45 protein-coding genes (1 of these 45 only partly in view) are annotated in these 57,671 nt (G+C 33.6%); 18 read left to right on the top strand and 27 right to left on the bottom strand.

Features of this window, described 5'->3' with window-relative positions; all coding sequences use genetic code 11:
- Positions 1-36: 36 nt before the first annotated feature.
- From rpoN to KHA98_RS21025, 3 genes are all read right to left on the bottom strand, one after another.
- Positions 37-1,497 carry an RNA polymerase factor sigma-54 gene (gene rpoN / locus KHA98_RS21035; RefSeq protein WP_213259960.1) on the bottom strand — a complete coding sequence of 487 codons (1,461 nt, stop codon included), beginning with the start codon at positions 1,495-1,497 and terminating at the stop codon, positions 37-39.
- Positions 1,498-1,631: 134 nt separating this feature from the next.
- Positions 1,632-3,077 carry an asparagine--tRNA ligase gene (gene asnS, locus KHA98_RS21030; protein WP_213259959.1) on the bottom strand — a complete coding sequence of 482 codons (1,446 nt, stop codon included), beginning with the start codon at positions 3,075-3,077 and terminating at the stop codon, positions 1,632-1,634.
- Between the two features lie 370 nt (positions 3,078-3,447).
- Positions 3,448-5,811 carry an efflux RND transporter permease subunit gene (locus KHA98_RS21025; RefSeq protein ID WP_213259958.1) on the bottom strand — a complete coding sequence of 788 codons (2,364 nt, stop codon included), beginning with the start codon at positions 5,809-5,811 and terminating at the stop codon, positions 3,448-3,450.
- Between the two features lie 276 nt (positions 5,812-6,087).
- Between KHA98_RS21025 and KHA98_RS21020 the strand changes: the two genes are divergently transcribed.
- From KHA98_RS21020 to KHA98_RS21010, 3 genes are all read left to right on the top strand, one after another.
- Positions 6,088-6,849, top strand: coding sequence for a sensor histidine kinase (locus KHA98_RS21020; protein WP_213260001.1), 762 nt, complete (start codon positions 6,088-6,090; stop codon positions 6,847-6,849).
- A complete protein-coding gene (locus KHA98_RS21015) occupies positions 6,812-7,531 on the top strand; it encodes a LytR/AlgR family response regulator transcription factor (RefSeq protein ID WP_213259957.1) in 720 nt (239 codons plus the stop codon). The genes KHA98_RS21020 and KHA98_RS21015 overlap by 38 nt, the downstream gene beginning before the upstream one ends.
- 113 nt (positions 7,532-7,644) lie before the next feature.
- Positions 7,645-9,915, top strand: coding sequence for a cation:proton antiporter (locus KHA98_RS21010; protein ID WP_213259956.1), 2,271 nt, complete (start codon positions 7,645-7,647; stop codon positions 9,913-9,915).
- Between the two features lie 177 nt (positions 9,916-10,092).
- On the opposite strand, the gene KHA98_RS21005 is transcribed toward KHA98_RS21010, so the two are convergent.
- The 3 genes from KHA98_RS21005 to pyrH form a co-directional block, all read right to left on the bottom strand.
- Complete coding sequence (locus KHA98_RS21005) at positions 10,093-12,588, bottom strand: DUF5686 family protein (protein ID WP_213259955.1); 2,496 nt, start codon at positions 12,586-12,588, stop codon at positions 10,093-10,095.
- 118 nt (positions 12,589-12,706) lie between these two features.
- Positions 12,707-13,270, bottom strand: coding sequence for a ribosome recycling factor (frr, locus tag KHA98_RS21000; protein ID WP_213259954.1), 564 nt, complete (start codon positions 13,268-13,270; stop codon positions 12,707-12,709).
- A 147-nt stretch (positions 13,271-13,417) separates the two neighbouring features.
- Positions 13,418-14,125 (bottom strand): UMP kinase, encoded by a 708-nt coding sequence (gene pyrH, locus KHA98_RS20995; protein WP_134151429.1) that lies wholly within the window; start codon positions 14,123-14,125, stop codon positions 13,418-13,420.
- Between the two features lie 191 nt (positions 14,126-14,316).
- Here pyrH and KHA98_RS20990 point away from each other — a divergent pair, with 191 nt between their 5' ends.
- The gene (locus tag KHA98_RS20990; protein ID WP_213259953.1) at positions 14,317-14,934 is read left to right on the top strand and encodes a thioredoxin family protein; all 618 of its coding nucleotides are present in this window, start codon (positions 14,317-14,319) and stop codon (positions 14,932-14,934) included.
- A gap of 361 nt (positions 14,935-15,295) precedes the next feature.
- On the opposite strand, the gene truB is transcribed toward KHA98_RS20990, so the two are convergent.
- From truB to KHA98_RS20960, 6 genes are all read right to left on the bottom strand, one after another.
- Positions 15,296-15,988 (bottom strand): tRNA pseudouridine(55) synthase TruB, encoded by a 693-nt coding sequence (gene truB, locus KHA98_RS20985; RefSeq protein WP_213259952.1) that lies wholly within the window; start codon positions 15,986-15,988, stop codon positions 15,296-15,298.
- The gene (locus KHA98_RS20980) at positions 15,988-16,785 is read right to left on the bottom strand and encodes an undecaprenyl-diphosphate phosphatase (RefSeq protein WP_213259951.1); all 798 of its coding nucleotides are present in this window, start codon (positions 16,783-16,785) and stop codon (positions 15,988-15,990) included. The genes truB and KHA98_RS20980 overlap by 1 nt, the downstream gene beginning before the upstream one ends.
- 107 nt (positions 16,786-16,892) lie before the next feature.
- Positions 16,893-17,144 carry a DUF3098 domain-containing protein gene (locus KHA98_RS20975; protein WP_213259950.1) on the bottom strand — a complete coding sequence of 84 codons (252 nt, stop codon included), beginning with the start codon at positions 17,142-17,144 and terminating at the stop codon, positions 16,893-16,895.
- A 139-nt stretch (positions 17,145-17,283) separates the two neighbouring features.
- Positions 17,284-18,159, bottom strand: coding sequence for a cell division protein FtsX (locus KHA98_RS20970; RefSeq protein WP_213259949.1), 876 nt, complete (start codon positions 18,157-18,159; stop codon positions 17,284-17,286).
- 307 nt (positions 18,160-18,466) lie between these two features.
- On the bottom strand, positions 18,467-21,025 hold the full coding sequence (locus KHA98_RS20965) for a TonB-dependent receptor (RefSeq protein WP_213259948.1): 2,559 nt from the start codon (positions 21,023-21,025) through the stop codon (positions 18,467-18,469).
- A gap of 317 nt (positions 21,026-21,342) precedes the next feature.
- Complete coding sequence (locus tag KHA98_RS20960) at positions 21,343-21,690, bottom strand: winged helix-turn-helix domain-containing protein (protein WP_213259947.1); 348 nt, start codon at positions 21,688-21,690, stop codon at positions 21,343-21,345.
- 251 nt (positions 21,691-21,941) lie between these two features.
- On the opposite strand from KHA98_RS20960, the gene KHA98_RS20955 reads away from it, so the two are divergent.
- From KHA98_RS20955 to KHA98_RS20935, 5 genes are all read left to right on the top strand, one after another.
- Positions 21,942-25,010, top strand: coding sequence for a leucine--tRNA ligase (locus KHA98_RS20955; protein ID WP_213259946.1), 3,069 nt, complete (start codon positions 21,942-21,944; stop codon positions 25,008-25,010).
- Positions 25,011-25,517: 507 nt separating this feature from the next.
- A complete protein-coding gene (locus KHA98_RS20950; RefSeq protein WP_213259945.1) occupies positions 25,518-26,363 on the top strand; it encodes an alpha/beta fold hydrolase in 846 nt (281 codons plus the stop codon).
- 5 nt (positions 26,364-26,368) lie between these two features.
- Positions 26,369-26,842, top strand: a complete 474-nt coding sequence (locus KHA98_RS20945) for an RNA polymerase sigma factor (protein WP_213259944.1) — start codon at positions 26,369-26,371, stop codon at positions 26,840-26,842.
- Positions 26,829-27,422, top strand: coding sequence for a hypothetical protein (locus KHA98_RS20940; protein WP_213259943.1), 594 nt, complete (start codon positions 26,829-26,831; stop codon positions 27,420-27,422). Before KHA98_RS20945 ends, KHA98_RS20940 begins: the two co-directional genes overlap by 14 nt.
- A 129-nt stretch (positions 27,423-27,551) precedes the next feature.
- Complete coding sequence (locus tag KHA98_RS20935) at positions 27,552-28,238, top strand: zinc metallopeptidase (protein WP_213259942.1); 687 nt, start codon at positions 27,552-27,554, stop codon at positions 28,236-28,238.
- A gap of 102 nt (positions 28,239-28,340) precedes the next feature.
- Here KHA98_RS20935 and KHA98_RS20930 read toward each other — a convergent pair whose 3' ends face one another.
- The 4 genes from KHA98_RS20930 to KHA98_RS20915 form a co-directional block, all read right to left on the bottom strand.
- Positions 28,341-28,616 carry a hypothetical protein gene (locus KHA98_RS20930; protein WP_213259941.1) on the bottom strand — a complete coding sequence of 92 codons (276 nt, stop codon included), beginning with the start codon at positions 28,614-28,616 and terminating at the stop codon, positions 28,341-28,343.
- Positions 28,617-28,660: 44 nt separating this feature from the next.
- Positions 28,661-29,131 carry an Lrp/AsnC family transcriptional regulator gene (locus KHA98_RS20925; protein ID WP_213259940.1) on the bottom strand — a complete coding sequence of 157 codons (471 nt, stop codon included), beginning with the start codon at positions 29,129-29,131 and terminating at the stop codon, positions 28,661-28,663.
- A gap of 478 nt (positions 29,132-29,609) precedes the next feature.
- Positions 29,610-30,359, bottom strand: coding sequence for a uroporphyrinogen-III synthase (locus KHA98_RS20920; RefSeq protein WP_213259939.1), 750 nt, complete (start codon positions 30,357-30,359; stop codon positions 29,610-29,612).
- Positions 30,360-30,373: 14 nt separating this feature from the next.
- Complete coding sequence (locus KHA98_RS20915; RefSeq protein WP_213259938.1) at positions 30,374-31,042, bottom strand: DUF4271 domain-containing protein; 669 nt, start codon at positions 31,040-31,042, stop codon at positions 30,374-30,376.
- A 106-nt stretch (positions 31,043-31,148) separates the two neighbouring features.
- On the opposite strand from KHA98_RS20915, the gene KHA98_RS20910 reads away from it, so the two are divergent.
- From KHA98_RS20910 to KHA98_RS20900, 3 genes are read left to right on the top strand one after another with little or no spacing between them, the layout of a single operon-like run.
- The gene (locus KHA98_RS20910; RefSeq protein WP_213259937.1) at positions 31,149-31,874 is read left to right on the top strand and encodes a polyprenol monophosphomannose synthase; all 726 of its coding nucleotides are present in this window, start codon (positions 31,149-31,151) and stop codon (positions 31,872-31,874) included.
- Between the two features lie 10 nt (positions 31,875-31,884).
- Positions 31,885-33,225 (top strand): dihydroorotase, encoded by a 1,341-nt coding sequence (locus KHA98_RS20905; RefSeq protein ID WP_213259936.1) that lies wholly within the window; start codon positions 31,885-31,887, stop codon positions 33,223-33,225.
- 9 nt (positions 33,226-33,234) lie between these two features.
- Positions 33,235-33,708, top strand: coding sequence for a DUF4296 domain-containing protein (locus tag KHA98_RS20900; protein ID WP_213259935.1), 474 nt, complete (start codon positions 33,235-33,237; stop codon positions 33,706-33,708).
- A gap of 2 nt (positions 33,709-33,710) precedes the next feature.
- On the opposite strand, the gene KHA98_RS20895 is transcribed toward KHA98_RS20900, so the two are convergent.
- Entirely contained in the window at positions 33,711-34,712 is a 1,002-nt protein-coding gene (locus KHA98_RS20895; protein ID WP_213259934.1) for an NAD-dependent epimerase/dehydratase family protein, read from the bottom strand.
- A 186-nt stretch (positions 34,713-34,898) separates the two neighbouring features.
- On the opposite strand from KHA98_RS20895, the gene tyrS reads away from it, so the two are divergent.
- A complete protein-coding gene (gene tyrS / locus KHA98_RS20890) occupies positions 34,899-36,194 on the top strand; it encodes a tyrosine--tRNA ligase (RefSeq protein ID WP_213259933.1) in 1,296 nt (431 codons plus the stop codon).
- 271 nt (positions 36,195-36,465) lie between these two features.
- Here tyrS and KHA98_RS20885 read toward each other — a convergent pair whose 3' ends face one another.
- The 4 genes from KHA98_RS20885 to KHA98_RS20870 form a co-directional block, all read right to left on the bottom strand.
- Positions 36,466-37,446, bottom strand: a complete 981-nt coding sequence (locus tag KHA98_RS20885) for a LuxE/PaaK family acyltransferase (protein WP_213259932.1) — start codon at positions 37,444-37,446, stop codon at positions 36,466-36,468.
- A 168-nt stretch (positions 37,447-37,614) separates the two neighbouring features.
- Positions 37,615-37,953 carry a T9SS type A sorting domain-containing protein gene (locus KHA98_RS20880; RefSeq protein WP_213259931.1) on the bottom strand — a complete coding sequence of 113 codons (339 nt, stop codon included), beginning with the start codon at positions 37,951-37,953 and terminating at the stop codon, positions 37,615-37,617.
- A 107-nt stretch (positions 37,954-38,060) separates the two neighbouring features.
- Entirely contained in the window at positions 38,061-39,254 is a 1,194-nt protein-coding gene (locus KHA98_RS20875) for a hypothetical protein (RefSeq protein ID WP_213259930.1), read from the bottom strand.
- 185 nt (positions 39,255-39,439) lie between these two features.
- A complete protein-coding gene (locus KHA98_RS20870) occupies positions 39,440-42,244 on the bottom strand; it encodes a TonB-dependent receptor (protein WP_213259929.1) in 2,805 nt (934 codons plus the stop codon).
- Between the two features lie 233 nt (positions 42,245-42,477).
- Between KHA98_RS20870 and KHA98_RS20865 the strand changes: the two genes are divergently transcribed.
- The 3 genes from KHA98_RS20865 to KHA98_RS20855 all read left to right on the top strand — a co-directional run bounded on the left by KHA98_RS20865 (position 42,478) and on the right by KHA98_RS20855 (position 45,914).
- Positions 42,478-43,161: a response regulator transcription factor gene (locus KHA98_RS20865; protein WP_213259928.1), complete on the top strand. Its 684-nt coding sequence runs from the start codon at positions 42,478-42,480 to the stop codon at positions 43,159-43,161.
- 211 nt (positions 43,162-43,372) lie between these two features.
- Positions 43,373-44,458: a sensor histidine kinase gene (locus KHA98_RS20860; protein ID WP_213259927.1), complete on the top strand. Its 1,086-nt coding sequence runs from the start codon at positions 43,373-43,375 to the stop codon at positions 44,456-44,458.
- Between the two features lie 160 nt (positions 44,459-44,618).
- Positions 44,619-45,914, top strand: a complete 1,296-nt coding sequence (locus KHA98_RS20855) for a porin (protein WP_213259926.1) — start codon at positions 44,619-44,621, stop codon at positions 45,912-45,914.
- Positions 45,915-46,065: 151 nt separating this feature from the next.
- Here KHA98_RS20855 and KHA98_RS20850 read toward each other — a convergent pair whose 3' ends face one another.
- From KHA98_RS20850 to KHA98_RS20840, 3 genes are all read right to left on the bottom strand, one after another.
- On the bottom strand, positions 46,066-47,148 hold the full coding sequence (locus KHA98_RS20850) for a glycosyltransferase (RefSeq protein ID WP_213259925.1): 1,083 nt from the start codon (positions 47,146-47,148) through the stop codon (positions 46,066-46,068).
- 249 nt (positions 47,149-47,397) lie between these two features.
- On the bottom strand, positions 47,398-48,021 hold the full coding sequence (locus KHA98_RS20845) for a hypothetical protein (protein ID WP_213259924.1): 624 nt from the start codon (positions 48,019-48,021) through the stop codon (positions 47,398-47,400).
- Between the two features lie 63 nt (positions 48,022-48,084).
- Positions 48,085-51,516, bottom strand: a complete 3,432-nt coding sequence (locus KHA98_RS20840; RefSeq protein ID WP_213259923.1) for a hypothetical protein — start codon at positions 51,514-51,516, stop codon at positions 48,085-48,087.
- 557 nt (positions 51,517-52,073) lie between these two features.
- On the opposite strand from KHA98_RS20840, the gene KHA98_RS20835 reads away from it, so the two are divergent.
- Positions 52,074-53,135: a helix-turn-helix domain-containing protein gene (locus tag KHA98_RS20835; RefSeq protein WP_213259922.1), complete on the top strand. Its 1,062-nt coding sequence runs from the start codon at positions 52,074-52,076 to the stop codon at positions 53,133-53,135.
- A 113-nt stretch (positions 53,136-53,248) separates the two neighbouring features.
- On the top strand, positions 53,249-55,648 hold the full coding sequence (locus KHA98_RS20830) for a TonB-dependent receptor domain-containing protein (RefSeq protein ID WP_213259921.1): 2,400 nt from the start codon (positions 53,249-53,251) through the stop codon (positions 55,646-55,648).
- Positions 55,649-55,891: 243 nt separating this feature from the next.
- Here the strand turns inward: KHA98_RS20830 and KHA98_RS20825 are convergent, their stop codons facing one another.
- From KHA98_RS20825 to KHA98_RS20815, 3 genes are all read right to left on the bottom strand, one after another.
- Positions 55,892-56,116, bottom strand: a complete 225-nt coding sequence (locus KHA98_RS20825; protein ID WP_213259920.1) for a DUF5808 domain-containing protein — start codon at positions 56,114-56,116, stop codon at positions 55,892-55,894.
- A gap of 144 nt (positions 56,117-56,260) precedes the next feature.
- On the bottom strand, positions 56,261-57,520 hold the full coding sequence (locus tag KHA98_RS20820; protein ID WP_213259919.1) for an aspartate kinase: 1,260 nt from the start codon (positions 57,518-57,520) through the stop codon (positions 56,261-56,263).
- Between the two features lie 130 nt (positions 57,521-57,650).
- Positions 57,651-57,671 carry the final stretch of a GNAT family N-acetyltransferase gene (locus KHA98_RS20815; protein WP_213259918.1) on the bottom strand. 468 nt of this gene lie beyond the right edge of the window, so 21 of the gene's 489 nt are visible here — the last part of the coding sequence; its start codon lies off the right edge, out of view; its stop codon occupies positions 57,651-57,653.

Here is a 57,671-nt window from a genome sequence, read left to right as displayed (position 1 = left end):
AACTTATATTTCTTATATGGTTTAAAAAAAGAAAGCCTAAATCTTCTTTCTCATTCTCGCAACCGGAATATCAAGTTGTTCGCGGTATTTAGCGATAGTTCTTCGTGCAATCGGATAACCTTTTTCTTTTAAGATTTCGGCCAGTTGATCGTCTGGTAAAGGTTTCTTTTTATCTTCTTCTTCAATCGTATTCTTAAGAATTTTTTTGATTTCCAGAGTCGAAACATCTTCACCCTGATCATTTTTCATCGCTTCAGAGAAGAATTCTTTAATTAGTTTTGTTCCGTATGGCGTTTCAACATATTTACTGTTGGCAACACGTGAAATCGTCGAAATATCCAAACCAACCATATCCGCAATATCTTTTAAGATCATTGGTTTTAGTTTGGTTTCGTCGCCATCTAAGAAATATTCTTCCTGATAATGCATAATCGCATTCATAGTTACAAAAAGAGTTTCCTGACGTTGTCTGATTGCATCGATAAACCATTTAGCCGAATCCAGTTTTTGTTTGATAAACTGAACCGCATCTTTTTGTGCAGTCGATTTATCACGGGAATCTTTATACGTCTGCATCATTTCCTGATAATCTTTAGAAACGTGCAGGGAAGGAGCATTTCTTCCGTTTAAAGTTAATTCCAGTTCACCATCTACAATTCTGATGGCAAAATCCGGAACCACATTTTCGGTTACTTTGTTATTTCCAGTGTAAGACCCACCCGGTTTCGGATTCAGTCTTTCAATTTCGTTAATTGCTTTTTTTAGCTGTTCATTTGAAACACCATATTTCTGAAGCAACTTATCGTAATGTTTCTTCGTAAAAGCATCAAACTGATTCTCGATAATGTCAATTGCCAAATCAACATATTCAGTTGGCGTTTTATGCTTTAATTGCAATAATAAGCATTCTTGTAAGTCACGCGCACCAACTCCAGATGGTTCCAATTCATGAATTACCGTCATCATTTTTTCGACCATAGCTTCATCGGTATAAATACCTTGTGTAAAAGCCATGTCGTCTACAATATCCGGAATACTTCTGCGGATGTAACCCATATCATCAATACTTCCAACAAGGAATTCCGCGATTTCGCGTTCTTCATCATTCAAAATAAAAGTATTCAGCTGATTGATTAAATCCTGATGAAAACTAATTGGCGAAGCAAATGGTGTTTCGCGTTCTTCGTCTTCACTATAATTATTTACCTGAGTTTTGTAATCAGGCGTATCGTCGTCGCTTAGATATTCGTCAATGTTAATGTCATCTGCTTCAATTCTGTCAGATTCTGCATCATCATAATCGTCGTAGTCTTCATTGGCAAATTCATCAGCTTCGTATTCGTCTTCTTTTCCAGCTTCTAAGGCCGGATTTTCGTTCATTTCTTCCAATAAACGCTGTTCAAAAGCTTGCGTAGGCAATTGAATTAACTTCATCAGCTGTATTTGCTGTGGAGATAATTTTTGGGATAATTTTAAATTTAAAAATTGCTTTAGCATATAAAAAGGTGCTAAGGTACTAAGGCGCAAAGGCACTAAGTATCTTATATTGGCGAATTAAATTCGCGTAAAAATTATTTCATTTATATTTTAAACCTTAGAATCTTAGTACCTCAGTACCTTAGAACCTCAGATTAAAATTCTGCACTTCCAGGAGTTCTTGGGAAAGGAATTACGTCTCTAATGTTTGTCATTCCTGTAACAAACAATACTAAACGCTCAAATCCTAAACCGAAACCTGCGTGTGTCGCAGAACCGAATCTTCTTGTATCTAAGTACCAGTATAATTCTTCTTCGTCGATTTCTAAAGCTTTCATTTTTTCAACCAAAACATCGTAACGCTCTTCTCTTTCAGAGCCACCAACGATTTCTCCAATTCCTGGGAAAAGGATATCCATTGCACGAACGGTTTCTCTTCCTGGTTCTGTGTTGTCATTCAAACGCATGTAAAACGCTTTGATGTTTGCCGGGTAATCAAACAAAATTACCGGACATTTAAAGTGTTTTTCCACTAAATAACGCTCGTGCTCTGATTGTAAATCAGCTCCCCATTCGTTAATGATATATTGAAATTTCTTCTTTTTATTTGGAGTTGAATCTCTTAAAATATCAATTGCCTCAGTATAAGAAACACGTTTGAAGTTGTTTTCTAAAACGAAGTTCAATTTGTCTAACAAACTCATTTCGCTTCTTTCTGCCTGTGGTTTTGATTTTTCTTCTTCAAGAAGTCTTCCTTCTAAGAATTTTAAATCATCCTTACAGTTTTCTAAAGCATATTTAATCACATACTGAATAAAATCTTCAGCCAAATCCATGTTGTCATCAAGATCATTGAAAGCAACTTCAGGCTCGATCATCCAGAATTCTGCCAGGTGACGAGAAGTGTTTGAGTTTTCTGCTCTAAACGTTGGTCCAAAAGTATAAATCTGCCCCAAAGCCATTGCAAAAGTTTCTCCTTCTAATTGTCCAGAAACCGTTAAGTTCGTATGTTTCCCAAAGAAATCTTTTTTGAAATCAATGTTTCCTTCTTCATTTTTTGGCAAATTATCAAGTGGCAAAGAAGTTACCTGAAACATTTCTCCAGCACCTTCAGCATCAGCTCCAGTGATAATTGGCGTGTTTACATACACAAAACCTTTATCCTGAAAATATTTATGAACTGCATAAGACAATACCGAACGCACACGCATAATTGCACCAAAAGCATTTGTACGTACACGCAAGTGAGCATTTTCACGTAAAAATTCTAAAGAGTGTTTTTTAGGCTGCATTGGGAATTTCTCCGCGTCAGAATCTCCAAGAATCTCCAATTTGTTTACCTGAATTTCGTATTTCTGACCAGCACCTTTACTTTCAACCAAAGTTCCAATTACAGAAACCGCAGCTCCGGTCGTGATTCTTTTTAAAGTCTCTTCCGGTGTATTTTCAAAATCAACAACACATTGAATATTATTAATTGTAGAACCGTCATTAAGCGCGATGAACTGATTATTTCTAAAAGTTCTCACCCATCCTTTTGCATTCACTTCCTGTAGCGTCGTCGTACTGTTTAATAAGTCTTTAACCTTTGTGTGTCTCATTTTTATATATAATTGATATTAAATAATATTCGTTTTGAACAACTGCAAATATAATCGATAATAATTAATTTTTGAAGCTGTTTCCTGCTATCCGCTATATCTTTCTATTTTTAAAGAAAAAACAGAAAGGATGTCGCTTCTATCAGGGCTAGGGCACTCGTTTTCAAAAGAAGCTTTTTTCTCTTTTTGTTATTCCGAGAAACGAGGAATCGTACTAGTAATTCCGCAAAGAAATTCGCCAATCTTTGTCGAGTTTCGAGTGTGATTCCTCGTTTCTCGGAATGACAAACGGTGTGTTAATCTTTGTCAAAGTTTTAAACTTTGACAAAGATCTGTATTTTTAATTCGTGCCAATTCGTGGCAAAAAAACTTATTTATCTAAATTCTCCAAATCCTCTTTCTTAGCTTTTTTCTTTTCAAAAGTTAAAACCAAAGAAGGTAATACAACTAAGTTAGCAAACATAGCAAATGCCAAGGTACATGAAATTAACCCCCCCAATGCAATTGTTCCGCTAAAACTTGAAAGCGTAAAAGTTGCAAAACCTAAAATCAAAACGACTGAAGTATAAAAAGTACTGATTCCGGTTTCTCTTAAAGCACTGAAAACAGATTTTTTAACTTTTCCACTTTGCAATAAATCATGACGGTATTTTGCCATAAACTGAATCGCATTATCCACCGAAATTCCAAATGCAATACTAAATACTAAAATCGTTGAAGGTTTTAACGGAATTCCAAAATAACCCATTAATCCCGAAGTAATACATAGCGGTAAGATATTGGTGATTACCGATGCAAAAACCATTTTGAATGATCTGAATAAATAAAGCATCAAAGCGGCAATAACCAGAATCGCAAAAATCAATGATTCGATTAAGTTGTCAACCAAGTACGAAGTTCCTTTCTGAAACACTAATGCTTTTCCTGTAACAGTTACTTCATAACGGTCTTTTGGGAAAATTTCATCAATTTTAGTGTGCAGTTTTTTCTCCACTTTCGCCATTTCATCCGTTCCTATATCTTTCATGAAAGTGGTGATTCTCGCGTATTGTCCGGTTGAATCAACATAAGCTTTCATCAGGTTTTCTTTGCTGTTTTTCGTTGCGTTTTTAGCATAACTCAAAATAAAAGTCTGTTCCTGTGAAGTTGGTAATTGATAATATTCAGGGTTTCCGTTGTAGAAAGCTTGTTTAGAATATTTAACCAAATTTACAACCGAAACTGGTTTTGCCAATTCAGGTAATTCAGCAATTGTATTTTGCAATTCATCCATTTTACGAATGGTCGAAGCTTTCATAACACCTTTTTTCTTTTTGGTGTCAATCATGATTTCCAATGGCATTACGCCGTTAAATTCTTTTTCGTAGAATAAAATGTCTTTAAAGAAAGAAGCGCTTTTTGGCATTTCACCAATCAAACTTCCTGAAACTTTCATTTGAGAAACTCCAATTACACTAAAAATCAAAAATAGACCGTAAATGATATAAATGACTTTACGCTTGTTTTTAACTACATTTTCAACAAAATCCAACAAAGTAGAAATGTAAGTTTTAGTTAAGTGATATAAGTGTTTTTCTTTTGGAAGCGACATAAAACTGTATATAATCGGCACGATTAAAAGTGTCAATAAATACACAGAAATTACATTGATAGAAGTTACCAGACCAAATTCAAAAAGCAAATCATTTCCGGTAATCATGAAAGTTGCAAAACCTATTGCAGTGGTTAAATTGGTCATTAAAGTCGAAACTCCAATTTTTGAAATAACACGCTGTAGAGCTTTTGCCTGATTGTTATGTAGTTTAATTTCCTGTTGGTATTTATTAATCAGGAAAATACAATTCGTGATTCCGATTACGATAATTAATGGCGGAATAATCGCCGTTAAAATCGTGATTTTATAATGAAATAATCCTAACGTTCCGAAAGACCAGATAACACCAACAATCAAAATACAGATTGAAATGAATGTTGCTCTGAACGAACGGAAAAAGAAAAAGAAAATCAAAGAAACTGTAAGCAAAGCCGCGCCAATAAAAAGCCCGATTTCACCTTTCATGTTATCAGCATTGATCGTTCTAATGTATGGCATTCCCGAAACACGAAGATCAATTCCGGTTGTTTTTTCGAATTTATCGATTTTCGGAACCAGATTTTCAAGTATAAACGTTTTTCTTTCAGGTGTGTTTACAAGTGCTTTATTCATGTAAACCGCAGAACGAATACTGCCGCTTTCTTTATTAAACAGCAATCCTTCATAAAATGGTAAATTATGAAATAAATCGTATTGTATTTTCTTTAAATATTCTGGATCAACCGCTTTACTTTGATCGATAAAAGGAGAAAGTACAAATTTTTCATTTACAGTATCTTTTTCCAGTTTCTTTAAATCGTTTAGAGAAACGACTAAATCGACCTCTTTAGATTTTTTTAAACCTGTCATTAATTCATTCCAGGCGGCATAGTTTTTTGGTGTGAAAAACTTTGGGTCCTGAAAACCAATTACAATCAGATTTCCTTCCTCACCAAATTTATCCAGGAATTTTTGGTAATCTTTGTTTGCGATATGGTTTTTAGGCAGTAAATTAGCTTCGGTATACGTCATAGAAAGATTCTTCCATTGGTAACCAAGGAAAATCGTTAATGCTGCGACAACAATCAAAAGTGTAATTCGGTTTTTAAGTATAATTCGGGCCAATTTTTCCCAAAAACCAACTTGAATAGTGTTTTTCATAAAATCTTTAAAAATGGTTGCAAATGTAGTGAAAAGTGCTCAAAATCATAAACAATCGATTGTATTTTACTTAATGTTAACACAAATTTGAAGACTTTTCTGTTGTGATAATTTTCTTATTTTTGATTATAGAATCAGTAGCTTTTCTCATATTTGCAGTTAATTTCAGAATTTAATTTGTTTCCATTAAAAAAATAGAGACACACAGGTTAAAATGATTACAAAGAGTTTGATCTATAATAATCTGTGAAACCTTTGGCAGAAAAAATAAACACTATGCAGGAAAACAATACTACAACTTTAATCTTTTTAATCATTCTCTTGTTGCTTGTTGTTATAATAGGCTTTATGGTTTATTTATTAATGCAAGCCAGAAAAGCAAAAGATAATGCAGAACAAAGTTTTTATGCTTTAGAATCAAAAGTAAACGATTTGCAGTTAGAGAACTTAGAGTCGAAACTTAATCCGCATTTGTTTAAGAATATTTTAAACTCGATTCAGTCACACGCTTATCAGACCTATTTTGCTTTAGATAAATTAGCCAACGTTCTGGATTATATTTTATACGAAAGCAAAAAGAAATTTGTTACTGCCAAAGAAGAAATTGATTTTGCTTTGAATTTAATCGAAATCAACAAAATAAAAATCAGCCCGCTTTTTGAACTTAAGATTAAAACGAATATTAATCAGGAAGATAAATTGTATGATCAGCCTTTGCTGGCACCATTGATTTCGATTGATTTAATTGAAAATGCATTTAAACACGCCGATCTTCAAAGTGCCGATGCTTTTATTTCGGTTGTTTTCGAATTTAAAGACAATGCTTTTTTTATGACAGTTTCTAATAAAATGTCCGATAAAAAAGTTTTAAAAAAGGAACGAAGCGGTTTTGGTCATGCTACGCTGGAACATCGACTGCGCATCATTTATAAGAATAATTTTAGACTAGATAAGTTTATTGAAAACGATGTTTATATTGCCCATCTAAAAATTGATCTCCTTGAATACAAAACTGAAATGCTTGCTTCTGGACGATGAGCTTCCGGGATTAACATACCTAAAAATGCTTTGCGAGCAAATTCCTGAATTGGAAATTGTAAAAACGTATAATAATCCTGAGAAACTTTTGTCTGATATTCCTTCGCTGGATTTTGATCTGCTAATTTCAGATATCGAAATGCCAGGAATTGACGGGCTTCATCTTGCCGAAACATTGCAAGGAAAACTTGTGATTTTTTGTACGGCTTATAAAGAATATGCTGCCGAGGCTTTTAATATAGATGCGGTAGATTATATTACAAAACCGGTAAAACTGGAACGTTTGCAAAAAGCAATTTCAAAAGCAGTTGAACGTTTTGAAAAACCGGATGCAGCTAAAAAATTTATACAGTTAAACACAGACAAAGGAAAGACCTTATTGTATTTTAATAAGATTCAGTACATAAAAACGGCTCTTGGTGACAGTCGCGATAAATCTGTTTTACTTTCTGACGGAAGTTTTATGAACTTGAAAAATGTGAAATTCGATACACTTTTAAAAGAACTTCCCGAAGCCGATTTTTGCCGTATAAACAAAAAGGAAATCATTTCTGTAAAAGCAATTAAATTCTTTAATCACAACGAAATTGTACTGCATCATACAGAAGAAAATGTCAAAAATGTGACTTTAATTTTAAGTGAAACCTATCGTTCTGACTTTTTGAAAAAGGTGAAATTATAACTTATTACAAAGTTTTTCCCACTTGTTACATAGATTGAAAATTAGCAGGAAATTTACTTTTTCACTTAAATTTCAGTTCTGATATTTGCGCCAATAAATCAAAAGAACGAGTTATGAATAACATTAAAAACTCTTTATTTTACGTAACAATTATCGGTGGATTTACTGCACTGATATATTGGGTAATTTCCAAAGGTGCCGGATTAGAAGTAGGACGTAATATTGTTAAGAAACAAATAGAAACCAATCATTGGAATGATTTTCTACATTCAATGGTCGAAAATTTACAGCATCCACTGGCTATTTTATTAGCGCAAATTGTGACTATTATTTTGGTAGCGCGTTTGTTTGGATGGTTTTTTAGAAAAATAGGGCAGCCATCGGTAATTGGAGAAATGATTGCCGGTATTGTTTTAGGGCCCTCTTTAGTCGGAATGTATTTTCCGGAATTTTCTGCGGCTTTATTCCCGGCAGCATCTTTAGGGAATCTTCAGTTTTTAAGTCAGATTGGTTTGATTCTTTTCATGTTTGTGATTGGAATGGAACTGGATCTTAAAGTACTAAAAAATAAAGCGCACGATGCCGTTGTTATTAGTCACGCCAGTATTGTTATTCCGTTTGCTTTAGGGTTAACATTGGCTTATTTCATTTATCATACTTTCGCACCAATTGGTGTTGAGTTTTCTTCTTTCGGATTGTTTATGGGAATCGCCATGAGTATTACTGCATTTCCGGTTTTGGCCAGAATTGTTCAGGAAAGAGGAATGCAAAAAACAAAATTAGGAACCATAGCCATAACTTGTGCTGCGGCAGATGATATTACGGCCTGGTGTATTTTGGCGGTTGTAATTGCAATTGTAAAAGCAGGATCTTTTACGAGTTCATTATACGTTATTGGTTTGGCAATTTTATATGTAATTATAATGCTGAAAATTGTTCGTCCGTTCCTGAAACGTGTCGGAGATTTAAACTCAACAAGAGAAAGTCTGAACAAACCTGTTGTGGCAATTTTCTTTATTACACTTTTAATTTCGGCTTATGCTGCTGAGTTAATCGGGATTCACGCTTTATTCGGAGCTTTCTTAGCTGGAGCAATTATGCCGGAAAACAATAAATTCAGAAATATTTTTATTGAAAAAGTTGAAGATGTTTCTATAATCGTATTGCTTCCTTTATTCTTTGTTTTTACTGGATTACGTACACAAATTGGTTTACTTAATGATCCTTATTTATGGAAAATTACAGGATTAATCATTGCTGTTGCAGTTGCGGGTAAATTCTTTGGTAGTGCATTGGCTGCTAAATTTGTTGGACAAAGCTGGAAAGATAGTTTAGCAATTGGTGCTTTAATGAACACAAGAGGTTTAATGGAGCTTGTTGTTTTGAATATTGGTTACGATTTGGGCGTTTTGTCTACAGAGATTTTTACCATGATGGTAATTATGGCTTTATTGACAACGTTTATGACTGGTCCGGCTTTAGATTTTATTGGTTATATTTTTAAAGACAAAGAAACAGAAGTGCCTCAGGAAATTGGAAATAAAAGTAAATACAAAATTCTGTTTACGTTTGCTACTCCCGAAAGAGGAAAAAAATTGCTTAAACTTGCCAATAGTCTGGTTAAGAAACAAGGAGATAATTCTATTGTTACAGCAATGCATTTGTCTTTAAGTACCGAAATACATTCGTTTGATGTAAAAGACCATGAACGCAAAATGTTGGTTCCGGTGATCGAGGAATCACATCTTTTAAATCAAAATATGTTAAGTGTTTTTAAGGTAACAACCGATATTGATACAGAAATCATTGACTCGGCAAATCAAGGAGAATACGATTTGTTATTAGTTGGTCTGGGACAATCTATTTTTGATGGAACGCTTTTAGGAAAAGTTTTAGGATTCACCACCCGAATTGTAAATCCGGATCGTTTAATTGACAAGTTTACCGGGAAAGAAGGTTTGTTCGAGAATTCACCTTTTGATGAAAGAACGCGTCATATTATCGCAAAAGCAAAAATGCCGGTCGGAATTTTTATTGATAAAGATTTAGAAGAAGTAAACCAGATCTTCATGCCTGTTTTTAGTAAAGAAGATGCTTTTTTAATTGATTATGCTAAAAAGTTAATTAATAATAATGGTTCGCAGATTACAGTTTTGGATGCAAGCGGAGAAGTAAAAAATACCCGTGATATTCAGGAAACTATTCGCTCAATTGAGCAGATTGCACCAAATCATATCATGATTATGCATGACAGAACGATTAAAAAAGAATTTTTGGAGAATCAGGATCTTATGATTATTAGTTTAGACAGCTGGAAAAAACTAATTGATTCGCAAAGTACATGGCTGAATAATACACCTTCAGTTTTGATTTTGAAACCATAAAACTTTTAAAATTTCAAATACAAAAATCCCAAATTCCAAATGCTTGTTGGAGTTTGGGATTTTGCTTTTTGTTATTATTGGAAAATAATGGTGTGGAACTTTGTCAAAGTTTTTACATTCAAAGATCAGATTGGAATTTGGGATTTAAAATTTGGAATTTAAAAAGGTATTGGAATTTTACAAACCCAGATCAAGTACATAAGAAATCTTAACGGCAATATTATCTTCAAACTTCATTAATTGATTTGGCCCATAACGGTAAAATCCACCCAAACCAAAACCTTTAAAGATTTTATTTAGTTCAACTCCTGACTCAAAAAAGCCTTTGTCTAAGGTTTTGTATTCCGGACCAACATGCTGTTCAGGATTTTCCATATTTCCCCACGCCATTCTGGTTACTAAAACCAATGACGGACGTACTTTTCTCATGATTTTAATTCGGTCAAATCCATGTTTAATCTGAAAAAATACATATTGGCTTGAGAAGAACTCATTAAAAAACATGGTTTCAAAACTGTTTCTTCCGGCAAAAGTAATACGCTGAATAACAGTTTCTTTATTTAAGTTATTTGGCATTGTATTGTACAAATGCGTAATTGGCACATCGCCCATAGCATAACCTCCCTGTAATAGTAAACTTGTTTTTTGACCGTTTAGGTATTTTTTTTCATATTCAGTTTTGAAATCTATTTTACTAAAGGTGAAATCGTTTCCTAAAACATTTGGCAGCGACTGTGTATACTGGAACGTAAACCTTGGGAATCTTTTATCTGTTTCAGATCTTCCGGTTGGCGTTTGCATAAAATCACTAAAAGGCGCCCAAACAATTGATGCCATTGCAGTTGTCATAACATAACTTGAATACAATTGCCCATTGTAATTAAAAAGATAATCAAATTTAGGTTCTACATACGTTCTTGCCAGCTCAAAGACAGCTTCAGTTTTCGGAATAATTTTAGTCTGTACATTGGTTTTCCAACTAATGTACTTATAGAAAGTACTAATGTTGATTGGGCGCGGATCATAAATTTTAAAAACACGTTTGTCAACCGCAAATAAAGTACTCGCAATCTCCCGAACATCATCTGTGTAAGAAGCATTCAGCCAGGTGTTAGAATTTTTGTTTAATAAAACCCCTGAGCCAAAATTATATTTAAAAGCACCATCTTTTGTTCCGTAAGCCCCATATCCTTCTAAGCGGAAATTTTTAGAAAAACGGTCGTTTGTGATTCCGCCAAGACCTAAGCGAAAGCCTTCGTAATTATTATAACTGATTATTTTTTTTAAATCAAGATCAATTGGTCCAAGCGGAAGGTATCCATTTATGATTTTTCGACCTAAACCTAATCGTTTTTCAATTCTTTTACTCAAAGACAAGCTGTCTATTAATTGGTATGTTTTCTGACCCTTAAGATCTAAACTGTCTTTTCTGTACTCATTCCAGAAGCTTTCCGGTTTCTTGCTGGCATCATCTTTAATTTCAATATAAAGCGATGGATTTTTTATAAGCGGATTTGTGTTGTAGTGAATATCAAAATTATTACTCTCCGAAAGTAAATAGGTGAAATCTGAAGCTACTTTTTTTCTGGGTTCATAATCTGCTTCCGCATCTCCGTCAAACTGAATTGTTCCGCCCAAAATCTTAATGTCATCATCATTTTTTCCTTTTACAATCTTGAATGTAGTATTGCTCTGGAACCAGATTTTTTCTTCAGGAACATAATTAAATTCATGAATACCACTTATATCCAAAACGCCTTTAATACGCATTACAGCTTTGGCTACAGCAAAATTTTCCTGATCGATATACAAGACACCTTCAAGACCATTTGATTTTCTTCTGTTTTTGTTTTTAAAGTAAATCATATACGTATCACGGCCTTTTATTGAAACAGTATCAAGAAGTTTATAACTGTAATCAGCAGGTGCATTATTTGTAATAGGGCTTTGGTGTTTGGTTTCTAACAATTCGTATTTCGAATCATAAACCGAAATAGATTGCAGGCTAAATGCAATAATTTCATAAACCGGTTGTTTAAAACCGGCCATTTTGGTGCCCAGAATAGTTTCTTTTAGTTTGTTGTTGCCAAACTGGTATTGTGAAACTTTTTCTGTTTGAAATAAATGCTGTTTACTGATTATTTCTTTGAACTTATAACCAGATGAATCGATATTAATTTCCCTTTTGTTGAAATCTTTATAGGCTGCAGATGAATCAATTCTGCCGTCGATTGAGTCAGGATTGGCAGTTACAATAAGTTTGTTATATGTTTTGTATTCAAAACTGCTTAGTTTTTTTTGCGGATTGTTTTTGTTTTTGGCCGCTATAACTTTCTTTATAATCGTTAATGCCGGATTTTCATTAGAAACAACGACCTCTTTTAAATCATCTGTTTTTTGAGAAAGAGAAATAGCGTAAAAATTTTTATTCTCGGTTGTTGTAATGATTTTGGTTTGAAAACCAATATAAGAAACGGCAAAAGTTATGGTTTTTGAAGGCGTTTGAAAAACGAATTTCCCATCGACATCTGTAATAGTGTTATTGCTATCCGAAGTAGTTATAGTAGCGAAAGGTAGCGGTTTGTTATTCGGATCCGTCACGATTCCGTTTATTTGAAATTGCGCCTGAATGCTAAGCGTAAAAAACAAAGTCAATAAACAAAATAGCTTCATACAGAATGGTATAGTTTCAAAACGAAAAGTATGTGATTTTCGTATGGCAAAAATAAGAATAAAAAAATCCGTCTGGTACAATTTAACCAAACGGATTTTTATTTTATGTTACAAATAATTATACTTTCATGATTTCAGCCTCTTTTGCAGCCAATAATTCATCAATTTTCTTGATATAAGTATTTGTCAGGTTCTGAACTTCTTCTTCTGCAGATTTGCAAATGTCTTCAGATGTTCCTTCTTTTTCTAATTTTTTAATATCAGTATTGGCATCTTTACGAACATTACGAATACCGATTTTAGCATCTTCAGCTTCAGATTTTGCTTGTTTTGCCAAATCACGACGACGCTCTTCTGTTAATGGTGGTACGCTAATGATAATAACGTCTCCGTTGTTCATTGGGTTAAAACCAATGTTTGCAACCATAATTGCTTTTTCGATTACAGACAACATATTTTTTTCAAACGGTTGTAAAGTAATTGTTCTTGCATCTGGTACGCTAATTTTAGAAACCTGAGAAAGTGGTGTTGCAGATCCGTAGTAATCAACAAAAACACTCCCTAGCATAGCCGGAGAAGCTTTTCCTGCACGAATATTTAGAAATTCTTTCTCTAAATGCGCAATCGAACCATTCATTGATTCTTCAGTACTTTCTAATATGAAATCTATTTCTTCAGTCATTTTGTTTAGATTTTTAGATTTTCAGAAGATTGGTTTTTTAAAATTTAAAAAGATAATCTTCTAATTTACTAACTAATATAATTTATTTTTTGAGATTATTGAAATTTAGGGAGTTGAATTGTCTAAAGATCTAACAATCTAAGTAGTCTAGATACTTACGACAGTTCCGATGTTTTCACCGTCACAAATTTTCAAAAGGTTTCCGATTTTATTCATATCAAAAACTACGATTGGTAATTTGTTTTCCTGGCTTAATGTAAAAGCAGTTGTGTCCATTACATTTAATCCTTTTTTTAGAACATCATCAAAAGAGATGAAGTCGAATTTTACAGCCGAGGCATTTTTTTCAGGATCAGAATCATAAACACCATCCACTCTTGTTCCTTTAAGGATAACATCAGCATTGATTTCGATTCCTCTTAAAACGGCAGCAGTGTCAGTTGTAAAATATGGATTTCCGGTTCCGGCACCAAAAATTACAATTCTTCCTTTTTCAAGGTGGCGATCTGCTCTTCTTTTAATATAAGGTTCAGCAATAGATTCCATTTTTAAAGCTGTTTGAAGACGTGTTTTCATTCCTTTATCTTCAAGAGCGCCTTGTAATGCCATTCCGTTTATTACAGTGGCAAGCATTCCCATATAATCACCCTGAACTCTGTCCATTCCGGCACTTGCACCAGCAACGCCTCTAAATATATTTCCTCCTCCAATTACAATGGCAATTTCTACTCCTTTACTGTGAATTTGCTTAATTTCATCTGCATATTCGGCTAATCTTTTTGGGTCAATACCATATTGTAAATCACCCATCAGGGCTTCACCACTAAGTTTTAGAAGAATTCTTTTATATTTCATGTGTGTGTTGCGTTAATTTGTGCAAATATAGACATATTCTGATTTTTTAAAATAGTGTTTAGGAAAAATTAATTGGACTTTGAAATTAATTTCTCAAAGAATTTTAGCGGGTTTTCATTCAAATGTGATAAAAGTCATAATCACGTCATCTAAAATTCATTAAATTTGATAGAATCAAAAAGAAACAAAATATGAAAAGCTTCATAGCCAAAGCATTGTTCAATAGTCATTCTTATGCTGAATATAGAAAAATAGTAACCGATTTATTGTTGGAAGGGAAATCAACAGGAAACGAACAATCGGAAAGTCTGACCAATTATTCTAAATTAAACGAAGCCAGAATGAATCGCTTAGAAAAAACGATCACCATTTCTGAAAACGTAATTTCAAAACTTCAAAATTTAGACCATCATTATATCTGGCTGGTTATTTCTGAAGGCTGGTGCGGAGATGCGGCACAAATTCTTCCAATTTTAAACAAAATGGCTTTGGCCTCGGATAAAAAAATAGATCTTCGAATTGTATTTCGCGATGAAAATGAGGAGTTAATGGATCATTATCTCACAAATGGCGGAAGAGCAATTCCCAAAGTAATTATAGTTTGCAAAGAAGCCGGAATTGTGCGAGCAGATTGGGGACCAAGACCAAAAGGTGCAACAGAATTAATGGCGAAACATAAAAGAGAAGTCGGACCAATTGATGAAAAAATCAAAACCGATTTGCAATTATGGTATCTTGCTGACAAAGGAATTTCGGTTCAGGAAGAGCTGATCGAGATTATGGAAAATATCAAGTACAACAGTTTGTAGTGTTATTTTTGGTACTAAATATCTGTAATGAACTGTTGATAACGTGTTGATAATTAATAAAATGCTGTCTTAGAAAATAAGTCTAAAATTTTTTGTTCACACAAATTTTTGTATCTTAGTAAAAGAATCCCACTTCTATTATTAACTTTCTGATTTACTCTTTTTATTGGTGTTTATTTAATGTTTAACAATTAAAAAATACACTATTATGAAAAAGTTATTCGAAAGATTCTATGATTTCTTTTCTACATTTTTATTTGGAGGGAAAAATGTGCCTCACTATTAATTGAGAATAAGTATGGAGCAACTGTACTTTATTTAAGAGCCAGGCACATTACTTCATTTAGTAATGTGCTTTTTTTTATGCGTTTAAGCTTTCTTCAAATAATGTAATATCGATAGCGTTTTTAACGTCGTATTCACCAATCTTAGTTCGGCGTAAAACAGTTAAATGTGAACCGCTATTCATTGCTTTTCCAAAATCAAAAGCGAGGGAACGAATATAAGTTCCTTTAGAACAAACTACTCTAAAATCTATTTCAGGTAATGCTATTCGGGTAATTTCAAATTCGTGAATGGTAGTTTTTCTGCTTGCAATTTCTACAGTTTCTCCGGCACGTGCATGCTCGTACAAACGAACACCATCTTTTTTAATAGCAGAGAAAATAGGTGGTTTTTGATCAATCTCGCCTAAAAATTGTTTCACTGTTTCGTGAATCAAAGCATCGTCAATATGTTCTGTTGGGAACGTTTGATCAATTTCGGTTTCCAGATCATACGATGGAGTAGTGGCTCCAATATAAAAAGTCCCGGTATATTCTTTTGCCTGACCCTGAAGTTCAGAAATTCTTTTAGTAAATTTTCCAGTACAGATTAATAAAAGTCCTGTAGCCAAAGGATCTAAAGTTCCCGCGTGACCAATTTTGAACTTTTTTGGAAGTCCGACTTTATTAATTAAAAGGTATTTTAATTTATTAACAGCCTGAAATGAACTCCATTTTAAAGGTTTGTCAATCAGTAAAACTTGTCCTTCTAAATATTCTTCGGGTGTCATTATATAATCGTAAGAGGATGAATTAAAAAGTGAATCAATAATAAAATGATTCCGGCAATGATTCGGTAATAACCAAAAACTTTAAAGCCGTGTTTAGTTAAAAAACCAATGAAGGTTTTAATAGCTAAAAGCGCTACAATAAAGGCAACAACATTTCCAATAACAAGAATATTGATTTGGTCATGAGATAATTCAAAACCTGATTTGTAATAATCGTAACATTTTTTTGCTGTTGCTCCAAACATAGTCGGAACCGCTAAAAAGAATGAAAACTCAGCGGCAGTGGTTCTGGATAATTTTTGAGACATTCCGCCCACGATACTTGCGCCACTTCTAGAAACTCCCGGTATCATAGCGATACATTGAAATAAACCAATTTTAAAAGCTTGTAAATAGGAGATTTCCTGAGAAGTTTCCGGAGTATTTGGGTTATTAAACCATTCGTCAACTTTTAATAAAATCACACCTCCAATTAAAAGAGAGATAGCAACCGTAACCGGATTTTCTAATAGACCATCAATAAAATCACTTAATAATAATCCTAAAACTACAGCTGGAATAAAAGCAACTAAAAGTTTAAAATAAAAATCTAAGGATTGAAAGAAACGTTTGAAATATAAAATTACAACCGAAAGTATTGCACCAAGCTGAATAACAATGGTAAAAAGTTTAGTGAAATCTTCATGCGCAATTCCGAAGAATGAAGAGGCAATAATCATGTGTCCGGTTGAAGAAACAGGTAAGAATTCTGTAATTCCTTCAATAATGGCAAGAACGATAGCTTGTAATGTATTCATTATAAATTAGATTTTTAGAATGTTTAGATTTTTAGACTTCTTAGATTTTTTCAAGATTATCTAGATAATCTAAAGGTCTAAAATGTCTAAGCAAGTCTAAAATGAGTCTATTTAGATTTTTTGAAAATAGAATAAATCGTAATTCCAAAACCAATTAAAACAGTTGTTGGTGCTAAACGAATACGTCTAAAGTTGAAAACATCTTCATTAAAAACATTTGGATCATTACTTCCTCCGCCAGACATCAAAATAAATCCTAATGCGATAACAGCAATACCAATCAGTAAGATTTTGTAATTGATGCTGTCAAAAAGAAATTCGTGTTTGTCTTGTTGTTCGTTAGTATTACTATTTTTCATTTTTATATTTTTATACTTTGAATCAGATCAAAGTGTATTTTAACTATTTGTCTGCCTGAGCGTTCCGAGACTTCGGAAGAAGGCTTTTTTAATCGAAAATCTGCAATCAGAAATCAATCCCGAAACTTCGGGACTAAAATTAATAAAGATCGTCTGTTCTTAAATTAAGGAAACGTTGTGTTGCAAAGTGTGTGCTTACCCATGTAATTAAAACTCCTAAACCAAAAACGGCTAATAAAACTAAACCGATTAAGACTTTGTCTTCCAGGATTCCTAAGCCAGGGAAATTAGTTTCTACATAAAGTAAAAGTGCGATTAATGCAATAATTGCTAATGCTGCACCTAACATTCCAAGTTTTATACTGCGGGTTACAAAAGGCTTACGAATAAACGATTTTGTAGCGCCAACCATTTGCATAGTTTTGATGATAAAACGATTAGAGTGTATAGATAAACGCAGTGAACTATTAATTAATAAAACAGCAATTATGGCTAGAAAACCACTGATAATTAAAATCCACATACTTACTTTTTTGATATTGTCGTTTACCAGATTTACCAATTGTTTGTCATAAACAATATCTTCAATCATGGTGTTTTGACGTAAGCTGCTTTCAATTTTAGAAATACTGTCTCTTTCAACATAATCCGCTTTTAAGTGAATGTCGTATGAATTTAGTAATGGGTTCTCACCAAGAAAAGTTAAGAAATCTTCTCCAATGATATCGGTATGCTCTTTTGCAGCTTTTTCTTTAGAAACATAAACATAAGATTTTGCAAAAGGCGCTCTTTTTAGCTCGGTATTAAATGCTTTGATAACACTATCATTAGCCTCATTTTTAAAGAAAACCGTCATTGCGATTTTTTCTTTAAAATCGTTAGCCAGTTTTTTAGAATTAATAATGAATAATCCCAGTACTCCCAAAAGGAATAAAACCAAGAAAACACTTAATACTACCGAAAAATAAGAGGAAATTAACCTGCGCTTTTGAAATTTATCAAAGTTAGAACTCATAGTCTGCTTAAATTATGTGGTAAAAATAATAAAGAATTTCTTTATTTAAAGTTATTAACGAACTTTTATACTATAAAAGTACAATTCCATATTGAATAAAAATAGTTTATTAACCGCAAAGTGCGTAAGGTTTTGCGCAAAATTCGCAATGTAAAAAGTGAATAGCCACTGATTAAAGGATTGAAAATGATTTAAAATCTGTACGAATCCTTTAATCTCTGGCTAAAATATTTATAAGTTAATAAAGCAAAAACTGAGAGCCTTAGCAACTTAGAATCTTAGTGCCTTAGAACCTTATTTTAATTAATTAAATTTTACCCATTTCCCAAACCAGTGATAAATAATACAATCCGCCAGTTGATGGTCCGCCTAAAATTGAAGTGTAAGGTTTATTCAAAATATTGGTACCGCCCAATTTTGCTGAGATTCCTTTTTTGAAACTATAATTTACCTGCGCATCCATCGTCCAATAAGCTGGAACAGTTCCGCTGACTAAGAAAGAAACATAATCGAAATTATTTTGATAACGCGCTGTAACACTTGCGCCAAGACTTTTCCAGATGTTTTGCGCGATCAAAGTCCCATTTACGTTAAATTCCGGGGTGTTGAATCCGTCTTCTAAACCATCTTTGTCGTCCGTTCGGTCGAGTTTGGTATAAGTAAGATTGGTCAAAGCGCTGAAAGTAGTATCAAAACGATATTTTAAGCCCAAACTTCCGCCATAATTGTAGATTTTACTTTTAGAATTCGTCCAAAGTCTGTAACGACTTTGTGTGTTTTTTGAGTATAAAGCAGTCGGAATCAGGTTTATATCTGTTGTATTTGGAACGCTTGCTTCGACCTGAGCGATGAAATTTTTATAAGAGTTATAATAGAAATCGGCATCGATAAAAAGATTTTTGTTTAAAGCCATTCCTCTAAAACCAACCTCAAACGATTTTACAAATTCAGGTTCTAAATACGTATAAGGATTTTTTTGAATTGTATTTTTATTTTTTTCGATGGCTTGCACCTGAGTCAAACCAGCACTATTTACATCGCTGTTTACTTGTGCCTGAAATTTATCGATTGAAGCTTTTGTATAAGAGTTTTCGAAAATGCCATCCGACATGATTCGCAAACCGCCAACACGTTTTACACCACCGGAATTAACATTCGGGAAACCTTCAAAAATACTTGGGAATCGATATCCTGTTTGGTACGAAGTTCTAAAACTTACTGTTTCCTTTGGAGAATAAACTACTGTAAACTGGGGCGTAAATTTCGCTTCAAAATGATCCGCTTTATCCATTCTGATTGTTGCACCTAAACTTAATTTATCAGCAAAAAAGGCTTTTGTTAATTGTGTAAATGCACCTGTTTTTTGATACGTTAAATTTTCATCAGCACGAACAGGATTGATGAAGTAATTTCCGTCGGGAATAATAATATAGTTTCTGTAATCGACTCCACTTAATAATTTGGTTTCAATTTTATTGAAGAAAGAAGCAAAAGCTTTGTCCCAATTAATCAATCCTTCGCCATGAACCAAAGTCGATTTTACACGCAAAGCTGCGCCAATATCCCAATTGTTGATGTCGATTAATTCTGCTTTTTTGGTTTCGTAAACGTCAGTTCCGGGTAAAAATCTGTCCTGATCGGTTTGTGTTCTCGCCATTCTATGGGCATCGGCAACTGTTGCGCCATTTGTAATTGCTTTTTTATAAGCGGTGCTGTAATCGGCAAACCATTTATCATCAGATTTATAAGCGCGATCCATGTTTTCAGCGAGCGAACGCATATTGTATGAATCTCCGGTATTCTCGGTTGTAGCGTATGCTTTTACCTGAAAAACCGGTGTATGATAATCTGCAGCAAATTGATTTAAAGTATAATTGTCTAATCTAAATCGGTTCGAACGTTGGTAAATCGTATTGATTAATGCGGTTTTATAAGTCAACGCCAATTCATGACCTTTTTTCGGACGGAAATACAAACCAAGATCTGCTTTATAATTTTTAATTCCATAGTCTGAAATATCAGTTTCGCGATAACCTGTTCTGGCAACAACATAGTTTTTGCCGTTTAAGTTTAATGTTTTTCTATTGGCAGATTCATTTCCGTAGCCATTCACTTCATCGTAAGCGGGATTGTCAGCTCCAAATAAATTGGTTGAAGCATTTGCATTTGGAGCCAAATCGGTTCTGTCGTCTGCAACCCAATCTGTTACGCCGGTTGTTGAAGCATTTACTTTGAAAGCAAATTTTGGACTAATAACTTTTGCAAACCTTAAATTAAACTGAGAGTATATTTTCGGTGAAAAGCGATCAATATTTCCAACATGATTAACACCGGTTAATTGCTGAATGGCAACACCTTCATATTCAAAAGGATTTTTGGTCTGAATATTTGCCAAACCATTTATGGCGTTCATTCCATATAAAGCAGCGGCAGTTCCCGGAATAATTTCGATTTTATCAATATCCAAATCATTTGCGCCCAAAGCGTTTGCAATTGGAGCACCCAAATGAGGTGCCTGATTATCGATTCCATCTACCAATTGCGCAAATCTTACATTGGTCGAATTGGCAAAACCTCTTGTATTGATGACTTTAAACCCCAAACTCGGCGTAATAATCTGAACGCCTTTTACATTTTCGAGTGCTTCATAAATACTTGGCGAACCCATTTTTTTTGCTTCTGCCGATTTTAATTGCTCGATACTTATTGGCGAATGCATCAGATTTTCAGAACGTCGGGAAGCTGTTATGACAATTTCATTCAGTTCTTCTTTTTTAATACTGTCTTGATGTGTTTTTGAATTTTGGACTTGAGAAAAACTTTTCAGGCTTATAAAAACAAAAAATAAAAATAGTTTTTGGTTCATGGTTCTGGGCTGTTAAATTCAGTATGTTTTTAAATGAATACTGAAAATTAAAAAAATAGTTTTGGTTGGTTATCTTTGGTTGTACAAAAAAAGTTCTTTTTTGATATATAAAGCATGATCAAAATCATAATCAAAATCATAATCTAATCTTGATAATTTAATAATTGATTCATTGGCTCTCCTCCAAGGTTTTTAAAACCTTGTAGGTGTGCTTTTTTGCGACTGCAAATAAATGTAAAGTTTTCAAAACCTTTTTTTAGTGAATCTTCAACCAAAATACCTACAAGGTTTTGAAAACCTTGCAGGAAAATAAATAATTAAAACTTCAAATTCTGAGTTTCTTTTTGCGCAAAATCTTTAATACGTTTTTCTACTTCATAAAAAACCGTAATCGCTTTTTCTCCTGCCTCTGTCAATCGTGCACCTCCGCCACCTTTTCCGCCAAGAAGTTTTTCTACCAACGGACTCTCAGCACGCTGATTCATTTCTTCAACCAATTGCCATGCCTGACGATACGCCATTTTCATTTCTTTTGCGGCATTGGTAATGGAGCCGGTTTTCTTGATATTTTCAAGAAGCCAGATTTTACCAATTCCCAAAAAAGCCCCCTCAGCTTCCTCAATCCAAACGCGGACTTCGATATTGTATTTTTTATTTTCTGCCATCTACTTCGTAGCAAATAAGTATTAAAGTCTTGCAATAATACGTATTTTTACTTAATTGTAAATACGTAAAATGTTATTTTATTTGTTTGTCAGTGAAATAGCTTTGGTACAATGCGCAATAAATGTAAATTTGCGCCATAATTAATTTAGTGAAAAGCCTTAGAACCTTAGTCACTTAGAATCTTAGTCACTTAAAATGACTTGAGGAAGCGAAAGCATGACTCCATTAAAATAAAAAATATAAACAAGGAATGAAATACAATCCAAACGAAATAGACGCCAAATGGCAGAAATATTGGGCAGAAAATCAAACTTTTGCTGCAAAAAACAATTCTGAAAAACCGAAGCATTATGTTTTAGATATGTTTCCTTATCCGTCAGGAGCAGGACTGCACGTTGGGCATCCGCTGGGGTATATTGCTTCAGATGTTTATTCTCGTTTCAAGAGACATCAGGGATTCAATGTTTTGCATCCAATGGGTTATGACAGTTTTGGATTGCCGGCGGAGCAATACGCAATTCAGACAGGGCAACGTCCGGAAGATACGACACGTGTAAATATTGACGGTGGAGTAGATAAAGAAGGAAAAGAAATTGCAGGATACAGAAAACAATTAGATAAAATCGGATTTTCATTTGACTGGGCGCGTGAAGTGCGTACCTCAAATCCCGATTATTACAAACATACACAATGGATTTTTATCCAATTATTCAATTCTTGGTATTGCAAAAAACAAGGAAAAGCATTTGATATTACTGAGCTTGTAAAAGTTTTTGAAGAAGAAGGAAATGCATTGGTAGAAGCAGTTTGCGACGATAATGTTGTCATTTTTTCTGCTGCGGAATGGAATTCTTATTCTGAAGATCAAAAAGAAAAAATCCTTTTGCAATATAGATTGACTTATTTGGCAGAAACAGAAGTAAACTGGTGTCCCGGTTTAGGAACTGTTTTGGCAAATGATGAAATCGTAAACGGAGTTTCTGAGCGTGGAGGATTCCCTGTTATTCGTAAAAAAATGACACAATGGAGTATGCGAATTTCTGCTTATGCAGAGCGTTTGCTTCAGGGTTTAAATGATATTGACTGGAGCGAATCTATCAAAGAATCGCAAAGAAACTGGATCGGAAAATCGGTTGGTGCTATGGTAACTTTCAATGTAGTGCCAACAACCAACAACCAACAACCAGAAACTATTTCAGTTTTCACAACTCGTCCTGATACCATTTTCGGAGTGACTTTTATGACTTTGGCACCAGAACACGATTTGGTGGCTAAAATTACAACTCCGGAACAAAAAGAAGCGGTTGAAGCGTATATCGAAAAAACGTCAAAACGTTCTGAGCGTGAGCGTATGGCCGATGTAAAAACGATTTCTGGTGTATTTACAGGAGCTTATGCAGAACATCCGTTTACAAAAGAAGCAATTCCGGTTTGGATTGGAGATTATGTTTTGGCAGGTTACGGAACAGGAGCGGTTATGGCAGTTCCTTGCGGTGACGAAAGAGATTATGCTTTTGCAAATTTCTTTAAAGGTCAGAACGGAATGCAGGAAATCAAAAACATTTTCGCAAATGTTGATATTTCTGAAACTGCTTACGGATCAAAAGACAACGTTGAAATCGCAAATTCGGATTTCTTAAACGGATTAAATTATAAAGAAGCTACTCAGGCTGCAATTACAGCATTGGAGAAAATTGGACAAGGATCAGGAAAAACAAATTACCGTTTGCGTGATGCTGTTTTCTCTCGTCAGCGTTATTGGGGTGAGCCATTCCCGGTTTATTATGTGAATGGACTTCCAAAAATGATTGATGCACAACACTTGCCAATTATTTTACCTGAAGTAGAAAAATATTTACCAACTGAAGACGGACTTCCTCCATTAGGAAATGCTGCCGTTTGGGCTTGGGATACCAACAAAAACAAGGTTGTTAATACTGATTTGGTTGATAATGTTTCGATTTTTCCTCTTGAATTAAATACAATGCCGGGATGGGCAGGAAGTTCATGGTATTGGATGCGTTATATGGATGCGCACAATGAAAATGAAATGGCATCGGCAGAAGCATTGAAATATTGGGAAAGTGTAGATTTATATATTGGTGGTAGCGAACACGCAACCGGACACTTATTATATTCTCGTTTCTGGAACAAATTCTTAAAAGACAAAGGTTTCGCCCCAACCGAAGAACCATTCAAAAAACTGATTAATCAGGGAATGATTTTGGGGACTAGTGCTTTTGTTTATAGAGTTATTCCATCAATTATGAGTAGCGATAAAACAGAAATGCTTCGTAAAGGAAGGGCTTTGCCACCGATATTTATTTCGAAAAATTTATTAGGCAATTTTACAATTTCTAATGAAAAATCTGAGATTAAATACTTTGTTAGAGATGAAAAATCTGAAATTGTTTATAGTACAATTGAAAGGCTAATTGAAAAAAATCCTGGAGTTTTAGATAATATCGAAGGATATGAAATAACATTTAACATTCAATATCATTTACCTGTTGATGTCAATTTGGTTAATGCATCAGATGAACTAAATCTTGATGAATATAAGAAATGGCGTCCAGAATATAATGATGCTGAATTCATTTTGGAAAACGGAAAATACATTGTAGGTCGTGAAGTTGAAAAAATGTCAAAATCGAAATACAATGTAGTGACTCCAGATGATATTTGTAATGAATATGGTGCTGATACATTACGTTTGTACGAAATGTTTTTAGGGCCGTTAGAGCAAGCAAAACCTTGGAATACTGCTGGAATTTCGGGAGTTTTTGGTTTCCTTAAAAAACTATGGAGATTGTATTTTGATGATAATGGTTTAATCGTAAACAACGACGAGCCAACAAAAGACAACTTAAAATCTTTACATAAAACAATCAAAAAAGTAGCAGAAGATATCGAGAATTTCTCTTTCAATACTTCGGTTTCTCAGTTTATGATTTGTGTAAACGAATTGTCTACTCAAAATTGTCATTCACGTGCTATTTTAGAGCCATTAGCAATTTTGGTTTCGCCTTATGCACCACATATCGCTGAAGAATTATGGTCACAATTAGGATACACAACTTCAATTTCTGAAGTAGCGTTCCCAATTTTTGATGCTAGTCATTTAGTAGAAAGCAGTAAAGAATATCCAGTTTCTTTCAACGGAAAAATGCGTTTCACAATCGAATTGCCTTTAGATTTAACGGCAGCACAAATCGAGGAAATCATTATGAAAGACGAAAGGACTCAAAAACAATTAGATGGCAGAACGCCAAATAAAGTAATTATTGTTCCTGGAAAAATAATCAACCTTGTGGGGTAATTATTTTTAAATTCCAATATAAAAAATTCCAAATTCCAATTCTTAATTGGGTTTGGGATTTTTTTTGTGCTTTGTTTTTTCGCGACGAATTGCACTAATTTTCACAAATTTAATTCGGGTAATTCGTGTAATTTGTGGCTGAAATTTCGTGTTGCTTTGTCAATCTGAGCGAAGTCGAAGACCCGCGATCAAAATCGCCAATCTTTGTAGAGCTACTTTCGTGGTCTTCGACTTCGCTCAGACTGACAAGATTGAAGAAAGCTTTGCGAACTTATATCTTTTACGAGCAAAAAAAACTTGCGTTCTTTGCGTAAACCTTCGCGCACTTTGTGGTTAAAAAACACATTATAGGTATTGGAATTTGGAATTTTAATATTGGAATTTCCTCCGTCAACATTGGGATTTGAAATTTTTTTATTGAATTTTTAATTTTAGTTGTAACATTTTAATAGTTGTCGTATCAAAAGGACGGATCCGATTTAATTTAACAACTTAAAACTATTAAAAATGAAAAAGTATATCATCTTAGTTATCGCATTCTTATTCTCAGCATTATGTTTAAATGTTTTTGCACAGACAAAACAATATCCGTTTGAAGTTTTAAAAACCGGAAAAGGAAAACAATCCATTATATTCATTCCCGGATTTGCTTCTTCTGGAGAAGTTTGGAATGAAACCAAAACCACATTAGAAAAAGATTATACTTGTTACACTCTTACAATGGCAGGTTTTGCCGGGGTAAAACCACAGCCAAATGCTTCGTTTGAAAACTGGAAAACCGAAATCGCGAATTATATAAAAACGAACAAAATCGAAAAACCAATCTTAATTGGTCATAGTATGGGTGGAGGTTTAGCGCTTGCTATTGCGGCCGATTATCCGGAATTGATTAGTAAAATTGTTGTTGTAGATGCATTGCCTTGTCTGGCAGCTTTAAGTGATGCTTCTTTTAAATCAAACGAAAATATAGACTGTTCTTCAACGGTAACGCAAATGACTTCAATGACCGATACTCAGTTTTATGAGATGCAGAAAAAGACAATGCCAAGATTTTTGGCAGATACGTCAAAACTGGAAACGGTGGTGGAATGGAGTGTAAAATCAGATCGAAATACCTTCGGACAAATGTATTGTGACTTTTTTAATGTTGATTTAAGAGAAAAAATTTCTGACATAAAATGTCCGACGCTGGTTTTATTAGAATCTTATTTTATAAATTTAAAACCGGCAATCGAAGGGCAATATAAAAACCTGAAAACAGCCAGTTTTCAATATGCGAATAAAGGATTGCATTTTATAATGTACGACGATACAGAATGGTATTTGTCACATATTAAACAATTTCTTAAATAGTAAAAATGGAATTTGAACAAATTTATAAAACGTATTGGGATCGAATATTCAGGCTTTGTATGGGTTTTGTAAACGACCATGACGTGGCGCAGGATTTGGCTCAGGAAACGTTTATAATTGTGTGGCAAAAGCTGGATACTTTTAGAAATGAATCGGCTATAGGAACCTGGATTTTTAGAATCGCTTCCAATAATTGTCTGAGGCAGATTGAAAAGCAAAAGCGCTTTCCAAAATCAGATTTACCTATTCATCTCACCGAAGAAAAACAACAATCAATAGAACCACAGATTCAGTTTTTGTATCAATGCATTGCAGAATTGCCGGAAACCGATCGTATCATAATTTCACTGGAACTCGAAGAAGTGAAACAGGCTGAAATCGCAAAAATTGTCGGACTTTCTGAGGCTAATGTACGGGTGAAAATTCACAGAATAAAAGAAAAACTGACTCAAAAATTTAAAGAAAATGGACAACGATAATATAGACTTCAAAGATTTATGGAAAAAGCAATCCGTAAGTCAGCCCAATATCGAAGATTTGTTGGTGAGGTTAAAACAATTTAAAAAGGCAGGTGTACGCAGTTTATGGATGACCAATATTTTGCTTTTTGCCACCAGTACTTTTATTATTTTTATCTGGTATTATTATCAACCACAATTTATCACTACAAAAATTGGAATTGTTTTGGTGATTTTGGCAATGGTGATGTATGTTACAGCTTACAATCGTTTGTTGGGAACTTATAAGGATGTTGACGCAACGCAAACCAATCATGATTACTTGCAAAAATTAATTTCAATTAGAAAAAAACAACAATTTGTACAATCTTCAGTACTTAATTTATACTTTATTTTATTGGGAACAGGAATTGCTTTGTATATGTATGAATATGCGATTAGAATGAGTGTTTTGGGTGCAAGTTTAGCATACGGAATAACATTGCTTTGGATGTTGTTTAACTGGTTTTATATTCGCCCGAAACAAATTAAAAAACAACAAGCAAAAATTAATAGTCTGATTGAAAAGTTTGAAGAGGTCAATAATCAATTAGAATTTTAAATCAGAAAGCTTTGCAGGTTTGTAAAGCTTTTTTTATGACAAAAAATGTCAAAATGTCATTTTGTTAAAATGGTTCGTAATTTGCAGTTTGTTTTGTAAATTTAAAAATCAATCTAAAAACATTTAAATATGGGAAGTGGATATTTAATAATTGCCGGAGCTATAATGTTATTTAGCTGGCTGGTAAGTTCAAAACTAAAAAGTAAATTCGAATTATATTCTAAACTGCAATTGCGAAACGGAATGAGCGGTGCGGAAATCGCTGAAAAAATGCTGGCTGATAATGGCATTACAGATGTACGTGTAATCTCGACTCCGGGACAGTTAACAGATCATTATAATCCATCAGATAAAACGGTGAATTTAAGTGAAGCGGTTTACAATCATCGTAATGCGGCAGCGGCAGCAGTGGCAGCACATGAATGCGGACACGCCGTACAACACGCAATTGGTTACGAATGGCTAACAATGCGTTCAAAATTGGTTCCGATTGTAAGCGTTGCCTCAAATTATGTACAGTGGATTTTGATTGCCGGAATTCTAATGATCAGAACTTTTCCGCAATTGTTATTAATTGGAATTGTGATTTTTGCTGCAACAACTTTGTTTTCGATCATTACTTTGCCAGTAGAATACGATGCAAGTAACAGAGCACTTGCCTGGCTGGAAAATAAACATATGTTAACGCAAGAAGAACAGGCCGGAGCAAAAGATGCTTTAAAATGGGCAGCAAGAACGTATGTTGTGGCTGCGATTGGTTCTATAGCAACGTTGTTGTACTATATCTCGATTTATTCGGGAAGCAGGAGGAATTAATTTATTAATGTGACAGTTTTGATAATGTGTCAATGAGATAATTTGACAATTTGATAATTTATAGTAAACCCGACAGGTTTAAACCTGTCGGGTTTTGTTTTTTTATATATTATAAAAACTTAGAATAAATAGTACAACAATCCAGATTCCGCCTGTAATAAAAATGCTGTTTAAATATTGCTTGTTTTTGGTTTTGTAATAGAGAATAGCAAGAATTACAGTTAATAGAATACTTACCGGAATTGAAAGCAGAAATAATAAAAGTCCAGGGCCGGGAGCACAGTGACCGGTTGGATGTATTTCTTCCTGAATAAATGTTATTGCAAAGTAAGGTATATAAAACAGTAAAATTTTGTATTCGGCCCGGAGGTTTATCATTGTACTAAAATTATCTAATTTTCAAATTGACACATTCTCTAATTCTAAAGCTGAATCTGTCTGTCAATTTGCTGATCCAGTGAAATAAAAGTTTCTGTTCTGGAAACGCCTTCAATAGCCTGAATTTTGGTATTTAAAAGCTGCATCAGGTGTTCGTTGTCGCGGCAGATGATTTTGATTAATACAGACCAGTTTCCGGTTGTATAGTGACATTCCAGGACTTCAGGGATTTTTCTAAGGTCTTTTACGGCTTCAGAGTTTCGGGAAGCTTTATCCAGATAAACGCCAATAAATGCCATCGTGTTGTAGCCAAGAACTTTTGGGTTTACGGTAAACTTAGAGCCGGAGATAACACCGGATTGTTCCAGTTTTTTTAAACGCTGGTGAATGGCTGCTCCGGAAATTCCTATTTTGTTAGCAATTTGCAGAATTGGCTTTCGGGCATCTTCCATTAAATAACGGAGAATCTCTTTGTCGATACCGTCAATTTCAATTATTAGGGAATTGATTTTCATAACTTGTAATTTGAAACTATTTTAAGTGATTTGGGGTCTAAATAGAAATCAAATGTAATCAAAATGCTATGAAAAATTGAAATTCCAATGTTGAAATTCCAAATTCCAAAACGGAGGGAAGAATATAGCCTAAGGTTTCAAGCTTGGGAGACCTAGTAGTTGCAGTTTTTGCAAAAAGAAAATTTCAATATTTAAATTCCAAATTCCAAAACGGGAAGAGAAAATATAGCGTAAGGTTTCAACCTTGGGAGGCCTAGTAGTTGCAGTTTTTGGGAAAAAGGAAATTCCAATATTTAAATTCCAAATTCCGAAATGAGGAGAGGAAACTTTATATTGAAATTCCAAAACAGGGAAAAAAACATAGCCCAAGGTTTCAACCTTGGGAGGCTTTAGAGTGGAATTGCTGTAAAAAGAAAAATTCCAAATCCCAAGTGATTAGTTTGGAATTTGGAATTTAAATATTTTTATATTCTTAGGTTTATTTTCCTTTGTTTACTTCGGCAATATATTTTTCAAGCGCCATTGTCATAGAAGGAGTTTCAGGTGTTGGAGCAAGAATATCGATTCTTAAACCATGATCTAATGCTTCTTTTTGAGTTGTGCTTCCAAATACTGCTATTCTGGTATTATTTTGTTTAAAATCAGGGAAATTTTTAAACAATGATTTAATTCCAGTTGGGCTAAAAAATGCTAACACATCATAATATACATCAGCCAAATCAGACAGGTCGCTCATTACAGTTTTGTAAAAAACAGCTTGTGCCCAATCTACTTTTAAGTTATTCAGTGTTACTGGTGCGTCTGCATTCAATTGGTCAGATGCTGGTAACAAGAACTTCTCGTCTTTGTATTTTTTAATAAGAGGTGATAAATCTGCAAAATCTTTTGCTCCTACATAAATTTTACGTTTTCTGTACACTACATATTTTTGCAGGTAAAACGCAACTGCTTCAGATTGACAAAAATATTTCAATCCTTCAGGAACTTTGTAACGCATTTCATCAGCCACTCTAAAAAAATGATCTACAGCATTTCGACTTGTTAAAATGATCGCAGTATAGTGATTAAGATCGATTTTTTGTAATCGAATCTCCTTTGCGCTAACCCCTTCCACATGAATAAATGGTCTGAAATCAATTTTTATTTTGTGTTTTTGTTGGAGCTCAAAGTAAGGAGAATTCTCCACTTTAGGTTCAGGCTGTGACACCAAAATTGTTTTCACTTTCATATTATAAATATTTTCTAAGCACTCCCTTTTGTTATCCAGTAATAGAGAAAATAATAAGGGGCTATTTCAAGAGCGCAAAGATATAAAATAAAATAAAACAACTTACTGATTATTGCATTTTGATACGTTTTAATTGAAATAAAATAGGAATATAAGCTGATACACAGTGAAATCGCTATGATTGCGAGCGGTATACTTTTTGGAATTCCGTCATAATAAAACAAAACTGCATTGATAGGCAGGATCAAAACGCCAATATAAGTTCTGTAAGTGACTTTTTGTAAGTTAAAAAGGTCGACAAACTCATCAATATTGAATGAAGTTGCTACAATTTTCTCCACCAGATATTTGGCTAAAATAAAATATAACAGCACCGTCGCAATCTGAATAAATAAAACCCAGTCGGTTTTGGAGGCATATCCAAAAACGCTCATACTTAATTGAATGAAGAAAGCAAACGAAACGATTTGTACGAAAAACAAACCAACCGTAAAACTGCTTTTCATATGGTTGTTATCGCGGTAAATTTTGGCATATTTATCCGAAAAAATAAGCTTGCTGAATTCGCTAAATCGAGTTTCATAAGCCGATTTTGTCATTGCGACAACAGCAAAGGTGATCACAAATAATAATGTGGCCCAATCTTTATTTTCTAGTATTCTGGGGGTAAGTTGTTCAATCATAACGTCACAAAATTAGTAATTTTTTGTCTCAATACTTTTATTATACATTTATTATGAGTCAAATGCTATAAAAAGTTTACTTTTGCGTTGAAATTACCCTTTAAAAATGAATGATAGTATTGTAATAATACCAACTTACAACGAAATCGAAAATATTGAAAGTATTGTAAGAGCTGTGCTTTCGCAACATAAACCTTTTCATCTTTTAATAATCGACGATAATTCGCCCGATCACACCGCAAATAAAGTAATTGCCTTGCAGGAAGAATATCCGGGAAGATTATTTCTGGAAAAAAGAGCCAAAAAAGCCGGTTTAGGAACTGCCTATGTTCATGGTTTTAAGTGGGCTCTGGAACGCAAGTACGATTTTATTTTTGAAATGGATGCCGACTTTTCGCACAATCCTAATGATTTAGAAAAACTATACGACGCCTGCCATTTTGGAGGCGCTGATCTTGCCGTTGGATCTCGTTATGTAACTGGAGTAAATGTGGTAAACTGGCCTTTAAGCCGTGTTTTAATGTCTTATTTTGCTTCGGTATATGTAAAATTTATTACCGGAATGAAAATTCATGATGCTACAGCTGGTTTTGTTTGTTACAAAAGAGAGGTTTTAGAAAAGATAAATCTGAATAAAATTAAATTTGTTGGATATGCATTTCAAATTGAAATGAAATATAGAACTTATTGTGGTAAATTTGAGATATCTGAAGTCCCGATTATTTTTACAGACCGAACAAAAGGAGTTTCTAAAATGAGCAATGCTATTATTAAAGAAGCTATACTTGGAGTGATTTCTCTTCGATTAAAAAAATTATTCAATACACTATAAATAAAAGACGATGAACAGGATTTTAATTAAAAATGCTAAAATTGTAAACGAAGGATCTATTTTTGAAGGTGATGTCCTGATAGAAAATGATTTGATTGTTGAGGTTGCAGACAGCATAAGTCTAAAAACATCCGATTGTATTGTTATAGATGCCGAAGGAAATTATTTAATGCCGGGTGCGATTGATGATCAGGTACATTTTAGAGAGCCTGGTTTAACACATAAAGGAGATATAGAATCAGAATCGAGAGCGGCTGTTGCAGGAGGAATTACCTCTTTTATCGAGCAGCCGAATACAGTGCCAAACGCTGTGACTCAGGAAATACTTGAAGATAAATATCAGATCGCTGCCGAGAAATCATTTGCCAATTATTCTTTTATGATGGGTGCAACAAATGATAATCTGGAAGAAGTTTTGAAAACAAATCCTAAAAATGTTGCGGGTATTAAGATTTTTCTAGGTTCTTCTACAGGAAATATGTTGGTGGATAATGAAGCGACTTTAGAAAGAATCTTTTCAAGTACACCAATGTTAATTGCAGTTCATTGTGAAGATGAAACTACAATTCAAAATAATCTTGCAGCTTTTAAAGAACAATATGGTGAAGATGTTCCGGTAACGGCACACAATTTAATCAGAAGTGCTGAGGCTTGTTATATTTCATCATCAAAAGCGGTGGCACTGGCAAAGAAAACAGGAGCAAGGCTTCATATATTTCACCTTTCCACAGCAAAAGAAATGGAATTGTTTACCAATAAAATTCCATTAGAAGATAAAAAAATCACTGCTGAAGTTTGTGTTCATCATTTATGGTTTACGGATGAAGATTATAAAACAAAAGGAAATTTCATTAAATGGAATCCGGCTGTAAAGACTGCTGAAGATCGTGCTGAACTTTGGAAAGCTTTAAATGACGGTCGTATTGATGTTATTGCAACAGATCACGCGCCGCATACAAAAGAAGAAAAACAACAATCATATTTGAAAGCGCCATCTGGAGGTCCGCTAGTACAGCATGCTGTTGTAGCAATGTTTGAAGCGCATCACCAAGGGAAAATTACTGTGGAGAAAATCGTGGAGAAAATGTGCCACAATCCGGCTAAGATTTTCAAAATTGAAAAAAGAGGTTTTATTAAAGAAGGTTATTTTGCTGATTTAGTAATTGTAAATCCAAGCCTTCCGTGGAGTGTAAATCAAGACAATATTTTATACAAATGCGGATGGTCTCCATTTGAAAATATGGCTTTCAAATCCAGAATTACTCATACTTTTGTAAATGGCGAAATGGTGTATAATAACTTTAAAGTAAAAGATATTCGCGCCGGAAAAAGATTATTGTTTGACAGATAAAAAGCTAGAATGAAGAATTTTGTATTTATAATATTGGTTTTGATGCTTTCTGTAAGTTGTAAAAAAGATTTGGTAAAAGAGCCAAAGGGACTTATTGAGCGCAAGAAAATGATTGATATTATGTATGATTTATCGATTCTGGAAGCAATGAAATATCAAAATCCATTGTCTTTAGATTCGGTAGATTCAGATCCCAAAAAGTTTGTTTTAAAAAAATATAAAGTAGACAGTTTGCAGTTTGCGCAAAGTAATATTTATTATGCGGCAGATTACGAGAAATACAAAGATATGTTTGACGAGGTTGGAAAGCGAATTGCTGTAGAACAGCGTGCAGCAGATTCTCTTGTTAAGATTGATGAAAAGAAAGCAGCGAAAGCCAATAAAAATAAAAAAGCTAGTCCTGCACTAAAAGATGAAGAGACTAAGAAGGCAAAAATATTAAATGTAGATTCTCTGCAAAGAGCTATGCATTCAAGAAGATAGTTTTATAGTTTTGAAACTTCTTTTATATACAAATGTACATCCTGAAAAACCGCTCCCAGAGCGGTTTTTATTTTTTCATTTGAGTATAAACTCTTAGAATAAGACGCTTTTGCAGTAGCTTTTGTAAGACTTCTTTTTTGAAAAAATAAAGTAGAGTAAATTCCATCAATCATCCAGAGCAGATTCATAAACAATGGTTTTGCATGTCTATGAGGTCGTTTTACTTTCAAGGTATCTGCAATAGTATTCAGTATATCCTGAAAGACAATATTCTCGGTAATTAATGTAAAACGTTCGTTTTTGATTTCGCTTTTCATTAATTGAAAAGTGGTTTTTACGACATCATTTACCGAAATAAATCCAGTGCTTCCCAAAGTATAAAACGAAAGTCCGTTTGCTACTTTTTTATACAATTCTGCGCTTCCTTGTTGTAGGTTTTTTGTTTTAAAGAAAGGTCCTAAAATAACGCCCGGATTTACAATAATAATATTCAGTCCTTCTTGTACGGCGCGCCAAACTTCCATTTCGGCACCATATTTAGAAATAGCATAATCGCTGTGTGGTTTCTCGGGATTCCAGTCTGTTTCTTCGGTAATATACTTTTCGTGCGGAGCCAAATCTCCTAAAGCCGCGATTGAACTTACAAAACAAAATTTCTTAACCTCTTTGGCAATCGAAAAATTAACCATGTTTGCTGTTCCTTCAATATTGGTTTTTCGAAGTGCATCTTCATCTTTGGGGTCAAATGAAATTAAAGCGGCACAATGATATACAAAGTCAATTCCGACAAAGGCAGTTTCTAGCGAAGGAACGTCTAAAATATCGGCTTCAAGCCAATTTATTTTTTCAAATAAATCTTCTTTTTTATAGAACTCAAAAACCGTTTTTGTTTTTTGAATGTTGCTTTTGTTTCGGTAAATAGCCCGAACATTTTCTCCATTTTCAATTAAATGAAGCAATAAATGCGAACCCACTAAACCTGTTCCTCCAGTTACTAATACCATTCTGTAAATATAAGTTTTTGCTTTAAAGGAGCAAAGTTACAGAGATACAAAGTTGCAAAGGTTTTTCTAAGGTTCTGAGTTTTTGTTTGAAATCGATATTCTTATTGCTTTTTGATATTGACATTAAAATTGTTTTTTTGATATTGCGATTGCCATTAATTATATTTGCACAAAATATTTATAAAAATGAAGAATCTAGTTGAAGAATTAAAGTGGCGCGGTTTGTACCATGATAGCATGCCAGGAACGGAAGAACAATTGCTAAAAGAGGTAACTGCAGCATATATTGGTTTTGATCCAACGGCAGATTCGCTGCACATAGGCAGTATGGTTCAGATTATTTTATTGGTTCATTTAAAGAATTTTGGTCATCAGCCAGTTGCTCTTGTGGGCGGCGCGACCGGAATGATTGGTGATCCTTCCGGGAAATCTGACGAAAGAAATTTGCTGAACGAAGAAACTTTGGCTAAAAACGTTGCAGGAATTAAAAGCGTTCTGTCTCGTTTCTTAGACTTTAATTCAAGTGAACCAAACGCTCCAATTATGGTAAATAACTATGATTGGATGAAAGAATTCTCGTTTATTGATTTTGCCCGTGAAGTTGGAAAACGTATTACGGTAAATTATATGATGGCGAAGGATTCTGTTAAGAAAAGAATTAACGGAGAAGGTGAAGGAATGTCTTTCACAGAATTCACGTATCAATTAATTCAGGGTTACGATTTTTATCATTTATATAAAAACAACAACTGCCTTTTGCAAATGGGAGGTTCTGACCAATGGGGAAATATTACCACGGGTACAGAATTAGTTCGTAGAATGGGAGGAGAGAATGCAAAAGCTTTTGCATTAACAACACCATTAATTACAAAAGCGGACGGATCTAAATTCGGAAAATCTGAAGGGGGAAATGTTTGGTTGGATGCAGATAAAACTTCTGTTTATAAATTTTACCAGTTTTGGGTGAATGCTACAGATGTAGATGCAGAAAAATATATTAAAATCTTTACTTTCTTAGATAAAGAAACTATTGATGCTTTAATAGAAGAACACAAAGCAGCGCCACATTTAAGAGTTTTACAAAGAAAACTTGCTGAAGAAATTACAATTTTTGTTCACAGCAAAGAGGAATTAGAAAAAGCAATTCAGGCGTCAAATATCTTGTTTGGAAATTCGACTGCAGAAGATTTAAAGCAATTGGATGAGAAAACTTTTTTAGAGGTTTTTGACGGAGTTCCGCAAGCTGAAATCGCAAAAACTGATTTAGAAAACGGTTTGGAAATTATTACTGTTTTAAATGATAAAACGGGTTTCTTTAAATCAAACGGAGAGGCAAGAAGAGCGTTAGCAGCAAATTCAATTTCTGTAAACAGAGAAAAAATAAAAGAAGATTTCGTTCTGACTGCAAATGATTTAATTAATAATCAATTTGTGCTGTTACAAAGCGGAAAGAAAAATTATTTTGTAATTCGTGTAGTTTAAAAGATTTAACTGTTTAATCGGTTAATTGTTTAATCGATTAATTGTTTAATCGATTATCAGAATCTTTTAAATTAAATATATAAATCCCAATGTTCGAAAAGAATGTTGGGATTTTTTTATTGAAAAAAATCATTCCGTAAGAATGCTTCGTTGGTAGTGGAATTAAAATGTAGTTTGTAGTTATACGTTACGTAGGAACGTTTGATTAATGCAGTGAATTTACAATAGCCATATTATCGATTAAACGATTAACCAAATCAACGATTAAACATTAAAGAACCATTAGGTTACAACCACGAATATCAGAATTATCAAAACGTCCCAATACCTCGAAAGAGTTGTTGGGATATTTTTTACCTAAATCCTGTGTTGCAATAAAAGAACAAGAATTGATGTTGGCCAAATCAATAACATTTATTCCGCCAGTTTTTCCGTCGTTTACATAAGTTAGCGCGTCTTCAGGATCGCGTATTAAAATGTTCATCCAGGAAGGACATTCGAAAATCCCGTCTCCTAAAGAATAAGCTTGTGCAAGGAGTTCCGTCATTCCGTATTCTGAATGAATAGATGAAACGCCAAAACCTTTGCAAAGTAGCTCGTGAAGTTCTTCACGAATCATTTCTTTACGTTTGCCTTTCATTCCTCCGGTTTCCATGATAATGGTATTTTGAAGCTGAAATTGATGCTTTTCGATTAAATCTAATAATGCATAAGTAACACCAATTAAAATGACATTCTGACCAGATTCGTCTAATTCGGTTAGTTTTTTAATTAGGTCGTCGTGATTGTGTAAATAAAACCCGCTTTCAGGCTGATTGGATAGTTTTATTAAATCTTCGACCATGTAGATTAACGAAGAGCCGTCGCGTTCGAGATAGGACGGCAAAAGGGCTAAAACAACGTAATCTTCGATATTGCCATAAAATTGAGAAAATCCATTGCGGTAACTTTCCTCATATAGGGAAACATCGGTCACTAAATGTCTGCTTGTAATCATTCCGGTTGTACCACTGCTGGTAAAAGTAACCTGCGGAAAATCTGAATTAGAAACCACTTCGTGACTTTTAAAAAACTGTATAGGTAAAAAGGGAATTTGTTTTAGTGATTTTACCTGTTGTGGATTGACTTTCAGGAAATCACAGAAATCACGATATACTTTGTTGTTCTCATGCTGAAAACGAAACACTTTTAGTGCTATTTTTTCAAATTGTTTCTGACTTGAAATGGTAAATATATCGTTGGCTGTAATCAAAACTTTTTTTGTGCAAAGATATTGTTTTTTAGTGTTCAGTGTTCAGTTTTTTGCTTGCCCATTAAGCGTTCAGTCTATGTGAAATTTGTAAAAGTAAAATATTGACTGAATATAAAGGTAGAATACTGAGCATAAAAAAAGCTCCCGGTTAAAGGAGCTTTTATGTTTTTATCGAATGATTAGCTTTCGTGTTGCGGAAGCATTTTCTTCGCTTATTTTAATGATGTAAACGCCGGGAGTTAAATCTGCAACGTTTAATTCTCTTGAACTTAAATGTATTTGGAGTACTTTTTTACCAAGTAAATCAAATATAATGATTTCCTTTTCTAAGTCGTTTTTAGTCGAGATGTATACTTTTCCGTTTGTCACTGGATTAGGATACAAGCTTAGTCCCTCAATAGAAGTAGTTTCCTGAGTTTTTGGTAATTGCTTACTGTCTTGTGCCGAGACACTTACAGTAAAGAAAAAAGCCAATAAGAAAGTAATATAAAAGTAATTTTTTGCCATCGCATTTATTTGGATAAGTAAATATACAAAAAAAATTACAAAAATTACGCCAAAAAAAAACATCCTAAATATTTAGGATGTTTTTAACAATTTATGTTCGAAGTAAATTATTTGATTAAGCTAACTCCGTCAACTGTAGCCCAGTTACCATTTGTTAATGAAGCTCCTGTAGCTGTAGAACTTTGAACGAAAGTTCCAGCTGGGAAAGCAACAACGATAGCATCAGTAGCACCAATTGGTAAAACGTTTGTTGTGTTAGAAATTTTTACATTTAAAAGTTTAATTTTAGATGTTTTCACTTGGTGATCGTTTGTAGCAGCATCCAAGATACTAACTGCACTTCCTTTGTAAGTAGTTGTACTGTTTGGAACTGTGAAGTTACCGTAACCATCGATGATGATGTTGCTGTATTCTCCGTTACCTTCTCTTTTGAATTGGAAAGCATCAACTTGGTTGTCTGCACCTTCAGGAACGTTACCAGCTTCTCTTTTTAAAGTGATGTTAGAAACTTTTGGTCCAAAAGCATTGTCATTAGCAGAAGCCTCGATTTCCATTCCGTAGTTACCTTTTCCAGTTTGGTAAGCATACCAGTTTGTATTAGCTTGACCTTGCCATCCATCTTGCCAGTCAAAAGAGTCATCAGTATTTCCGTAAGAAATAGCATTTGTCATACTTACAGTTCCTCCGAAGAATTCGAATCCGTCATCAGCACCTTTGTAAGATACTAAGTGATCTAAAACTGTTCCAGAACCTACTGAGTAAAAAGTGAAACCATTGTTTTCTTTGTTACCGTCTGCTAATTTAGATCCAGCATATTCTACTCTTGTGTAAACTAATGAACCACCATTATGAGTTGGGTTAGCTCCTCCGTAAGAAATATTGTTTCCATCTTCAGATGTAGAAGAAGTTCCTCCACCAGCAACTTTTGCAGGAGCATCACCGTACATGATGATTCCACCCCAAGAACCTGGAAGTTTAGATTTTTCTGTAAATACTACTGGTTTGTCAGCAGTACCATTTGTAATTAATTTTCCACCATTCAAAACAACTAAAGCGTTGTCTCCAGTAGCTTTATCGATAGTAATTGTAGAACCAGCGTCAAAAGTTACAGTAACACCAGAATTGATTTTTACAATTCCTTTTAAAGTGTAGTTTCCGTAAGCATACGTTTTGTTTGCAGTAATAGTACCTGAAATTTCACCTGTAGCAGGTGGAGTAACAGGAGTTGGATCATCACTACTTGAGCAAGAATTTAAAAATAAACCTGTAGCAAGTGCTAAAGCAAGAATTTTAGTTTTCATAGTTTTTGTGTTGTATTATTCGTTTTTATTTTTGTCAAAATTAGAACGGAAATCATTGTGAGGCGTTATCTGAATATTACATTACGGTTATCAAAAAATAATCATAATGTGAAGTAAATGTTAAGAAGTTTAAATAAAAAAAGCTCCAAATAATGGAGCTTTAATTTTGTGTGTAAAATAAGGTCTTAGAAAGTGTATCCTACCTTTAAAGAAAAACCAATTCCTTTTTTATAGCTGTTTGCTAATAAAGATGGTTCGTCAACTTTTACTGTTCCGTTATTTCCGAATTCTAATTGTCTTGCCGGGTTTAACAAGTTGTCTGCAGTAAATTTCACATCAAAATGTTCTGAAATTTTACTTCCCCAAACAAAGTCTAATTGAGATACAGGTAATTCGTAAGTGTTATCCTGACCATTTGTTCCAACTGCGTAAATTCTTTTTCCGAATACACCATAAACAAGTGACATAGTATTTGTCCAGTCTTTAGCTAAATTAAATTCATATTTTAAATCAGAATTTACTAACCAGTCTGATGCACCTTGCAATGATCTTGTTTGGTGTGTTTCGATAGAATTTTTAACAGTAACAATTCCATCCTCATCCTGAGATTCGTAAGTTTTTGCAACATTTACTTTGGTTGACATTAAAGAAGCATTCAATCCGAAAGAGAAATGCTCTAAATTATCACTAATTCTGTTTAGTCCTAAAAGGAATTCAACTTCTGCTCCGTATAAAGTTGCATTGTCTGAATTTAAGAAAGTAGTTACAGTTCCAGATGTTGCATTAGCAATAAAAGTTCTTTCGATTGGATTGTCAATATATTTTCCAAAAACACCAAAGGCTATCATTTCTTTTGACGTTGGGAATAATTCATATTTCAAATCAACATTATAGTTATCGCTATTTTTCAATAATGAATTTCCTTGTGTAGAAGTATTATCTGCATTGATGTAAGAGATCGGGAAAGATTCCATTACAACTGGTTTTGTGTATGTTTTACTTGCAGCAAAACGAATGTTGGATGTTTCGTTTACAAAGTATTTCAAATTCAAAGATGGTAAAACATAAAGATTGTTGTATTTCTTTAATTTGAATGGATCATCAAAAGATCCTAAAGTTCTGAAATAGGTTTCTTTAATAGTGCTTTCAACTCTAACACCTCCGTTTAGTTCAAATTTATCATTAAATTTCCAAAGTAAGTTTGCGTAACCTGCATTAGCGCTTTCGTTAAGTTTTACTTTGTAAGTTGCATTTGAACTTTCAGCAAAATACATAGAATTGTTGTTGATGTCAGTTGTGATTTTGCTATCGATATTGTTTATATCATTTGATGAAAAAGCACTACCGTAACTAGCAACAAATCGGTAAGAAGATTCCATTTTAGAGGCATTTCCGTTATAACCAACAGTCAGTTTGTTTTGTTTTTCGTTACCAAATTTTAAGTTGTATTCTAATAATCCCGAAACATATACATTTCCATCAACAGTTAAATATTGACGTAAGAAATTGTTTGCACCATACGAAGTGTTGATTTGGTTTTCAGTTTCCTGAGTACCAGTATAGAACTTTCTGTCTGGCTGACCATATTTTGTATTTGCATAAGATACACCACCTTTTAAAGTTTGGTTTTTATCTTCTGTCAAATTGTATTCTCCTAATAACTGAGCATTTAAGTAATCTGTTTTATCTAATTGATTCGTACGGATGAAGTTGTTGTCAATTCCGTTGTTGCTTAAAACTCCGTATTGATCTAAGATCGAGTTTAATGTTGTTTTTAAGTATAAAGTGTTAAAAGACAATTTATATCTTTCAGCAGAATAGTTTACACCTACTAAAGCAGAAGTACTAGTTTTAAAACGATATTCAGTATTGATGAAATCATTGTTGTATTTATCACCAAGAGTTTGTAGTGTTCTGTTAACACCTTCTCTAACTGCATAGCTATTATCAAAATTAAGAGATAATAAATATGATATGTTGCGGTCATTACTTAAGTCAAATTTTTCTGCATGAAGAAAATTCAAACTTGAGTTAAGAGGGCTTTTACTTTTACTTACGTTAAAACCTTTATCTCCGCTTACAGAATTTAATGACTGATCAGTTGTAAAAGTTGTTCTTCCGGCAGTTTCTCCTAAGAAACTTGGTAGTTCTCTGTCTTTTCCGTTAAATCCGAAAAAGCCTGCAGCACTATCTGCATCTCCAGAAAGCAAGAAATCTTTGAAACTGTTTCCAGTTGTATATCCTGCTCCAATATTTATTTTCGTAATGCTTTTTGTTGGTTTTGAAGTTTGAATATTAAAAGTTCCTCCAGCAAAATCTCCGTAAATATTTGGGTTGAAAGTTTTGTAAACATCAATAACTCCTACAATGTTTGTTGGGAACAAATCCAAAGGAACAATTTTAGAAAACGGACTATTTGAAGGAGCAGCAAGATCATTGATTAATAAATTATTGTAACGATCTTCAAGACCACGAACAAATATTCCTCTAGAACCTACTTTCGTAATTCCGGTTACTTTTGTTAAACCTTCTTCAACGTCACTAACCCCTTTTCTTGACATTTCCTGAGCACCGATACTTTGTTTGATGACAACAGCGTTTTTTTGATCTAGTAAAAGAGCAGTTTCTTTTTCTTTGTTTGCCGTAGATTTTACAACAACATCTTTAAGAGTATAACTTCCTGATGAAAGGACTTGATTAACAGTAACTGTTTCGCCTGCTTTTACAGTAACTGGTTTTTCTGCAGATTCATATCCTACGAAACTAAAAATAATAGTATAAGTTCCCGGATTTACATTTAACGAATATTTCCCGTCAATGTCAGTGTTGGCATTAATGTTTGTTCCTTTTATTAAAACATTTGCAAAAGGAAGTGCTTCATTATTAGTTTCTTTATCGGTTAATACACCAGAAATCGTACCTTTGTTTTGCGCAATCGAAATTGAACAGATAAATAATGTGATTAATAGAAATTTTAAATTGAATTTCATTGTCAGTGTTGTGTTTAATTTATTTTTGTGCAAAGAAAGAACCGCATTGTAAAGTTCATGTTAGGGACTTGTTATGTTTTTGTGTAGTCAAGATTATCAAATTGTTACCAAATTAAATTACCGTTAACCGCAATTTTTAACGGTTGTTTTATTACTATATTTACGCTGTGAAATAAAAAACATCGAATATATAATGAAGAAAATTTGATGTAAAAATCTCAATTTTGCTATTTATGAAAAAAACACAAACCAAGATTTTATTAGTTGACGATGAACCAGATATCTTAGAAATCGTTGGCTATAACCTTGCGCAGGAAGGCTACCAGATTGTAACCGCTTCAAACGGAAAAGAAGCGATTGCAAAAGCTCAGAAAGAATTGCCGGAATTAATCATTATGGATGTTATGATGGCCGAAATGGATGGGATGGAAGCTTGTGAACACATTAGAAAAATTCCGGAGTTAAATAATGTTATCATAACATTTCTTACCGCAAGAAGCGAGGATTATTCGCAAGTTGCTGGGTTTGATGCTGGTGCCGATGACTATATTACCAAACCAATAAAACCTAAATTGTTGGTAAGCAAAGTAAAGGCTTTGTTAAGAAGGTTAAAAGAACAGGAAGTAGTAAGTGATACTATAAATGTAGGCGGAATAGAGATTAACCGTGAAGAATATAAAATCATCAAGGGGAATGTTGAGATCGCTTTACCAAGAAAAGAATTCGAATTATTTTATTTGTTAGCTTCAAAACCAGGGAAAGTTTTTAAAAGAGATGAAATCCTTGATAAAGTTTGGGGTAATGAAGTAGTAGTGGGAGGAAGAACAATCGATGTTCATATCAGAAAACTTCGTGAAAAAATAGGAGAAGACCTTTTTAAAACTATAAAAGGTGTTGGTTATAAATTTGAAGTTTAGTTTTAAAAGGTTCTAAGATGCTAAGTTTCTAAGTCGCTAAGATTTATACAACGGCAGAATTTTAGATTACATTTTAACGAATTCAAATTGTTTTAAAAACATTCAATAAATTTAAACCATATAAGAAATTGAAGTTCATTATCTTCAATTTCTTATATGGTTTTTGAGTTAAGCTTAATTTCCTTAATCTCTTAATGGTTAATTACTTTCAATGAAAATTAATTTTAAAAAAACATACAAATTTGCTATTAAATCGGCATTATATATAAGTCTGTTTTCAACAGGATTTGTGCTGATTTTAATGTCTTTATTTTATAAAAACCAACTGAAACATCAAATTGCGTTTGGAATAATTTTCATCATTTCAATCTATATTTTCTCTTTTTTGGTTTTACAATACCGTGTAGAACGTTTTATATATCGACGAGTAAAGAAAATTTACGATGAGGTTTCGTTATTAGAATCTACACCGTTAATTAATCAGCCGATAACAACCGATATGGAAACGCTTTCGCGCGAAGTAAAAAAGTTTGCGACAGATAAAAAGCTTGAAATCGAAATGCTTGAAATTCGTGAACAATATCGAAGAGAATTTCTAGGGAATGTTTCACACGAACTTAAAACGCCTTTATTCACAGTGCAAGGTTATGTGTCAACTTTGCTGGATGGAGCGATGGATGATAAAAACATTCGTAAAAAATATTTAAAACGTGCTGAGAAAGGTGTAGAACGTTTGATCTATATTGTGGAAGATCTTGACATGATCACCAAATTAGAATCGGGAGATTTAGATTTAAATATGACTGATTTTGATATCGTGGTGCTGATTCAGAATGTGTTTGATTTACTGGAAATGAAAGCTGATAAAAAGAAAATCAAACTGGCTTTTGAAAGTAAAAATGTACAGTCGGTTATTATTCGTGGCGATCAGGACAGAATTCAGCAAGTTTTAGAAAATTTAATTGTCAACTCCATTAAATATGGTAAGGAAGGTGGTCTGACTGAAGTTGGCGTAGTAAATCTTACCAAGAAAAAAGTCTTAATCCGAATTAGTGATAACGGAGAAGGAGTAGAAAAACAAAATATTTCAAGACTTTTTGAGCGTTTTTACAGAGTTGATAAAAGCGGAACACGTTCTGAAGGAGGTTCCGGATTAGGTTTGGCCATCGTAAAACATATTATCGAAGCACATAAAGAAAAAGTTTATGTCGAAAGTGAGTTCGGAATTGGTTCAGAATTCTCTTTTACACTTGAAAAAGCACACAAAATACAAAAACCTGAAGTTAAAAAATTGTAATCCGGTTTTCGTTAAAAGCTGTAAAACCTAGGTTTTAACAATAAATCAACATACGGATTCAGTCCGTAACAATAAATTTTTATTATAGTAACATCCTGTTAATGTTTTCTTAACATAGGTGATACATCTTTGCATCTTGAAATCAAGGACGTTAGAAAAAATGATAAAAAAAATATTGATTGCGGTTTTATTAGTGCTTACTTGTGCCGTTAATGCGCAGGAATTAAATAAACAGGATGTAAAAAACGAAGTAATGCGTCTTTTAGATTCTATTAATAAATCAAAACTTCCGGAAACTAAATCTGGAGGAGGAGTTGAAGAACATTGGTACGATAAAATCTCGTTAAGAGGTTATGCTCAAATTCGATACAATGGTCTGCTTTCTACAAATGACAAAATTACTTGTGACCAGTGTGACAGATCCTGGGGAACAACTTCAACCGCGCCAGATGCAAAAGCAAATAACGGACTTTTTATTCGTCGTGCACGTTTAGTGTTTTCGGGTCAGGTTCATCCAAATGTTTTCTTTTATTTTCAACCCGATTTTGCCAGCTCACCAGTTACCGGAATCCAAAATTTTGTTCAGGTGCGTGACTTGTATTTTGACCTTTCTTTTGATAAAAAAAGAGAATATCGCGTTCGTGTAGGGCAAAGTAAAATTCCATACGGATTCGTAAACATGCAGTCTAGTTCACAACGTTTAACATTAGATCGTCCAGATGGAATAAACAGTTCAATAGCAAATGAACGTGATTTGGGACTGATTTTTTATTGGGCGCCTGAAGAAATCAGAGAGCGTTTTGCCATGTTGGTAAAAGATGGCTACAAAGGTTCGGGTGATTATGGTGTATTTGCATTTGGTGTTTATAATGGACAGATTGCTAACAAAATTGATGCAAACAGAGATTTGAATGTAGTAGCCAGAGTATCTTATCCTTTTGTAATTGGAAGTCAGATTATCGAGCCTGGAATTCAGGCCTATGATGGGAAGTGGGCTTTTACAGATGAAATTTCTCCAGGCGTTACTGTTAATGATCCTAAGTATGTGAAAGATGAAAGAATAGGAGCAACTTTTGTTCTATATCCAAAACCTTTTGGAATCCAGACCGAGTATAATATTGGTAAAGGACCGCGTTATAATCCTGTAACCAATACCGTTGATCAAACCAGTTTGAATGGAGGCTATGTTTTACTGAATTATAAATGGGATATCAAAAAGCAACATATTTATCCTTACGCTCAATTTCAATATTATGACGGAGGTAAGAAATATGAAAAAGACGCCAGAAGTTATGTCGTAAGAGATTATCAGTTTGGTATTGAATGGCAACCAATCAAAGCATTAGAATTAACAGCTGAATACGTGATTGCAGACAGATCTTATGTAGACAGCGCTCGCCCGATTAATAGACAAGAAGGAAATTTATTGCGTTTGCAAGCGCAGTTCAACTTCTAAAGTAAAAAAAACAGTTTAATCCGCGCCTTCGCGATAGTGAATCAGTTTTATCCGTGTTCTAATTTTGGACGCAGCTTATACAAATTCGTTATCGCAAAGACGCAGTTTTTATATTTCTGTTAGTTTGGAATTTGAAAAATCTTATAGTTTTTTAATTTGGAGCTTCATCTTCAAAAACAGAAAATAACGAGTCCCAGTCAATTTCATTTTTAAATTGAGACAATCCTTTAAACGACTTTACTTTTGATAAATCTTCAATCGTAAAGTCGTCTTGCATTGCATACGGTACAAGATTTTCTTCCTGAAGTTTTATTGCCAGATACTCCTGTTCATATTGCCCGGGAGTTGGTATAAAAAAAGCTTTTTTGCCCAGTTTTGCCAAATCCATTACAGTTGTATAACCGGAGCGACATAAAACAAATTCACTTTCGTTAAAAGTCTGTTCCAGTTGTTTAGAGTTCATGAAATTGTAGTAAGTAACATTTCCGGCTTGCCACTTATTTTGCACTTTCTCGACAAGACCTTGTACAAAAACAACTTTACCTTTATAGTTAGCTACTTCCTTTTGTAGCTTTTCATCTAAATAAGTACGCTGAGGTTCTGGTCCGGATAAAATAATCATTAAGTCATAAACCTTATCTATTTCCTTTTGACGCATTCGGCTCAAAGGACCAATATATTTTAAATTCAGATGATTGGTTTTTAAATGCCCTAAATCGCCGGTAAGATTCGTTTTCTCGTTAGAATCAGGAACCCAGCATTCTGTGTATTTCTTTATAAAATACTGATGACATTTACTGGTAAACCAAGTTGTATTTCCGGTCATAACATTTAACTGATGCGTCATAAAAACCGATGGAACTTTTCTACTGAAAACCCCCAATCGATTATCTGATATGATGCCGTCAATTCCGTGTTTTTTGATCCAGGAATTCACCACTTTTTTTTCATCCAAAATGGCCGTGATCATTTTGGGTAAATTTTTAATCAGTTTCCATTTAAAGTTTTTGCCATTTTTAGCATATTCAATATGATAGGAAGGCAATTCCAGAGTTTGTATGTATGGAAATTCTTTTCTCAATAAAGCCAAAGCAACACCATCAGAAGCGATAATCGGAATAAATTTGTTTTCCTGAAGCGCTTTGATAATCGGGATACACCTGGTGGCATGGCCTAATCCCCAGTTTAAAGGAGCAACTAATATAGTTTTGTTAGCAGAATAGTCAATGCTCATAATTTAACGCTTTTTGAAAACGAAGATAAAGAAATATGTTTTTTATGATATTTCGCACACATTACTAAATTATTAACTCTGATTTAAGGTTCTGAGGGGCTAAGATTCTAAGATGCTAAGGTACTAAGTTGCTAAGATTTCTGTTTAGAAAATAAAAAAAACCGAACTTAAGTTCGGTTTGTCAAGTAAATGGTTCAAAGCGCAATCTAAAAAAAACTTAGTCCCTTAGTGTCTCAGAACCTCAGAACCTTAATCCTGAATATAAGTTTTATTTCCGTTTTTGTTAATGTAGTATTTACCACCTCTTGGGCCTGTATATACTTTTTTTCCGTTGTATTCACCGGTAACTTTATCAGCCACTTTTGGAGCTTTCTCGTTGGTTTCTTTTAAAGTCTTAGTGCTTGTTTTTGAAGCCGTTTTTTTGGCTGTTTCAGCATCTTTCTTTGCAGATTTGCTAGCAGCATCAGCTTTGTCTGCTGTTTTCTTGGCATCTGTTTTTGCACTTTCTGCTTTGTCAGCGGCTTTTGTAGCTTTTGCGGCTTCGCTTTTCGCTTTTGTTGCTTCTTTGTCGGCTGTTTTTTTAGCTGCAGTTGCTGATTCTTTTTTTGCTTTTGCAGTTTCTTTATCGGCTGTTTTCTTAGCAGCGCTTGCAGATTCTTTCTTCGCTTTTGTAGATGCATCTGTTGCTTTGTCAGCAGATTTTTTAGCTTTATCAGCTTCTTTTTTAGCATCAGACTTAGCCTTGGTAGCATCAGATTTTGCTTTTTTAGCAGATGCCTCAGTTTTACTCTTAGTTGTTTTTGCAGCAGTTTCCTGAGCATAAAAATTAGAAGAGAAAACGACTATAAAACAAAGTAATAATAATTTTTTCATAAGGTTAAGAGTTTAAATTTCAATTAAAATTAATCAATTTATTCTTAGCTTTTTTGCAAACGATTAAAAATAAGCGCGAAGCTGAACATTTCCTGTATGAACGGTTGTTCCGGTCTCGCTTTTTCGACCCTGATAGTTTAAATTAACATCTAAAAAGGAAGTAATATTTTTTTGTAAAAGTAATTTCCAGACTAAGTTTTGTCCCGCCTGAAGACCTTCAAGCATTTGAAATCCTACAGATGAAAATTCGTTTCCGTTGAATTTATTTTCATAAAAAGAAAACTCACCATTTAAAGTCACTTTCTTTTCTCCGGCGAATGAAAAAGAAGTTCCAAGGCGGTTTTGAACCAAAGTCTCAAAATTTCCAATCTGATTTTCTTTATTCTGAAATTCATAAAAGAAATCCAGACTTGTGTTTTTAGAAAATAAATAACTGATTTTTGGTGCAATCTGATACCCTTTCAAATCGTAGTTTTTCTCAGTGAAATCTTTAGAAATCAAATCAGTTTTTATCGTCTTGGTGAAAAAATTAAACAACCAGCTTTTTTGCAGCAAGTGCGTATATTGTAATTGATGCGAATTGTTTTTGACATTTTGTGAACCAACCGAAAGCAGGTTTTTCCCCTTATTAATTAAATAAGAATAGGTAACAGAATGTTTCTGCTTACCTCTATTATAAAATAAGCTATTTCTAAAACTGGAATTCAGTCCCAGAATATTTTCTTCAGAAGAATCAAAAGGATTTAGTTCTAAGCGTCCGCCTTCACTTTTTACTTTACGATCCATAATAAAGGAAGTCTGATTATAGAAATAGGAAATAATTTTTTTTAGACCTTTCTCATTTTGCCATTGCAGCGGATTCAAAGTCACAGATTGAGAAAATTTATTCTGATTGGTTTTGATATAAACCTGATTGGGCAAAAAGATCCTGATATATCTCGCCTGATCGGCATAAGCAGCAACCTCAAATTCTTCCAATTCCTGAATTCCGTTTCCGTTATAATCATTCCAGGTATAAACACCTTGACCCGTTGGAACTTCAATATAAGTAAATTCCTGCTGCGCAATAGTTCCTGAACTAGTTTCGTAAGCAGTTCCTATTTGCATAAACTGATTAAAAAAGCGATCATTGTATAGAACTCTTGAATTTAATGAAGGCTCATTTTTTCTCGTTTGATCAGTGAAATCCAAGTTTCTGTAACTCGCATAAACCGCCAGATCTGTCTTTTTGTTCTGGATTATTTTTGACTTTAAATAATACGTTTGCGAATTGTTTACATGTTGTAGCAATCCGTTTTGCAAACTATCATTTCGGCGTTGTAAAAAACCTAATTCAACAAAAACCTTTGTACTGTCGCCACGGCCAATAAAAGTTCCAAATTCAGAAAATCGTTGGCTTAAAGCCGAAAACTGATTCGTGACTTTGTCTTTTTCCTGATTATCCTCAAGCTGCATACTCGCACCAACCCAGTTTTTACCAAAATGATATTTTGTTCGGGTTTGATTTCTGATGAATTTTGAAGTCGAAGTTGTAGCATCAGAATTTAAAAAACTACCCTGATTTTCTATAGTCCAGTTTTTTAGTTTAAAGAAAGCCGTCGTCGTATGTCGCGCTCCCGAATAACTTTCGGTAAAATCAAGTTTCTCAAACTGATAAGTAAAAAGACCAATGTTTGCTGTTTCTTTTGTCGAAAACAAATCAAAATTTAATCCCGTAACCAATAAACTTTGATTCCCGGATAAAGCAGTGTTTAAATTCCAGTCACGATTAAATTCGATATTATACAAACGTTCAACCGATTTAAAATTTTCCTGTACAAACTGATAATTAACAAAAGCATCCAATGTCCAGCTTCTGGTAAAAAGACGTTTTTTGATGTTGGTTTTAAAAGCAATTCCTTCGTTATTTCCGTCATCAATCGTAGAGAATAAGTTTTTATCATTATTGCTAATGGCAATTTCAAAATCGGCAAGCGTTTTTTCATTTGGATTGTATTTTCCAAGAAAAGTAGCAACCTGAAGTTTTATTGGCGCAATCAATTGTACAATCGGTTCATAATTTCCCTGCGGAATACCGTTTTGAGGCGATATATATTCGTAAATTCTCTCGACCGAAGTATTATTCTGAATGATATAATTTCCGAGATTATTCCCAACCAGACTAAATTTCACATTATATAAAACCTCTGTAGCGTCCTTAGAATACTCATAAACTTCAACTGAATTGATTAAAGTTTTTCTATATAAGATTTTGTTGTCGGCATAAACATCTTCAAATGCAGAAGGCGCTTTCATTAAATTAGGATCATCTCCCGCCTGACTTAAAATCTGAACCTGATCTGCCGAAAGATTTTGCTGTAAAGGCTGATTTTTTAAATCACTTTCAGAGTATAAATAACCTCCAAAACTCCAGTTTTTATTTTCGTGAGTTCCGCCAACATACGTTACCAAACGATTGTAATTTCGTTCGGAATATTGATATTCAACATTAATTCGCATTTCAGAAGTGATCGTAAAAAGCGAGGTAAAAATAATTTCTCCCGCATTATAATCAATTACATAATCATTGTTTTCACCGCGTTTTAGCAAAACACCGTTTACATAAACGCGCTCAGAACCTGAAATTACTAAAACGTACAATTCGCCATTTTGACCTTTTAGTTTATACGGTCCCTGATTTCCTTCCTGGCCTGTAAAGGTACTTTTGGCATATTGTCCTTTTACAAATGAAACCGATGCAAAAACATTGGTTTTGCTTTTGTCGGTATCAAAATCAAAATTGGCAGAAAGTCCCTGAACCTTTTTGTTGAAGTTTAAAAATTGTGTTTTCCGATTTTCTAAAAAAATATCTCCCGCCCGAATATTCCAGTCGTCACTAAAAAGCTCCATGAAAATATTATCGAACTGATCTAATTTTTGAGAATATCCACCATCCTGCAACGGGATATTATTATCCTGAAGCGATGCCCGCAAACTTACTTTATCGGATAGTTTTCCGGTAATTTGTAAATCAAGATTGGAGTTTAAAACCGTATTTTGATTGTTCCCAACAGTAAGTCCTCTGGTAATACTTCCCGAAGTATTTAAACCATCAAAAGGAGTGACTTTTTTATCATTTGCATTATCAATTCGGTACAGTTTTTCGGTTCCGACATCATTCGTTACAATCTGATCCGATTTATAAAGGCTGTATTCTTTGGTAATAAAATCAGGATAAGTAAGATAATTGATAATTAAAGTATCTGAAACAGCATTAAATTTTGGGTCTAAAAGTAATGTTCCTTTTTGAAAATCAATTTTATAAAAAGTAGAATCGACAGCTTCATTTTTAGTATTTAAAAGTTCAAAGAAATCAGGGTTTATACTGAATTTCTCCAGATGAATGGTGTCGCGTGTTGCAATTACTTTTTTGGTTTTGTATGCTGATTCCGTATCCTGAGCCTGAAGCGCAGAAAACCAGATGAAAACCGTAAAAAACAGTAATTTTTTCAACATAAATACTTAAACTCTTAAAAGCCAAAAGTAGTATTTATAATTGGGAAAATCAGACGTCGGATTTTGAGTTTTATCCGAAGTAAAAATATATTTTTAACCCGTTGGGTACAATTATTTTTAATACATAGTCTCAACGATTCGTGACTATTTGTAAAAGCTTTTTCTATATAATTTAAGAATGAGATTCTAAATCAATATAGCCCAAGGTTTCAACCTTGGGTACATAAAGAGAAGCGATTATCGTTACGTCCCCAAGGTTGAAACCTTGGGCTATGTTTTTATAGCATTAAAAAAGACGTTTTACTTCTAATAATATACATAGAGCTATGTTTTAAAGCTTGCTTTTTCTTTAATCTTGAGTAAAAGCCTATATTTCTATGTTTTTAAATTAAATTTTGTTCAATTTCACCCAACGGGTTAAGATTAGATTTTACAAAATATAAAATTATTTTTGATTTATTTTACCCAACTAATTTCCTTAAATATAAAGTTAACTGATTTATTTTCATTTAAAAATAATCTTTCTAGCTTTGTTTAAGATATAACAGACTTAATTTATGGATGCTGGCAAGGAACTTTTATTCTTTTTTAGTGCTTTAGGCGCTTTCAACGGAATTATTCTCGGTGTTTATTTTTTTCTTTTTACCAAGAAAAAATACCTGACGAATTATTTTCTGGGTGCGCTTTTGTTTGCCTTAAGTATTAGAATTGCAAAATCGGTATTTGTTTATTTTCATCCTGAACTTCCAAAAATGTATCTGCAATTTGGGCTTACAGCTTGTTTTTTCATCGGGCCTTGTTTGTATTATTTTATAAAATCGGCTGTTGATGAAGTACAGATCATGCCAAAATCCTGGAAAATGATGCTCGCTTTATGGGGAACTTTAGCTGTTGTGGTGGGTGTTTTGTATCCCTATGAAGTTTATCCAAAACTTTGGAGCGGATTTTTCATCAGAATCATATACCTGCAATGGTTTGCTTATATTGTATTTGCGGGTTTAGAACTTCGTAATGTTTTGAGGAAAATCGTGACCAGAAAAGAAAAAGCAAGTCCAGCCGAAATGTGGTTCGGAATGCTATTTTTTGGTAACTTCCTTTTATTCTTTTTCTATTTTTTAGCTATCATAGGGGCGCCCGGTGCATTATATATAAGTGGCGCAGTTGTTTTTTCGTTCATTTTATATTTAGGAATTTCAATTCTTTTGTACCGAAAAAAAACAGACGATTTATTTTTACTATACGGTCCGAAGATTTCGAGTAAAAAGATCGATTCGGCTGAAGCTGTAATTTGGTCAGCAAAACTAGAAAACGTCATGTTTGAAAAGAGTTTGTACAAAAATCCAAACCTCACACTACAAGATTTGTCTAAGGAAATTAATATTTCCGGTCATCAGTTGTCGCAGTTTTTAAATAATAATCTGGGAAAGAATTTTACCAGTTTTGTAAACGAATTCAGAATCAATGAAGCATGTAAAATTATTGCTTCGACAGATAAATTAACTTTAGAATCTGTTGGCTACGATGTTGGTTTTAATTCTAAATCGACATTCTTTGCTGCCTTTAAAAAACATACCGGAACAACCCCTCTTAATTATCAAATTCAGGCTTTGCAATCCTAAAATTTGAGTCCTAATTTATAAATCAGTACTCCTGATTTCGCTTTCGATTACCTTTTAGTGCGATTTAGAACTGACTTTTGTTTTATCAAAGTCAAACTAATCGCTAGAATTTTATGAGGTTTTCAGTTTTAATTATCGCTTACATTTATTGTTTTCTTCTAAATGTAACGCAATCCAATGCACAGTTCATTCAGAAAGTTTCTGGAAAAGTCGTCAATTCAAACCATCAATTGATGATGGGAACAGCTTCTGTGTTAACAATAAAAGATTCGATACTAATTAAACATCAGGATTTTTTGGATGGCGTTTTCCAAATAACAGGAATCAATGAAAGAGAGGTTTTAGTTAAATTAACTTCAGGAGAATTTGCTGACCAATATCTCCGTGTGAGTTATGACGGAAATGAAAATGTAGATTTAGGTTCTATTATTGTAAAAGAAAATCAGAATCAGTTAACAGAAGTTGTAGTAAAAAGCCAGCCTTCATTAATGAAATATGGAGCAAACGGAAATCTTGAGGTGAATGTAAACGGAACTGTTCTGGCCACAAGCAGTTCGGTAAACGAATTGTTAGGCAGAGTTCCAAATGTAGTAGTTGCCGATGGAGAAATCAGTGTTCTCGGAAAAGGCGAAGCAATTATTTATCTCAACGGAATTTTGATTAATTACGAACGGTTTGCCGCAATTCCGGTTTCGCAGATTCAGAAAATTGAAGTTATTTCTAATCCGTCTTCCAGATACGATGCCGAAGGAAAAGCAGTAATCAATATTATTACCAAGCAAAATATAGAAAGCGGAATAATGGGGACTGCAAATCAGCACGTAACGGTTTCTAAATTTGGCGGAACACTTTATAATACGCTTCTTGATTTTAGTTATTCTAAAGGGAAATTCTCTTTTGTAACCAATTATGGTTTGCAGTTAGGAAGAAACCGCGAATTACTTTATACCACAAGAACACGCCCAAATCCTGATGAATACATGAAATCGGAACTGACAACGGACTGGAAAAGAAGGTTTAATAATTATTCTAATTTCGGATTCGGACTTCAATATAGTTTTTCTTCAGATCATTATATTTCACTCGCTTATAGCGGAAATGTGAATGATTTGGGCGGAACTGTTGAAAGCAGAAATTCAATTGCTGATAATTTAGGAAACAGTTTTTATGCAACAGTTGTAGACCGAAATGATGTTTTACTCAATCAGTTTATTAATCTAAATTATAATAGAAAAACCGATGAAAAGGGTTCGACATTGTTTGTGGGGTCGCAATATTCCAATTACAATCAGACAATTGGAGACTTTATTGAAGAAAATAGTTTAGTTGGACAAACAGATTCCCAAAAATATTTGAAGAATAATGTGGGAAGTCGAATCAATATAATTGCAGTTCAAGCTGATTATTCGAAGAAAATAAATGAAAAAACAAAGCTGGAAACAGGAGCAAAGTTCAGTCACGCCACCATAAACTCGGGAACAGATTTCTTGATTTCTAATTCTGAAGATGGAAACTACGAAATGGACGATGAACTTTCGAGCGACTTTGAATACAACGAAAAAATTGCAGCCGCCTATTTTAATTATGTTGGAACATGGAGTGAAAAAGTCAATTTTTCGCTTGGTGCAAGAGCCGAAAAAACAAGCTATAATTTATTTACAAATGCCAATGGAATGCAGAAATTTGAAAAAACGTACGGCAATTTTTTTCCAAACGTACTTTTAAATTTTGACTTTTCAGAAGATTGGAAAGGGCATTTTTCCTATGTTTCCAGAATAACAAGACCAAGATATCAGGCTTTAAACCCGTATGTGATTTATCAGGATCCTTTTACTACTATTGAAGGCAATCCGAATTTGCTTCCGGAAAAAACGCATGCTTTTGAAATAGGCACGATGTACAAAAAGTTTGATTTTAAGATTGGATATACCTATAAAATTGACCCGATTTCTGCTGCGGCCTTGCGCGGTGATACACCAAATAGTTATATTTTAAGGGCTTTAAATCTCGAGAAAGGACATGCTTTTTTTACTTCGCTTTCAAGATCTTTCAATCTCAAATGGTGGAATTCGACCAATACAATCAACATGAATTTAACTAAATCTGTAGACAATTTTTATGCATTTGAATTTAGTCCCGTAAAACCACAGTTGTATTTATATACTAATAATACATTTACGATTCCTAAACTTTTTAAACTTCAGCTTCTAGCTTGGTATTTAGGAAATAGAAGTTATGGTTTAGGAAGTGATAACAAGAGATCGACAGTAACTTTAGGTATAGAAAGAAACTTTTTTAAAGATGCCTTAAAACTCAATTTTACTGCAAACGACATCTTTCATAAGTTTATGGTTTCTGGAGATTACAATGTTGGGCAAACCCAGATTTATTACCACAGAACCTACAGCACTAATTATTTTAAATTGATAGCAACCTACAATTTTGGAGATTCAAAAAAGACAACTTATAAAAAGTCAGAAATTGAGCAGTCTGAGAATAATAGAGCGAGGTAGATTATTATAGTTAAGAATAACAAAAAAATTAGGTAACCTCTTTTTTGTTTTCAACCCTGTAGCCAATAAAGAAAGCAATACAGGATAAAATGGGCCCGACTACAATACTAAATTCGGTCAACGTAATGTCTTTCGATTCCTTTGATACAATTAAAAATAAGTTTAAAATGATAAACACTATTCCAAGAAGGAGAAAAAATAAGAAGATGTTTTTCTTAGCCATAAAAAAGAGTTTTAAATAATTTACTTTATAAATCTTCCTAAAATAATAAGAACCGCCATTAAAAGAATAAGTGCAAAAACAGAATTAGGATTGGCAAAATTAGTCGTGTATCCAAATTCTTTAATTTTCTTGGGAGGAAATAACCTTTTGTCTTTTGGATTAAAATAAAAAATCCCCCAAACCCAGTTGTCAGGATCATTAATCCATTTGTTTTTTTCTTCTTCTGATGGTTCATTGTTGTTCATAATTCAAAAATAGAATTAGTACGCGGAAAGTAAAGTTAGTTAAATTAATTCAAACAAGAATATTTCTTACAAAAAAGGCTTCGCTATTTAAGCGAAGCCTTTCTCTATTATTTGAATTGAATAATTACCTTTTATAAAGCAATATTAATTTAAATCTTTAGTCACAATCTGCATGGTTTCACGGCTAACTTGTTTTAGTAAAACCTCTTTATTAGCTTCAACTGTTTGTGCTGCCTCTTCTGTAAAGTGACGGATTGTATATAAGGTTACATTTTCGCTGTATTCTACTTTGAATTTTTTTGAAAGAGTGGCATTCATTTCAGGGAAATTTCCAAATTTGTCTTCCACGCAAACAGAGAAACTAATGGCAGAGTTCTGAATTAAGTTTACTTTGATTTTGAATTCGTGGAATAATCCAAAAATCTCACTGATGTTTTCTTCCATAATAAAAGAGAAATCAATAGAAGAAAGCGAAATCAAAAGCTGCTCTCTTTTTACAATGAAACAAGGATATTGAGGTTCTAAATCAACACCTTTAGAAACACAGGTTCCTTTTAATAAAGGATTGATAAATGATTTTACATACAACGGAATTTCTTTTTTCTGTAACGGTTGTAATGTTTTTGGGTGAATAACCGTTGCGCCGTAAAATGCCAATTCGATTGCTTCACGATACGAAATTTGATTCAGCAAACTTGCATTTTCAAAATAACGCGGATCGGCATTCATAACTCCTGGAACGTCTTTCCAGATCGTAACACTTTCAGCATTTAAGCAATAAGCAAAAATACCGGCAGTATAATCAGAACCTTCACGACCTAAAGTTGTAGTAAAGTTATTTTCGTCGGCACCAAGGAAACCTTGCGTGATGTTTAGCATTTTGCGCGGTACATTTTTGCTGATATTTTGTTGCGTAGCTTCCCAATCAACTTCGGCATCTCTGTAAGTTGCATCTGTTTTAATAAAATTACGAACATCAAGCCATTTCGTCTGAATTCCTCTGAAATTCATATAATGACTTAAAATTGTTGTAGAGATTAATTCTCCAAAACTCACTACCTGATCGTAAACAAAATTGTAGTTTGGCGATTTATTGTGTGCCAGAAAATACTCCAATTCAGAAAACTGAGCGGTTACAGCTGCAAAAACCTCATTTTTTTCATCCTCAAATAAATCTAATAATATTTGATTGTGATATTTTTTTATTTCCTGAACAGAGGCATTTAACTCTGTCGATTTTTCAAAGTAATTCTTGATTACAACTTCAAGAGCATTTGTGGTTTTTCCCATTGCCGAAACAACCAAAATCACATCTTCGTAACCTACTTTTTGTAAAACGTCGTAAACGTTTTTAATTCCGTCTGCATCTTTTACTGATGCTCCACCAAATTTAAATACTCTCATTTTTAATTTTAGATTTTTAATTTCAGATTTCAGATTAATTGAAATCTAGTATTTTTTTTTGCCACGAATTACACGAATTTCCACTAATTTAATTCGTGCTAATTTGTGTAATTCGTGGCGAACAAATTTGTTATAATTTTTCTAAGAACGA

It is taken from the genome of Flavobacterium branchiicola (assembly GCF_018383905.1).
Lineage (GTDB): Bacteria > Bacteroidota > Bacteroidia > Flavobacteriales > Flavobacteriaceae > Flavobacterium > Flavobacterium branchiicola.
The sequence above is the reverse complement of the archived record's forward strand: the minus strand, read 5'-3'. Positions and strand labels throughout refer to the sequence as shown.

What these genes read in the sequence shown, in the direction of transcription:
- rpoN (WP_213259960.1), bottom strand. Translation starts at nt 1,497, where the DNA reads ATGCTAAAGCAATTTTTAAATTTAAAATTATCCCAAAAATTATCTCCA.
- asnS (WP_213259959.1), bottom strand. Translation starts at nt 3,077, where the DNA reads ATGAGACACACAAAGGTTAAAGACTTATTAAACAGTACGACGACGCTA.
- KHA98_RS21025 (WP_213259958.1), bottom strand. Translation starts at nt 5,811, where the DNA reads ATGAAAAACACTATTCAAGTTGGTTTTTGGGAAAAATTGGCCCGAATT.
- KHA98_RS21020 (WP_213260001.1), top strand. Translation starts at nt 6,088, where the DNA reads ATGCAGGAAAACAATACTACAACTTTAATCTTTTTAATCATTCTCTTG.
- KHA98_RS21010 (WP_213259956.1), top strand. Translation starts at nt 7,645, where the DNA reads ATGAATAACATTAAAAACTCTTTATTTTACGTAACAATTATCGGTGGA.
- KHA98_RS21005 (WP_213259955.1), bottom strand. Translation starts at nt 12,588, where the DNA reads ATGAAGCTATTTTGTTTATTGACTTTGTTTTTTACGCTTAGCATTCAG.
- frr (WP_213259954.1), bottom strand. Translation starts at nt 13,270, where the DNA reads ATGACTGAAGAAATAGATTTCATATTAGAAAGTACTGAAGAATCAATG.
- pyrH (WP_134151429.1), bottom strand. Translation starts at nt 14,125, where the DNA reads ATGAAATATAAAAGAATTCTTCTAAAACTTAGTGGTGAAGCCCTGATG.
- KHA98_RS20990 (WP_213259953.1), top strand. Translation starts at nt 14,317, where the DNA reads ATGAAAAGCTTCATAGCCAAAGCATTGTTCAATAGTCATTCTTATGCT.
- truB (WP_213259952.1), bottom strand. Translation starts at nt 15,988, where the DNA reads ATGACACCCGAAGAATATTTAGAAGGACAAGTTTTACTGATTGACAAA.
- KHA98_RS20980 (WP_213259951.1), bottom strand. Translation starts at nt 16,785, where the DNA reads ATGAATACATTACAAGCTATCGTTCTTGCCATTATTGAAGGAATTACA.
- KHA98_RS20975 (WP_213259950.1), bottom strand. Translation starts at nt 17,144, where the DNA reads ATGAAAAATAGTAATACTAACGAACAACAAGACAAACACGAATTTCTT.
- KHA98_RS20970 (WP_213259949.1), bottom strand. Translation starts at nt 18,159, where the DNA reads ATGAGTTCTAACTTTGATAAATTTCAAAAGCGCAGGTTAATTTCCTCT.
- KHA98_RS20965 (WP_213259948.1), bottom strand. Translation starts at nt 21,025, where the DNA reads ATGAACCAAAAACTATTTTTATTTTTTGTTTTTATAAGCCTGAAAAGT.
- KHA98_RS20960 (WP_213259947.1), bottom strand. Translation starts at nt 21,690, where the DNA reads ATGGCAGAAAATAAAAAATACAATATCGAAGTCCGCGTTTGGATTGAG.
- KHA98_RS20955 (WP_213259946.1), top strand. Translation starts at nt 21,942, where the DNA reads ATGAAATACAATCCAAACGAAATAGACGCCAAATGGCAGAAATATTGG.
- KHA98_RS20950 (WP_213259945.1), top strand. Translation starts at nt 25,518, where the DNA reads ATGAAAAAGTATATCATCTTAGTTATCGCATTCTTATTCTCAGCATTA.
- KHA98_RS20945 (WP_213259944.1), top strand. Translation starts at nt 26,369, where the DNA reads ATGGAATTTGAACAAATTTATAAAACGTATTGGGATCGAATATTCAGG.
- KHA98_RS20940 (WP_213259943.1), top strand. Translation starts at nt 26,829, where the DNA reads ATGGACAACGATAATATAGACTTCAAAGATTTATGGAAAAAGCAATCC.
- KHA98_RS20935 (WP_213259942.1), top strand. Translation starts at nt 27,552, where the DNA reads ATGGGAAGTGGATATTTAATAATTGCCGGAGCTATAATGTTATTTAGC.
- KHA98_RS20930 (WP_213259941.1), bottom strand. Translation starts at nt 28,616, where the DNA reads ATGATAAACCTCCGGGCCGAATACAAAATTTTACTGTTTTATATACCT.
- KHA98_RS20925 (WP_213259940.1), bottom strand. Translation starts at nt 29,131, where the DNA reads ATGAAAATCAATTCCCTAATAATTGAAATTGACGGTATCGACAAAGAG.
- KHA98_RS20920 (WP_213259939.1), bottom strand. Translation starts at nt 30,359, where the DNA reads ATGAAAGTGAAAACAATTTTGGTGTCACAGCCTGAACCTAAAGTGGAG.
- KHA98_RS20915 (WP_213259938.1), bottom strand. Translation starts at nt 31,042, where the DNA reads ATGATTGAACAACTTACCCCCAGAATACTAGAAAATAAAGATTGGGCC.
- KHA98_RS20910 (WP_213259937.1), top strand. Translation starts at nt 31,149, where the DNA reads ATGAATGATAGTATTGTAATAATACCAACTTACAACGAAATCGAAAAT.
- KHA98_RS20905 (WP_213259936.1), top strand. Translation starts at nt 31,885, where the DNA reads ATGAACAGGATTTTAATTAAAAATGCTAAAATTGTAAACGAAGGATCT.
- KHA98_RS20900 (WP_213259935.1), top strand. Translation starts at nt 33,235, where the DNA reads ATGAAGAATTTTGTATTTATAATATTGGTTTTGATGCTTTCTGTAAGT.
- KHA98_RS20895 (WP_213259934.1), bottom strand. Translation starts at nt 34,712, where the DNA reads ATGGTATTAGTAACTGGAGGAACAGGTTTAGTGGGTTCGCATTTATTG.
- tyrS (WP_213259933.1), top strand. Translation starts at nt 34,899, where the DNA reads ATGAAGAATCTAGTTGAAGAATTAAAGTGGCGCGGTTTGTACCATGAT.
- KHA98_RS20880 (WP_213259931.1), bottom strand. Translation starts at nt 37,953, where the DNA reads ATGGCAAAAAATTACTTTTATATTACTTTCTTATTGGCTTTTTTCTTT.
- KHA98_RS20875 (WP_213259930.1), bottom strand. Translation starts at nt 39,254, where the DNA reads ATGAAAACTAAAATTCTTGCTTTAGCACTTGCTACAGGTTTATTTTTA.
- KHA98_RS20870 (WP_213259929.1), bottom strand. Translation starts at nt 42,244, where the DNA reads ATGAAATTCAATTTAAAATTTCTATTAATCACATTATTTATCTGTTCA.
- KHA98_RS20865 (WP_213259928.1), top strand. Translation starts at nt 42,478, where the DNA reads ATGAAAAAAACACAAACCAAGATTTTATTAGTTGACGATGAACCAGAT.
- KHA98_RS20860 (WP_213259927.1), top strand. Translation starts at nt 43,373, where the DNA reads ATGAAAATTAATTTTAAAAAAACATACAAATTTGCTATTAAATCGGCA.
- KHA98_RS20855 (WP_213259926.1), top strand. Translation starts at nt 44,619, where the DNA reads ATGATAAAAAAAATATTGATTGCGGTTTTATTAGTGCTTACTTGTGCC.
- KHA98_RS20850 (WP_213259925.1), bottom strand. Translation starts at nt 47,148, where the DNA reads ATGAGCATTGACTATTCTGCTAACAAAACTATATTAGTTGCTCCTTTA.
- KHA98_RS20845 (WP_213259924.1), bottom strand. Translation starts at nt 48,021, where the DNA reads ATGAAAAAATTATTATTACTTTGTTTTATAGTCGTTTTCTCTTCTAAT.
- KHA98_RS20840 (WP_213259923.1), bottom strand. Translation starts at nt 51,516, where the DNA reads ATGTTGAAAAAATTACTGTTTTTTACGGTTTTCATCTGGTTTTCTGCG.
- KHA98_RS20835 (WP_213259922.1), top strand. Translation starts at nt 52,074, where the DNA reads ATGGATGCTGGCAAGGAACTTTTATTCTTTTTTAGTGCTTTAGGCGCT.
- KHA98_RS20830 (WP_213259921.1), top strand. Translation starts at nt 53,249, where the DNA reads ATGAGGTTTTCAGTTTTAATTATCGCTTACATTTATTGTTTTCTTCTA.
- KHA98_RS20825 (WP_213259920.1), bottom strand. Translation starts at nt 56,116, where the DNA reads ATGAACAACAATGAACCATCAGAAGAAGAAAAAAACAAATGGATTAAT.
- KHA98_RS20820 (WP_213259919.1), bottom strand. Translation starts at nt 57,520, where the DNA reads ATGAGAGTATTTAAATTTGGTGGAGCATCAGTAAAAGATGCAGACGGA.